General features: G+C 73.1%; 49 protein-coding genes and 2 tRNA genes (1 of these 51 running past the window's edge). 37 read left to right on the top strand and 14 right to left on the bottom strand.

The annotated features are described in order from the left end of the window. On the bottom strand, nt 1-206 hold the 5' portion of the coding sequence (locus J4557_RS42450) for a MarR family winged helix-turn-helix transcriptional regulator (RefSeq protein ID WP_208272495.1). 274 nt of this gene lie to the left of the window's left edge; the window shows 206 of its 480 coding nt (coding positions 1-206); it begins with the start codon at nt 204-206; its stop codon lies beyond the left edge, outside the window. A 22-nt stretch (nt 207-228) separates the two neighbouring features. Here J4557_RS42450 and J4557_RS42445 point away from each other — a divergent pair, with 22 nt between their 5' ends. After that, nucleotides 229-684 carry a cupin domain-containing protein gene (locus tag J4557_RS42445; RefSeq protein ID WP_243777238.1) on the top strand — a complete coding sequence of 152 codons (456 nt, stop codon included), beginning with the start codon at nt 229-231 and terminating at the stop codon, nt 682-684. Between the two features lie 67 nt (nt 685-751). On the opposite strand, the gene J4557_RS42440 is transcribed toward J4557_RS42445, so the two are convergent. Then, on the bottom strand, nt 752-1,396 hold the full coding sequence (locus tag J4557_RS42440; protein WP_151546181.1) for a LuxR C-terminal-related transcriptional regulator: 645 nt from the start codon (nt 1,394-1,396) through the stop codon (nt 752-754). After that, entirely contained in the window at nt 1,360-2,685 is a 1,326-nt protein-coding gene (locus J4557_RS42435; RefSeq protein WP_307800516.1) for a sensor histidine kinase, read from the bottom strand. Before J4557_RS42435 ends, J4557_RS42440 begins: the two co-directional genes overlap by 37 nt. 256 nt (nt 2,686-2,941) lie before the next feature. Here J4557_RS42435 and J4557_RS42430 point away from each other — a divergent pair, with 256 nt between their 5' ends. Further along, nucleotides 2,942-5,473 (top strand): Tex family protein, encoded by a 2,532-nt coding sequence (locus J4557_RS42430; protein WP_208272517.1) that lies wholly within the window; start codon nt 2,942-2,944, stop codon nt 5,471-5,473. Between the two features lie 126 nt (nt 5,474-5,599). On the opposite strand, the gene J4557_RS42425 is transcribed toward J4557_RS42430, so the two are convergent. After that, entirely contained in the window at nt 5,600-6,781 is a 1,182-nt protein-coding gene (locus J4557_RS42425) for a hypothetical protein (protein ID WP_208272493.1), read from the bottom strand. A 305-nt stretch (nt 6,782-7,086) separates the two neighbouring features. Between J4557_RS42425 and tig the strand changes: the two genes are divergently transcribed. From tig to clpX, 4 genes are all read left to right on the top strand, one after another. After that, the gene (tig, locus tag J4557_RS42420) at nt 7,087-8,559 is read left to right on the top strand and encodes a trigger factor (RefSeq protein ID WP_208272492.1); all 1,473 of its coding nucleotides are present in this window, start codon (nt 7,087-7,089) and stop codon (nt 8,557-8,559) included. A gap of 219 nt (nt 8,560-8,778) precedes the next feature. Then, the gene (locus J4557_RS42415; RefSeq protein ID WP_243777248.1) at nt 8,779-9,411 is read left to right on the top strand and encodes an ATP-dependent Clp protease proteolytic subunit; all 633 of its coding nucleotides are present in this window, start codon (nt 8,779-8,781) and stop codon (nt 9,409-9,411) included. A 98-nt stretch (nt 9,412-9,509) separates the two neighbouring features. Next, nucleotides 9,510-10,136 carry an ATP-dependent Clp protease proteolytic subunit gene (locus J4557_RS42410; RefSeq protein ID WP_208272515.1) on the top strand — a complete coding sequence of 209 codons (627 nt, stop codon included), beginning with the start codon at nt 9,510-9,512 and terminating at the stop codon, nt 10,134-10,136. 169 nt (nt 10,137-10,305) lie between these two features. Beyond that, nucleotides 10,306-11,580, top strand: a complete 1,275-nt coding sequence (gene clpX / locus J4557_RS42405) for an ATP-dependent Clp protease ATP-binding subunit ClpX (protein WP_151545781.1) — start codon at nt 10,306-10,308, stop codon at nt 11,578-11,580. A 262-nt stretch (nt 11,581-11,842) separates the two neighbouring features. On the opposite strand, the gene J4557_RS42400 is transcribed toward clpX, so the two are convergent. Together J4557_RS42400 and J4557_RS42395 are read right to left on the bottom strand one after the other, a co-directional pair. Beyond that, nucleotides 11,843-12,514, bottom strand: coding sequence for a response regulator (locus J4557_RS42400; protein WP_208272491.1), 672 nt, complete (start codon nt 12,512-12,514; stop codon nt 11,843-11,845). Between the two features lie 21 nt (nt 12,515-12,535). Next, nucleotides 12,536-13,336 (bottom strand): sensor histidine kinase, encoded by an 801-nt coding sequence (locus J4557_RS42395; RefSeq protein WP_208272490.1) that lies wholly within the window; start codon nt 13,334-13,336, stop codon nt 12,536-12,538. A gap of 244 nt (nt 13,337-13,580) precedes the next feature. Here J4557_RS42395 and J4557_RS42390 point away from each other — a divergent pair, with 244 nt between their 5' ends. Next, nucleotides 13,581-16,202 (top strand): valine--tRNA ligase, encoded by a 2,622-nt coding sequence (locus J4557_RS42390; protein ID WP_208272489.1) that lies wholly within the window; start codon nt 13,581-13,583, stop codon nt 16,200-16,202. A 146-nt stretch (nt 16,203-16,348) separates the two neighbouring features. Further along, nucleotides 16,349-17,356: a hypothetical protein gene (locus tag J4557_RS42385; RefSeq protein WP_208272488.1), complete on the top strand. Its 1,008-nt coding sequence runs from the start codon at nt 16,349-16,351 to the stop codon at nt 17,354-17,356. Here J4557_RS42385 and J4557_RS42380 read toward each other — a convergent pair. After that, the gene (locus tag J4557_RS42380; protein WP_208272487.1) at nt 17,313-18,539 is read right to left on the bottom strand and encodes a folylpolyglutamate synthase/dihydrofolate synthase family protein; all 1,227 of its coding nucleotides are present in this window, start codon (nt 18,537-18,539) and stop codon (nt 17,313-17,315) included. The genes J4557_RS42385 and J4557_RS42380 overlap by 44 nt on opposite strands. A 133-nt stretch (nt 18,540-18,672) precedes the next feature. Here J4557_RS42380 and J4557_RS42375 point away from each other — a divergent pair, with 133 nt between their 5' ends. From J4557_RS42375 to J4557_RS42290, 18 genes are all read left to right on the top strand, one after another. Then, nucleotides 18,673-20,043, top strand: a complete 1,371-nt coding sequence (locus J4557_RS42375; protein ID WP_208272514.1) for a bifunctional folylpolyglutamate synthase/dihydrofolate synthase — start codon at nt 18,673-18,675, stop codon at nt 20,041-20,043. A 5-nt stretch (nt 20,044-20,048) separates the two neighbouring features. After that, nucleotides 20,049-20,426 (top strand): DUF4233 domain-containing protein, encoded by a 378-nt coding sequence (locus J4557_RS42370; RefSeq protein WP_208272513.1) that lies wholly within the window; start codon nt 20,049-20,051, stop codon nt 20,424-20,426. Between the two features lie 122 nt (nt 20,427-20,548). After that, complete coding sequence (locus J4557_RS42365; RefSeq protein WP_208272486.1) at nt 20,549-22,072, top strand: hypothetical protein; 1,524 nt, start codon at nt 20,549-20,551, stop codon at nt 22,070-22,072. 45 nt (nt 22,073-22,117) lie between these two features. Further along, nucleotides 22,118-22,528 (top strand): nucleoside-diphosphate kinase, encoded by a 411-nt coding sequence (ndk, locus tag J4557_RS42360; RefSeq protein WP_151546475.1) that lies wholly within the window; start codon nt 22,118-22,120, stop codon nt 22,526-22,528. 300 nt (nt 22,529-22,828) lie between these two features. After that, nucleotides 22,829-23,863 (top strand): rod shape-determining protein, encoded by a 1,035-nt coding sequence (locus J4557_RS42355; RefSeq protein ID WP_208246169.1) that lies wholly within the window; start codon nt 22,829-22,831, stop codon nt 23,861-23,863. Between the two features lie 37 nt (nt 23,864-23,900). Beyond that, complete coding sequence (gene mreC / locus J4557_RS42350; RefSeq protein WP_208272485.1) at nt 23,901-24,917, top strand: rod shape-determining protein MreC; 1,017 nt, start codon at nt 23,901-23,903, stop codon at nt 24,915-24,917. Between the two features lies 1 nt (nt 24,918). Beyond that, nucleotides 24,919-25,515, top strand: coding sequence for a rod shape-determining protein MreD (gene mreD / locus J4557_RS42345; RefSeq protein ID WP_208272484.1), 597 nt, complete (start codon nt 24,919-24,921; stop codon nt 25,513-25,515). Next, on the top strand, nt 25,512-27,584 hold the full coding sequence (gene mrdA, locus J4557_RS42340; RefSeq protein ID WP_208272483.1) for a penicillin-binding protein 2: 2,073 nt from the start codon (nt 25,512-25,514) through the stop codon (nt 27,582-27,584). Before mreD ends, mrdA begins: the two co-directional genes overlap by 4 nt. Nucleotides 27,585-27,657: 73 nt before the next feature. Further along, nucleotides 27,658-28,842 carry a rod shape-determining protein RodA gene (rodA, locus tag J4557_RS42335; RefSeq protein ID WP_208272482.1) on the top strand — a complete coding sequence of 395 codons (1,185 nt, stop codon included), beginning with the start codon at nt 27,658-27,660 and terminating at the stop codon, nt 28,840-28,842. 99 nt (nt 28,843-28,941) lie between these two features. Next, entirely contained in the window at nt 28,942-30,864 is a 1,923-nt protein-coding gene (locus tag J4557_RS42330) for a TIGR03960 family B12-binding radical SAM protein (RefSeq protein WP_208272481.1), read from the top strand. Nucleotides 30,865-31,041: 177 nt separating this feature from the next. Next, nucleotides 31,042-31,899: a TIGR03936 family radical SAM-associated protein gene (locus tag J4557_RS42325; RefSeq protein ID WP_208272480.1), complete on the top strand. Its 858-nt coding sequence runs from the start codon at nt 31,042-31,044 to the stop codon at nt 31,897-31,899. Nucleotides 31,900-32,105: 206 nt separating this feature from the next. Continuing rightward, the gene (locus J4557_RS42320; RefSeq protein WP_208272479.1) at nt 32,106-35,213 is read left to right on the top strand and encodes an Rne/Rng family ribonuclease; all 3,108 of its coding nucleotides are present in this window, start codon (nt 32,106-32,108) and stop codon (nt 35,211-35,213) included. 305 nt (nt 35,214-35,518) lie between these two features. Further along, nucleotides 35,519-35,833, top strand: a complete 315-nt coding sequence (gene rplU / locus J4557_RS42315) for a 50S ribosomal protein L21 (RefSeq protein WP_208272478.1) — start codon at nt 35,519-35,521, stop codon at nt 35,831-35,833. A gap of 14 nt (nt 35,834-35,847) precedes the next feature. Further along, complete coding sequence (gene rpmA, locus J4557_RS42310) at nt 35,848-36,105, top strand: 50S ribosomal protein L27 (protein WP_151544591.1); 258 nt, start codon at nt 35,848-35,850, stop codon at nt 36,103-36,105. Between the two features lie 125 nt (nt 36,106-36,230). Next, nucleotides 36,231-37,628 carry a GTPase ObgE gene (obgE, locus tag J4557_RS42305; RefSeq protein ID WP_208272477.1) on the top strand — a complete coding sequence of 466 codons (1,398 nt, stop codon included), beginning with the start codon at nt 36,231-36,233 and terminating at the stop codon, nt 37,626-37,628. Nucleotides 37,629-37,656: 28 nt separating this feature from the next. Next, nucleotides 37,657-38,769: a glutamate 5-kinase gene (proB, locus tag J4557_RS42300; RefSeq protein WP_208272476.1), complete on the top strand. Its 1,113-nt coding sequence runs from the start codon at nt 37,657-37,659 to the stop codon at nt 38,767-38,769. Nucleotides 38,770-38,779: 10 nt separating this feature from the next. Beyond that, complete coding sequence (locus tag J4557_RS42295; protein WP_208272475.1) at nt 38,780-40,036, top strand: glutamate-5-semialdehyde dehydrogenase; 1,257 nt, start codon at nt 38,780-38,782, stop codon at nt 40,034-40,036. A 133-nt stretch (nt 40,037-40,169) separates the two neighbouring features. Beyond that, nucleotides 40,170-41,927 (top strand): TIGR03767 family metallophosphoesterase, encoded by a 1,758-nt coding sequence (locus J4557_RS42290; RefSeq protein WP_208272474.1) that lies wholly within the window; start codon nt 40,170-40,172, stop codon nt 41,925-41,927. A 108-nt stretch (nt 41,928-42,035) separates the two neighbouring features. On the opposite strand, the gene J4557_RS42285 is transcribed toward J4557_RS42290, so the two are convergent. Further along, nucleotides 42,036-43,055: a M48 family metallopeptidase gene (locus J4557_RS42285; RefSeq protein ID WP_208272473.1), complete on the bottom strand. Its 1,020-nt coding sequence runs from the start codon at nt 43,053-43,055 to the stop codon at nt 42,036-42,038. A gap of 89 nt (nt 43,056-43,144) precedes the next feature. On the opposite strand from J4557_RS42285, the gene J4557_RS42280 reads away from it, so the two are divergent. The 8 genes from J4557_RS42280 to J4557_RS42245 all read left to right on the top strand — a co-directional run bounded on the left by J4557_RS42280 (nt 43,145) and on the right by J4557_RS42245 (nt 47,817). After that, nucleotides 43,145-44,431: a phenylacetate--CoA ligase family protein gene (locus J4557_RS42280; protein ID WP_208272472.1), complete on the top strand. Its 1,287-nt coding sequence runs from the start codon at nt 43,145-43,147 to the stop codon at nt 44,429-44,431. Nucleotides 44,432-44,486: 55 nt separating this feature from the next. Beyond that, entirely contained in the window at nt 44,487-45,089 is a 603-nt protein-coding gene (gene nadD, locus J4557_RS42275; protein WP_208272471.1) for a nicotinate-nucleotide adenylyltransferase, read from the top strand. A 182-nt stretch (nt 45,090-45,271) separates the two neighbouring features. Continuing rightward, the gene (gene rsfS, locus J4557_RS42270) at nt 45,272-45,685 is read left to right on the top strand and encodes a ribosome silencing factor (protein ID WP_208272470.1); all 414 of its coding nucleotides are present in this window, start codon (nt 45,272-45,274) and stop codon (nt 45,683-45,685) included. After that, nucleotides 45,678-46,340 carry a histidine phosphatase family protein gene (locus J4557_RS42265; RefSeq protein ID WP_208272469.1) on the top strand — a complete coding sequence of 221 codons (663 nt, stop codon included), beginning with the start codon at nt 45,678-45,680 and terminating at the stop codon, nt 46,338-46,340. The genes rsfS and J4557_RS42265 overlap by 8 nt, the downstream gene beginning before the upstream one ends. An 80-nt stretch (nt 46,341-46,420) precedes the next feature. Next, a tRNA-Ala gene (locus J4557_RS42260) sits at nt 46,421-46,493 on the top strand. 215 nt (nt 46,494-46,708) lie between these two features. Then, a complete protein-coding gene (locus J4557_RS42255) occupies nt 46,709-46,939 on the top strand; it encodes a hypothetical protein (protein ID WP_208272468.1) in 231 nt (76 codons plus the stop codon). Nucleotides 46,940-47,177: 238 nt separating this feature from the next. Beyond that, nucleotides 47,178-47,657, top strand: coding sequence for a hypothetical protein (locus tag J4557_RS42250; protein WP_208272467.1), 480 nt, complete (start codon nt 47,178-47,180; stop codon nt 47,655-47,657). Nucleotides 47,658-47,744: 87 nt separating this feature from the next. Then, nucleotides 47,745-47,817 (top strand) — tRNA-Ala (locus tag J4557_RS42245). A 41-nt stretch (nt 47,818-47,858) separates the two neighbouring features. Here the strand turns inward: J4557_RS42245 and J4557_RS42240 are convergent. Genes J4557_RS42240 through J4557_RS42225 form a run of 4 tightly spaced genes read right to left on the bottom strand, consistent with a single transcriptional unit; the run spans nt 47,859 to nt 50,139 of the window. Continuing rightward, a complete protein-coding gene (locus tag J4557_RS42240; RefSeq protein WP_208272466.1) occupies nt 47,859-48,959 on the bottom strand; it encodes a baeRF2 domain-containing protein in 1,101 nt (366 codons plus the stop codon). 57 nt (nt 48,960-49,016) lie between these two features. Then, nucleotides 49,017-49,526 carry a DUF1360 domain-containing protein gene (locus J4557_RS42235; RefSeq protein ID WP_208272465.1) on the bottom strand — a complete coding sequence of 170 codons (510 nt, stop codon included), beginning with the start codon at nt 49,524-49,526 and terminating at the stop codon, nt 49,017-49,019. Continuing rightward, entirely contained in the window at nt 49,523-49,882 is a 360-nt protein-coding gene (locus J4557_RS42230; RefSeq protein WP_208272464.1) for a VOC family protein, read from the bottom strand. Before J4557_RS42230 ends, J4557_RS42235 begins: the two co-directional genes overlap by 4 nt. Continuing rightward, nucleotides 49,882-50,139, bottom strand: coding sequence for a DUF7218 family protein (locus tag J4557_RS42225; RefSeq protein WP_208272463.1), 258 nt, complete (start codon nt 50,137-50,139; stop codon nt 49,882-49,884). The genes J4557_RS42230 and J4557_RS42225 overlap by 1 nt, the downstream gene beginning before the upstream one ends. A 93-nt stretch (nt 50,140-50,232) precedes the next feature. On the opposite strand from J4557_RS42225, the gene J4557_RS42220 reads away from it, so the two are divergent. The 3 genes from J4557_RS42220 to J4557_RS42210 all read left to right on the top strand — a co-directional run bounded on the left by J4557_RS42220 (nt 50,233) and on the right by J4557_RS42210 (nt 55,232). Continuing rightward, on the top strand, nt 50,233-53,493 hold the full coding sequence (locus J4557_RS42220) for an AfsR/SARP family transcriptional regulator (protein WP_208272462.1): 3,261 nt from the start codon (nt 50,233-50,235) through the stop codon (nt 53,491-53,493). Between the two features lie 96 nt (nt 53,494-53,589). Then, nucleotides 53,590-55,011 carry an amidase gene (locus J4557_RS42215; protein WP_307800515.1) on the top strand — a complete coding sequence of 474 codons (1,422 nt, stop codon included), beginning with the start codon at nt 53,590-53,592 and terminating at the stop codon, nt 55,009-55,011. After that, nucleotides 55,008-55,232: a hypothetical protein gene (locus tag J4557_RS42210; protein WP_208272461.1), complete on the top strand. Its 225-nt coding sequence runs from the start codon at nt 55,008-55,010 to the stop codon at nt 55,230-55,232. Before J4557_RS42215 ends, J4557_RS42210 begins: the two co-directional genes overlap by 4 nt. 14 nt (nt 55,233-55,246) lie before the next feature. On the opposite strand, the gene J4557_RS42205 is transcribed toward J4557_RS42210, so the two are convergent. After that, entirely contained in the window at nt 55,247-56,065 is an 819-nt protein-coding gene (locus J4557_RS42205; protein WP_208272460.1) for an ABC transporter permease, read from the bottom strand. Beyond that, entirely contained in the window at nt 56,062-57,039 is a 978-nt protein-coding gene (locus J4557_RS42200) for an ATP-binding cassette domain-containing protein (protein WP_208272459.1), read from the bottom strand. Before J4557_RS42200 ends, J4557_RS42205 begins: the two co-directional genes overlap by 4 nt. Nucleotides 57,040-57,671 lie beyond the last annotated feature (632 nt).

Below are 57,671 nucleotides of genomic sequence, written 5' to 3'. Positions count from 1 at the left end.
TTGGACACGCCGAGCCGGCGGCCGAGCTCGACGGCGGTGGTGCCGTCCGGGCCGATCGCCTGGAACACGAAGCCGTGCATCGGCCGCATGTGGGGATGGCCGTCGCGGGCCAGCTCGGCGTGCAGCTCATCGATGATCACCTGGAACGCCAGGAGCAGTCTGAGCGGCAGCTCGAAGCCCGGCGGATCCGGGGGGGCACTTGACATGAAAGACAACCTCGTTGACTATATGGACAACCGCATTGACCAATTTACCGGATGGGGAGCCATGACCCTGCTGCGCAACGCCGACAACCGCCGCACCGAGACGCCGAACGGCGTGATGACCACCTTCGCGACCCCCGCCCAGGGCGGCACCGAGGGCATCGCCGTCTGGCGCGTCGACGCCACGCCCGGCCGGACCGGCCCGCTGCACGCCTTCGACACCGAGCAGGTGTGGACGTTCCTGGAGGGCGCCGCCACCGTCGACCTCGACGGCCGCAAGCTGGAAGTCGGACCCGGCGACACCGTCGTCCTGCCCGCCGACCTGCCCCGCCAGGTGACCGCCTCCGCCGGCGGCTTCACCGCCGTGGTCGCCGCCCACGCCGGCTGCCTGGTCTACGACCCGGACGCGGTCGTCGACCCGGGCAAGTGCGAGCTGGCGCCGCAGGGCGACGAGCGGATCGTCCCGCCGTGGGCCCGGTGACGCCGCGCCGGGTGGCGCCCGGCCGGGTGACGCCGCGCCGGGTGGCGCCGCTCCCGCGGGCGGCGGCTCAGCCGCCGAGATAGGCCAGGACTGCGAGCACGCGGCGGTTGTCGTCCTCCGACGGCGGCAGCCCGAGCTTGCCGAAGATGTTGTTCGTGTGCTTGCTGATCGCCTTCTCGGTCACGAACAGCTTCGCGGCGATCGCCGCGTTCGAGCGGCCCTCGGCCATCAGCCCGAGCACCTCGCGCTCGCGGGGGGTCAGCTGCTGCAGCGGCTCCTCGCGGGCGTGCCGGGTCAGCAGCTGCGCCACCACGTCCGGATCCAGCGCGGTGCCGCCGTCGGCGACCCGCCGCACCGCCTCCACGAACTGCTTGACGTCCGACACCCGGTCCTTCAGCAGGTACCCGATGCCGCCCGAGCTGTCCGACAGCAGCTCCCGCGCGTACAGCTGCTCCACGTGCTGCGACAGCACCAGCACCGGCAGCCCCGGCACCTGCTTGCGCGCCTCCAGCGCCGCCCGCAGCCCCTCGTCGGTGAACGTCGGAGGCAGCCGCACGTCCACCACCGCGACGTCCGGGCGGTGCGCGGTCAGCGCCCGCAGCAGCGACGGCCCGTTGTCCACCGCCTCCACGACCTCGAAGCCGAATGCCCCGAGCAGCCTGATCAGGCCGTCCCTCAGGAGGGCGAGGTCCTCGGCGATGACAACGCGCACGGCAGCTCCAGGGTCACGACGGTCGGCCCGCCGGGCGGGCTCGTCACGGCCATCGTCCCATCGAAGGTCGCGAGCCTGCGCTCGATCCCGCGCATGCCGCTCCCCGCCGCGGGGTCAGCGCCGCCCGTCCCGTCGTCCCCGATGATCATAATCAGCCGGTCGCCGGAGTGCTCGATCTGGAGCCACGCCCGCCGCGCCCCGGAGTGCTTGACCACGTTCGCCAGCATCTCCGCCACCGCGAAGTACGCCGCCGACTCCACCGGCGCCTCGAGCCTTCCCTGACCAACCGACCCCGACCTGCCTCCCGGGCGGCCGGACAGGTCGACGTGCACGTCCACGGGCAGCGGCAGGGTCAGGGCGAGCGCGCGCACCGCGCCGTCGAGCCCGCGTTCGGCCAGCACGGGCGGGTGGATGCCGCGGACCAGGTCGCGCAGCTCGGTCAGCGCCGTCCCGCTGGACTCGCGGGCCTCGGCGAGCAGCTTCTGCGCCATCTCCGGATCGTGCTTCAGCATCTCCTCGGCCAGCCCGATGTTCATGCTCAGCGCCACCAGCCGGGCCTGCGCGCCGTCGTGCAGGTCGCGCTCGATGCGGCGCAGCTCCGCCGCGGAGGCGTCCACCGCCTCCGTCCGCGTCTCGGCGAGCCGCTCGACCCGGGCCGCCAGCGCGGCGCGCGTCGGCGCCAGCAGCGACTGCCCGAACAGCGCGTGCGCCTTCAGGAAGAACGGCCCCACCGGCCAGGACACCACGAACAGCACCGCGCCCAGCACGACCGACCCGGCGATCCCGGCCGCGCCCCAGTCCTCCAGCGGCCAGAACGGCCCCCATCCGTAGCCGCTGACCATCGACAGCCACGGCGCCAGGAACACGCCCTCCAGCCCGTACACCGCCAGCCCGCCCGCGAGCACCCCGAGCACGAGCGCCACCGGCACGTTCAGGATCGTCCACAGCAGGTCGCGCCAGGACGCGGGGTCGCCCAGCAGCCATGCCAGCCGCCGCCACGGCCCGGCCGGGCCCGCCGGCTCCGGCCGGTACGGGACGGGGATCCGCACCCCGGACCACTCGGCCGCCCACGCCCGCTGCCGGTCGGCGACCGACCGGATCGCCTGGAACACCGCCGGCACCAGGACGACGCCGACGCCCAGCGGGATGAACGCGATCGACAGCACCGCCAGGATGAACAGCGGCAGGTTCACCGCGAACGCCATCACGATCTGGAGGACCGCCCGGTACAGGCCGGGGAGCAGGCGGGTCCGGGCGCGGCGTCCGTACTCGCGCAGAAGCTCGCTCACCTGGTCCTCCAAGGAATCGCCATAGCGGTGGATCTCCACCATTGTGGTCGAGCGCGGTCCGGGGCTCGGTGGTGCTAGACCCACTCTTCCCGGGCGGCCCGGTGGTGCTGGGCCTACCGTCATACGAGCGGTGACAAGACAAGCGGCCCCGATCCCTGGACAATGCACAGGCGACACCCAGGGGAGAAAGCGAATCCAAGCTGTGACAGCGACCATCAGCCAGACGTCCGCCGGCCACGAGGGCGCCGAGCCCTCGATCCGGCCCATCACCGAGCGCATCGCCGAGGAGATCGGCGTCCGCGAGGGCCAGGTGCGGGTCGCGGTGGACCTGCTCGACGGCGGGGCGACCGTCCCGTTCATCGCCCGCTACCGCAAGGAGGCGACCGGCGCGCTCGACGACGCGCAGCTGCGCGCGCTGGAGGAGCGGCTGCGCTACCTGCGCGAACTGGACGAGCGCCGCGCCGCGATCCTGGAGTCGATCGAGTCGCAGGGCAAGCTCACCGGCGAGCTGCGCGCGCAGATCATGGCGGCCGACTCCAAGGCCCGCCTGGAGGACATCTACCTCCCGTACAAGCCGAAGCGGCGCACCAAGGCGCAGATCGCCCGCGAGGCCGGCCTCGAACCGCTCGCCGAGCTGCTGCTGGACGACCCGTCCCGCGACCCGCAGGCCGAGGCCGCCGCCTACGTGGACGGCGAGAAGGGCGTCGCCGACACCGCCGCCGCGCTGGAGGGCGCGCGCGCCATCCTCGTCGAGCGCTTCGCCGAGGACGCCGACCTCATCGGCGCCCTGCGCGAGCGCATGTGGAGCCGGGGCCGGATGATCTCCCGGGTCCGCGACGGCAAGCAGGAGGCCGGCGCGAAGTTCGCCGACTACTTCGAGTTCGCCGAGCCCTTCGCCAAGCTGCCCTCCCACCGGGTCCTCGCGCTGTTCCGCGGCGAGAAGGAAGAGGTCCTCGACCTCGACCTGGAGCCGGAGGAGGAACCCGAGGACCCGTCCGCCCGCAGCTCCTACGAGGCGGAGATCGCGCGCCGCTTCGGGATCGCCGACCAGGGCCGCCCGGCCGACCGGTGGCTGGCCGACGCCGTCCGCTGGGCGTGGCGCACCCGCATCCTCGTGCACCTCGGCATCGACCTGCGCACCCGGCTGCGGCAGGAGGCGGAGGACGAGGCCGTCCGGGTGTTCGCCGCGAACCTGCGCGACCTGCTGCTCGCCGCGCCCGCCGGGACCCGCGCCACCATGGGCCTGGACCCGGGCCTGCGCACCGGCGTGAAGGTCGCCGTCGTCGACGCCACCGGCAAGGTCGTCGCGACCGACACGATCTACCCGCACGAGCCGCGGCGGAAGTGGGACGAGTCGATCGAGACCCTGGCGAAGCTGGCGCGCGAGCACCGGGTGGACCTCGTCTCCATCGGCAACGGCACCGCGTCCCGCGAGACCGACAAGCTCGCGGCCGACCTGATCGCCCGGTACCCCGACCTCAAGCTCACCAAGATCATGGTGTCGGAGGCGGGCGCGTCGGTGTACTCGGCGTCGGAGTACGCGGGCCGCGAGCTGCCCGGCATGGACGTCTCGCTGCGCGGCGCCGTCTCCATCGCCCGCCGCCTGCAGGACCCGCTCGCCGAACTCGTGAAGATCGACCCGAAGTCGATCGGTGTCGGCCAGTACCAGCACGACGTGTCCGAGGTGAAGCTGTCCCGCTCCCTCGACGCCGTCGTCGAGGACTGCGTGAACGCGGTCGGCGTGGACGTCAACACCGCGTCCGCGCCGCTGCTCACCCGCGTGTCCGGCATCGGCGAGGGCCTCGCGGACAACATCGTCGCGCACCGCGACGCCAACGGCCCGTTCCGCAGCCGCTCCGGGCTCAAGGACGTCCCGCGGCTCGGCCCGAAGGCGTTCGAGCAGTGCGCGGGCTTCCTGCGCATCCCCGGCGGCGACGACCCGCTCGACGCGTCCAGCGTGCACCCCGAGTCGTACCCGGTCGTCCGCCGCATCCTGGAGACCGCCGGCAGCGACATCAAGGGCCTCATCGGCAACACCGCGGTGCTGCGCTCGCTGAAGCCCGCCGAGTTCGTCGACGACACCTTCGGGCTGCCGACCGTCACCGACATCCTCGCCGAGCTGGAGAAGCCCGGCCGCGACCCGCGCCCGGCGTTCAAGACGGCGACGTTCAAGGAGGGCGTCGACAAGATCTCCGACCTCGAACCCGGGATGCTGCTGGAGGGCGTCGTCACCAACGTCGCCGCGTTCGGCGCGTTCGTGGACGTCGGCGTCCACCAGGACGGGCTCGTCCACATCTCCGCGATGTCGGACAAGTACGTCGAGGACCCGCGCGAGGTCGTCAAGCCCGGCGACATCGTCCGGGTGAAGGTGCTGGACGTCGACCTGCAGCGCAAGCGGATCTCGCTGACCCTGCGGCTGGACGACGAGCCGGGCCGCGACCAGCGGGGCGGCCGCGGCGGCGAGTCCCGCGACCGCGACCAGCGCCGGCCCGGACGCGGCGGCGGCCAGGGCGGCCAGGCGGGTCAGGGCGGCCAGGCAGGCCAGGGCGGAGGCCGCGGCGGTCAGGGCGGCGGACGCAACCAGGGCGGGCGCGGCCAGGGCGGCCGCAACCAGGGCCAGCGCCAAGGCCAGGGCCAGCGGCAGGGGCAGGGACAAGGCCAGGGCCAGGGGGGCGGGCGCGGCCGGTCCGGGCAGGGCGGCTTCTCCGGCGGCGGCGCCATGGCCGACGCGCTGCGCCGCGCCGGCCTCGACAAGGGCCTGCCCGGCGGCGACCGCAAGTCCCGCTGAGCCGGCCCGCTACGACAGGCACTCACGCGCAACGGCCGCCGTCACCGGACTTCCGGTGGCGGCGGCCGTTCGCGGTTCAGAAGCGTCCCGGCCCGGCCCGCTCGGCGGTGATGTGGCCCGTTCCGGTCAGCGGCCGGTCCCGCGCCAGCGTCCGTCCGAGCCCGTCTCGGTGTGGTGCTCCGGCGAGGAGGAACGGCGCGGGTCCTGCGCGGGCCTGCGCGGCGACCCGCCTCGCGGCGGCGTGTTGGGCAGGTTGTACGGGCCCGTGCCCAGCGGATCCTGCGCGTAGGGGCTGCGCTGCGGCGGCACCGAATACCGCCCCGGGCCCGCTTCGGGGGACGGCGGCTGCTGCCCCAGGTGCGGCCCGCCCAGCACGGGACCGCCCACCGCGGGACCGCCGAACGGGTCCTGCGCGGCGGAGAGGTCCTCGCGCGGGCGCTCGTCCTCCTCGACCGGCCGGTGCCGGGGGAACTGCAGGACGGCGACCGCGCCGAGCAGCAGCGCGCCGAACCGCATCGCCGAGTGCCCCATGTCCTTCGGCCACGCCTCCGCGTACATGAAGGTGCCCATGGTCAGCAGGTACGACTTGGCGCTCACCGTCATCACGGTCGACACGATCGACACCCGGCAGCGCTGGAACGCCATCACCATGATCCCGAAGCCGACCGCCGCCGCGAACACCGTCAGGTACGGCCAGGGCGTCGTCGCTATCCGCAGGCTGGTGGCGTGCCCGTCGTCGCTCCAGCCCTTGATCGCCAGCTCGGCGGTGCCGACCGGGAACCCGGAGCTCAGCCCGTAGGCGATGCCGGTGACGGGGCGGGCGTGCCGGCCGTCCGGCCGGTGGTCGCCCAGCACGAGGATCAGCACCGGCACCACCACCGCCGGCGCCACCACCACCGCGATCTTCCACAGCGGCACTGCGGCCGACCCGATCGGCTCGTGGCCGCTGATCGACGCGGTGAGCAGCAGGATCGCGGCGGCGATCAGCAGCAGGCTGAGCCACTCGCGGGCGGTGAGCCGCTCGCCGAAGAACACCATCGCGATCAGCAGCAGCGGGACGACCCCGGACATGAAGATCGGCACCGCGGTGGACAGCGGCAGCATCCCGAGCGCGACGATCTGCAGGCCGAGGCCGCCGAGCACGATCGCGAGGGCGATGAGGAAGATCCAGTTGCTCACGATCGTCCAGATCATGTGCAGGATGCGGTTGCCCCGCACAGGGGCCATCCGGTCCGCCGCCAGTTTGAAGACGGCGAACCCCAGGTAGTACAGACCGGTCGCGCTGAAGGCCGCGGCTATCCCGTTCATCCCGGACGAGTATGGGGGTACGGGGTGCCAAATGTCACTGCCTGTACGGGATTGTTGACAGCGATTCGCCGGTCCACCGCCCCCGCGATGTCCGCAGACGCCGCCGCTACCCCATAGACTTGGCGCGCGAGGGCGCGGAGCCGCATCTCGGCATGCCCGCGCCCGCGAAGACCGACCGGCTGAGAAGACGCAGACGGGCAGCGGCATTGCGGCCGTGTGCGTCGAGGCCGGGCGCTCGCAGGCAGGAAAGAGCACGCGTCGAACGCCGCGGCCGAGACAGCGCCCGATCAAGGAGACCTACCCCAGTGAAGACCGATGTCGAGGAGCTGACCCCCACCCGGGTCAAGCTCACCGTCGAGGTTCCGTTCGACGAGCTCAAGCCGAACCTCGACAAGGCGTACAAGGAGATCTCGCAGCAGGTGCGGATCAAGGGCTTCCGGCCCGGCAAGGTCCCCGCCCCGCTGATCGACAAGTACGTCGGGCGGGGTGCGGTCCTGCAGGAGGCGGTCAACGACGCGCTTCCCGAGCTGTACGGCCGCGCCGTCGAGGAGACCGAGCTCTTCGTTCTCGGCCAGCCGGAGGTCGAGGTGACGGAGCTGGACGACGGCTCCCAGTTCGCCTTCACCGCCGAGGTCGACATCCGGCCGAAGTTCGAGGTGCCGGACTACGACGGCATCGAGGTCGTCGTCGACGACGCCGAGGTGACCGACGAGCAGGTCGACGAGACCGTCGGCAACCTGCGCGAGCGGTTCGCGTCGCTGACCACCGCCGAGCGCGCCGTCGAGGAGGGCGACTTCGCCACCGTCGACCTGGTCGCCAAGATCGACGGTGAGGAGGTGGAGGACGCCTCCACCACCGGCTACTCCTACGAGGTCGGCAGCAAGTCGGCCATCGAGGGCCTCGACGAGGCCCTCGTCGGCCTGTCCGCCGGCGAGGACAAGACCTTCACCGGCACCCTGGTCGGCGGCGAGCACGCCGGCGAGGAGGCCGAGATCACCGTCACGGTGCAGAGCGTCAAGGTGAAGAACCTGCCCGACCTGGACGACGAGTTCGCCCAGCTCGCCAGCGAGTTCGACACCATCGACGAGCTGCGCGAGGACGTCCGGACCCGGCTGGGCCGGCAGGTCAAGCTGCAGCAGCTGTCCGAGGCGCGCGACAAGGCCCTCGAGGCGCTGCTGGAGAAGATCGACATCCCGCTGCCCGAGAAGGTGGTGGAGGAGGAGATCGGCCGCCGCAACCAGCAGCTGGAGCAGCAGCTCCAGATGGCGGGGATGTCCAAGGAGGACTACCTCAAGGACGAGGAGAAGTCCGAGGAGGAGTTCGACACCGAGGTCGCCGACGCGGCCCGGCTCGCCGTCAAGGGCGGCTTCGTCCTCGACCAGCTCGCCGTCCAGGAGGAGCTCGGCGTCGAGAACGAGGAGCTCAGCGAGTACGTCGTCACGCAGGCCATGCAGATGGGCGTGGCGCCGCAGCAGCTCGCCGAGTACCTCACCCAGAACAACCAGCTCCCGGCGATCGTGTCGGAGGTGCTGCGCAGCAAGGCGCTGAACCTCGTGGTCGAGCACGTCACGATCAAGGACGAGTCCGGCAACGTGATCGACGTGGAGGCCGTCCAGCGCGAGCTGAACGGCGAGACCGCCGAGACCGCCGAGACCGCCGAGGCCGAGGGCGCCGAGGAGCCGGCCGCCGAGGCCGCCGAGGAGACCCCCGCGGAGACGGCTGAGGCCGCCGCTGAGGAGGCCCCCGCCGCCGAGGCCGAGGACGGCGACGCGAAGTAGGTCCGACGCGTCCAGGACGTCCTGAGCGTTCCCGACACGCCCCGCCCCCGCTGCTCCGGGTGCGGGGCGTGTCGCGTTCGCGGAGATCGTCCATACCTCGCGGAGGCGTGGGTACGCCCCTGGCGAAAAGGCGGCCCCCCGGGCGTAAACGGGGTCGTGAGCGCGTTACTGTCCAATCATCCGAACCGATTAAAAGGACCGGAGGAACACCCGGTGAGCATGCCTCCGACTTTCGACGAGTCGTCGCGGATCCAGGCGCGGGTGGCCGAGGCGCCCCTGCTGCCCCTGGGCGACCAGCTGTTCCAGCGGCTGCTGCGCGAGCGCATCGTCTTCCTCGGCCAGCAGGTCGACGACGACATCGCCAACCGCATCTGCGCCGAGCTCCTGCTGCTGTCGGCCGAGGACGGCCGCCGCGACATCACGCTCTACATCAACTCGCCAGGTGGCTCCGTCACCGCCGGCATGGCGATCTACGACATCATGCAGTACGTCCCGAACGACATCGTGACGGTCGGGATGGGCCTGGCCGCCTCGATGGGCCAGTTCCTGCTGTGCGCGGGCACCACGGGCAAGCGCTACGCCCTGCCGCACGCCCGGATCATGATGCACCAGCCGTCCGGCGGCATCGGCGGCACCGCCTCCGACATCAAGATCCAGGCCGAGCAGATGCTGTACGTCAAGAAGACGCTCGCCGAGAAGATCGCCGAACACACCGGCCAGCCGCTCGACCAGATCGAGCGCGACTCGGACCGCGACCGCTGGTTCACCGCCGACGAGGCCAAGGACTACGGGTTCGTGGACCACGTGGTGCTCAGTGCCACCCAGGTGCCCTCCGAGGGCACCGTCTCCTGACGACCCGAATCACTTATCGGAGGCACACAGTGAGCGACCTCATCCGACCCGGATTCAGCGATCTGACCCGTCCCGGCGTCCAGGCGGGCGGGTCCCCGATGCCGGTCGACAACCGGTACATCATCCCCTCCTTCGTCGAGCGCACCACGTACGGGGTCAAGGAGATGAACCCGTACAACAAGCTCTTCGAGGAGCGGATCATCTTCCTCGGCGTGCAGATCGACGACGCGTCCGCCAACGACGTGATGGCCCAGCTGATCACGCTGGAGTCGATCGACCCCGACCGCGACATCAGCATCTACATCAACTCGCCCGGCGGCTCGTTCACCGCCATGACGGCGATCTACGACACGATGCAGTTCGTCAAGCCGGACATCCAGACGGTCTGCATCGGCCAGGCCGCCTCGGCCGCCGCCGTGCTGCTCGGGGCCGGCACGCCCGGCAAGCGGGCGGCGCTGCCCAACTCGCGGATCCTGATCCACCAGCCCGCGACCGAGGGCACCTACGGCCAGTCCAGCGACATCGAGATCCAGGCCCGCGAGATCATGCGGATCCGCGAGCTGCTGGAAACGATCCTGGCCGAGCACAGCGGCAGGCCGATCGAGCAGGTCCGCCGCGACATCGAGCGCGACAAGATCCTCACCGCCGACGAGGCCAAGGAGTACGGTCTCATCGACGATGTCTTCGCCAGCAGGAAGCGCAAGGCGGAGGTAGTGTCGTCCTGAGGACCTAGGACGCGGGAGTCCCGAGCCCGGTGGTCATACTTCCGGGCGAGGGGCTTACCAAGTCCGTTGGAGGCGGTAACGTCGAGTCCAACGTCGAGAGCCCTCGGGACGCCAGCCGGCCGCGCCGCACCCTCTCAGACGGGCGGCCCCACGAAAAGGAGACAGTTGGGTGGCACGCATCGGCGACGGTGGTGATCTGCTCAAGTGCTCGTTCTGCGGGAAGAGCCAGAAGCAGGTCAAAAAGCTCATCGCGGGTCCGGGCGTGTACATCTGCGACGAGTGCATCGATCTCTGCAACGAGATCATCGAGGAGGAGCTCTCCGAGACCTCCGACCTGAAGTGGGACAACCTGCCCAAGCCGCGGGAGATCTACGAGTTCCTGGACTCCTACGTCATCGGGCAGGAGACGGCGAAGAAGGCACTGTCCGTCGCCGTCTACAACCACTACAAGCGGATCCAGTCGGGTGACGTGGGCCGGGACGACCAGGTGGAACTGGGCAAGTCCAACATCCTGCTGCTCGGCCCGACCGGATCCGGCAAGACGCTGCTCGCGCAGACGCTCGCCAAACTCCTCAACGTCCCGTTCGCCATCGCGGACGCCACGGCGCTGACGGAGGCCGGATATGTCGGCGAGGATGTCGAGAACATCCTCCTGAAACTGATCCAGGCGGCCGACTACGACGTCAAGAAGGCCGAGACCGGGATCATCTACATCGACGAGGTCGACAAGATCGCCCGCAAGAGCGAGAACCCGTCGATCACCAGGGACGTCTCGGGCGAGGGCGTCCAGCAGGCGCTGCTGAAGATCCTGGAGGGCACGACCGCGAGCGTCCCGCCGCAGGGCGGCCGCAAGCATCCGCACCAGGAGTTCATCCAGATCGACACCACGAACGTGCTGTTCATCTGCGGCGGCGCGTTCGCCGGCCTGGAGAAGATCGTCGAGTCCCGGGTGGGCAAGCAGGGGATGGGCTTCGGCGCCCAGATCCGCTCCAAGTCCGACTTCGAGGAGTCCTCGGCGGTGCTCGGCGACGTCATGCCGGAGGACCTGCTGAAGTTCGGCATGATCCCGGAGTTCGTCGGCCGCCTCCCGGTGATCACCTCGGTGCACAACCTGGACCGGGAAGCGCTGATCAACATCCTGACCGAGCCGAAGAACGCGCTGGTCCGCCAGTACCACCGCCTCTTCGAGCTGGACGGGGTCGACCTGGAGTTCACCGACGACGCCCTCGAGGCGATCGCCGACCAGGCCATCCTGCGCGGCACCGGTGCCCGCGGCCTCCGCGCGATCATGGAGGAGGTCCTGCTGTCGGTGATGTACGAGGTGCCGAGCCGGCAGGACGTCGCGCGCGTGGTGATCACCCGCGAGGCCGTCCTGGAGCACGTCAACCCGACCCTCGTCCCGCGCGACCGCCCGAAGCGCGAGCCGAGGGAGAAGAGCGCCTGAGCGCAGCCCGCACGCGAACGCCCCTGGCCGTCATGGCCAGGGGCGTTCGCGCGTTCCACGAGTGTCTGTTCGCGACCGCCCGCAACAGCCGCATCTCAGCGACCTGAGCCGTCGCGCGAGCGCGCTGTCTGACCGGTGGGGGCGATGCCGGAGGCGAGCCCCCACCGGGAGGCTCGCGAAGCGAGTTCGCGCTCGCCCAAGACCGGTCAGCGGGCGAGCCGCCAGGCGAGCCTGCTGGGCCGGGGTTGTGGAAACACAGCCGCTAGGCGAGGTCCTTGGGCCGGGATCGCGGGTTGGCAAAGCCGGCCTCGCGGGCGAGGACGATGGCCTGGGCGCGGTCGGCGACGTGCAGCTTCATGAAGATGTTCGACACGTGGTTGCGGACGGTCTTCTGGCTGAGGAACAGGGTGGCGGCGATCTCGGCGTTGCTGCGGCCCTGCGCGATCAGTTCGAGGACCTCCCGTTCCCGCTCGGTGAGCTGCGGGAACGCGGCCTGCCGGGGGTCGGGCATGTCGGTGAAGTAGGTGAGGACGCGGCGGGCGATCTCGGGCCCGTAGATGGCCTCGCCGGCCGCGACCGCCCGCACGGCGCGGGCGATCTCCTCGGCGCCGGACTCCTTGAGCAGGTAGCCGCGGGCGCCTGCGCGCATCGCGTTGAACACGGAGTCGTCGTCGCGGAACATCGTCAGCACGAGCACGCCGATGCGGGGGCTGGTGCGGGTGATGGTCCGGGTGGCCTCGATGCCGTTGCCGCCGGGCATGTGCAGGTCCATCACGACGACGTCGGGCTGCAGTTCGGCGGCCATCCGCACCGCGTCCGGGCCGCATTCGGCCTCGCCGACGACCTCGACGCCCAGCGCCTGCAGCAGCCCCTTCAGGCCCTGCCGGAACACCGGGTGGTCGTCGGTGATGAGGACCCTGATCGCGTCCGTCATCGGCGGCCTCCGCTCACCTGCTCAGGGGCGCCCGTTCCGGCGTCCGGGCGGAGCATGATGGTACCCGGCGGCGCCCGGCGCGGGCAGGGGCAGCCGCGCCGACACCACGGTCCCGCCGCCGGGGCGGGACGTGACGGTGCAGCCGCCGCCGACCTCCGCCGCCCATTCCTTCATCGCGGCCATGCCGCGGCGGGGCCTCGGGCGGTCGCCGTTGCGGCCGGTGTCCGGCAGGCCGGGGCCGGTGTCGGCGACCATGAGGTGGAGGTCGGCGTCGCGGCGGAGCAGCACCATCGCGGTGCTGTCGGGCGCGTGCAGCCGGACGTTCGTGAGCGCCTCCTGGACGATCCGGTACGCGGCGACCTCGACGGCGGCGGGCAGTTCGGCGGGCCCGCCGTCGAACCGGACGTCGACGCGTTCGGCGCAGCCCTCGGCGAAAGACTCGATGGCGGCGACGAGGCCGAGGTCGTCCAGCGCGGGCGGGCGCAGGCCGTGCGCGAGGTCGCGGATCTCGCCGACGGCGTTCGCGAGCCGGTCGCGGACGTCGGCGAGCAGCGGGTCCATCCGCTCGGGCTCGCCGGCGAGGGTGATGCGCGCGGCGTCCAGGGACATGGCGAGGCTGGCGAGGGTGGGGCCGAGTTCGTCGTGCAGGTCGTGGCGGAGCCGGCGGCGCTCCTCCTCCCGGCTGGCGAGGATCCGCTCGCGGGAGCGCTGCAGGTCGTGGGTGAGGCGCAGCAGGTGGGGGATCGCCGCGGCGTGCGCCGCGACGGCTCCCGCGGCGAACGCGCCGGCCAGCACGGCGGTGCGCGCCAGTACCGCTCGCATCCCGTCCCACTCCCTTCGCCTCCGGTTTCGCGGGCGTGTCGGCATCACCCTTTCCGTGGAGGCGACCCGGTGTCAGGTGACCTGTGTCCCGTCCGCGGCGGGAAAACGCTCTCTGCGCCGCTGCGCTGCGGTGCAGGGCGGTGCCGGGCGGTGCCGGGCGGGCGCCGCGGCGGCTGCGGGGCGGCTGCGGGGCGGTACGGGGGCGGGCCGTGGTACCGCCGCGGTCCCCGTAGAATCGTTGGCCGTGACACAGCCCAGCAGTGAGCGCGGCCAAGGGGCCGCCGCGGACGTCGACCTGCCCACCCAGTACCGACCGGCCGATGTCGAGGGCCGGCTCTACGAGCGGTGGGTATCGGCGGGGCTGTTCACCGCCGACCCGGCCCGCGACCCGTCCAGGCCCGCGTTCTCGATCGTGATCCCGCCGCCGAACGTGACCGGTTCGCTGCACATGGGGCACGCCCTCGACCACTCGATCCAGGACACCCTGGTCCGGCGGCGCCGGATGCAGGGCTACGAGACGGCGTGGATCCCCGGCATGGACCACGCGGGCATCGCGACGCAGAACGTCGTGGAGCGGGAGCTGGCCAAGGAGGGCCTGTCCCGGCACGACCTCGGCCGCGAGGCGTTCGTCGACCGGGTGTGGAAGTGGAAGGCCGAGTCCGGCGGCCGGATCCTCGGCCAGATGCGCCGCCTCGGCGACTCCGTCGACTGGACGCGCGAGGCGTTCACGATGGACGACCGGCGCGCCCGCGCGGTCCGCACGATCTTCAAGCGGCTGTTCGACGACGGCCTGATCTACCGGGCCGAGCGCATCATCAACTGGTGCCCGCGCTGCCTGACGGCGCTGTCGGACATCGAGGTCGAGCACGAGGACGTCGACGGCGAGCTGGTCTCGATCCGGTACGGGTCGGGCGACGACGAGATCGTCGTCGCGACGACGCGGGCGGAGACGATGCTCGGCGACACCGCCGTGGCCGTCCACCCCGACGACGAGCGGTACGCGCACATGGTCGGCCGGGAGATCGAGCTGCCGCTGACGGGCCGCCGCATCCCGGTCGTGGCGGACGAGCACGTCGACCCCGCGTTCGGCACCGGCGCCGTCAAGGTGACCCCCGCGCACGACCCGAACGACTTCGAGATCGGCCGCCGGCACTCGCTGCCGTCGATGTCGGTGATGGACGAGCGGGGCGTGGTGACCGCGTCCGGCCCGTTCGAGGGCCTGGACCGGTTCGAGGCGCGCCCGGCGGTCGTCGCGGCGCTGCGCGAGCAGGGCCGGATCGTCAAGGAGGTCCGCCCGTACGAGCACTCGGTCGGGCACTGCCAGCGCTGCTCCACGGTGGTGGAGCCGCGGGTGTCGCTGCAGTGGTTCGTGAAGGTGGAGCCGCTGGCGAAGGCCGCGGGCGACGCGGTCCGCGACGGCCGCGTGGCGATCCACCCGCCGGAGATGGCGTCCCGCTACTTCGAGTGGGTCGACAACATGCACGACTGGTGCATCAGCCGGCAGCTGTGGTGGGGGCACCGCATCCCGGTCTGGTACGGCCCGGACGGCGAGACCGCCTGCCCCGGCCCGGACGAGGAGCCGCCCGCCGGCTGGACGCAGGACGGCGACGTCCTCGACACCTGGTTCTCCTCGGCGCTGTGGCCGTTCTCGACGCTCGGCTGGCCGGACAAGACTCCCGAGCTGGAGCGCTTCTACCCGACGTCGGTGCTGGTCACCGGGTACGACATCCTGTTCTTCTGGGTCGCCCGGATGATGATGTTCGGGCTGTACGCGATGGACGGCGCCGAGCCGTTCGAGACCATCACGCTGCACGGGATGGTCCGCGACCAGCACGGCAAGAAGATGTCGAAGTCGTTCGGCAACGTCGTCGACCCGCTCGACTGGATCGACCGGTACGGCGCGGACGCGACGCGGTTCACGCTGCTGCGCGGCGCGAACCCGGGCGGCGACGTCCCGGTGGCGGAGGAGTGGGCGCAGGGCTCGCGCAACTTCTGCAACAAGCTGTGGAACGCGACGCGGTTCGCGCTGATCAACGGCGCGCACGTGCGCGGCGACGTCCCGGCGGAGCTGTCCACGGTGGACGCGTGGATCCTGTCGCGGCTGCACGCGGTCATCGCCGAGGTGGACGCGCAGCTGGAGTCCTACGACTTCGCCAAGGCGTGCGAGACGCTGTACCACTTCGCGTGGGACGAGGTCTGCGACTGGTACGTGGAGCTGGCGAAGGTCCAGCTCGCCGACGAGCGGGCCGAGGCGACGCGGCGCGTCCTCGGCGAGGTGCTCGACAGCCTGCTGCGGCTGCTGCACCCGGTGGTCCCGTTCGTCACCGAGGAGCTGTGGACGTCCCTGACCGGCGCCGGGACGATCGTGACCGCGCCGTGGCCGGCCGCCGACGCCGGCCGCGCCGACCGGGACGCCGAGGCCGTGGTGGAGTCGCTGCAGCGGCTCGTCACCGAGGTCCGCCGGTTCCGCGCCGACCAGGGGCTCAAGCCGGGCCAGAAGGTCGCCGCCGCGCTGGAGTGGGGCGGGTCGCCGCTCGCAGCGCACGAGGAGGGCGTCCGCGCCCTGCTGCGGCTGACCGCGCCCGGCGACGGCTTCGCGGCCACCGCATCGCTGCCGGTCGAGGGCGTCACGGTCCGGCTGGACACCGCCGGGGTCATCGACGTCGCGGCCGAGCGCAAGCGGCTCGACAAGGACCTCGCGGCGGCGCGCAAGGAGGCCGGCCAGGCGCGAGGCAAGCTCGGCAACGAGGCGTTCATGGCGAAGGCGCCCGAGGCCGTGGTCGCCAAGAACCGCGAGCGGCTGGCGCAGGCGGAGGCGGCCATCGCGCGGCTGGAGGCGCAGCTCGGCGCGCTGCCGCCGGCCTGAACGCGGCGCGTTCGACGGCGGCGGCGCGGCGCCCGCCGGAGCCGGGGCGCCCCGCCTGCGGCGAACGGTCCGCACCGGCCCGGCCGCCCGGTTACGATCCGGGTGATCCGCGGGCTTTCAGGCGGCACGGAATCCTCGGGAGAGCAATGGCCGAATCACCTCCTCGCCCCGGCGCGCCGGGCGCGGTGCCGGGCGACGAGCCGGGCCGCCAGCAGGTCGTCGAGGACGGCGGCCCGCCCGGGGGGTTCACCGCCGCCCCGGCGCCCTGGGGCACCTCGCCGCCGTGGTGGTCGGCGGACGCCGCCGAAGGGACCGGACCGCAGATGATCGCGAACGGCACCGGGCCGCAGCCGCTTCCGGGCGGGACGGGCGGGCACCGCCTCCCCGTCGCGCCGAACGGCACCGGCGGGCACCCGCTGCCCGGCGGCACGGGCGGGCATGCGCTGCCGAACGGGACGGGCCCGATCGTCCTCCCGGGCGGGACCGGGCCGCACGCGATCTCGGCGCCGCTCGGCGCGGCGCCGCCCGGCGGGGCCGCGCCGGAGCGGGAGCGCAGGCAGGTCTCCGGGCTGCTGCTCGGCGCCGCGGTCGGCGTGGCGCTGGTCGCGGTGCTGATGGTCGGCGTCCTGGCGTTCAAGCCGGACGAGCCCGCCGCCGGGAAGGGCGGGAAGGCCGGGGCCGTGTCCACCGCGTCCACCCGGAGGATCAACGCCCTGCCGCGCGCCGGCGGGATGGCCAAGGACGCCACCGAACCGGCCGCCAGCGCGGCGTACCCGTTCGTCATGGCGGCCGTGCAGGCCGGCGGGGTCCCCGTGGCCGGGAACGGGGCGGCGGTCTACACCGACCCGCTGGGGCGCACGAACGTGCTGTTCGTGGGCGGCACGGGCGCGGTCGGCGAACCGGCCGCGTTCCTGCGCAGGCTGCGGCCCAGCACGTTCATCTCCGGCGAGCAGGGCAATCCCGGGCAGAACGGCGGCAGGGCGGAGTGCGGGACGTTCGCGGTGCTCGCCGAGACGCACACGTACTGCGCGTGGGCGACCCGCGACTCCTACGGGATCGTCGCGTCCGACGTCCCGACCGCGAACCCGGACTTCTCGCTGATGGACGACGTCATGCGCCGGATCCGGAAGGACGTCGAGAAGCCGGCACGGTAGCCGGCGGGACGAACAGCCGCTCGGTGCCGGCGCCGATCCGGTCGAGGACCAGGCCGGTGAAGTAGACGGTGCCGAGCACGGCCACGCGGTACCCGAGGGTCGCCAGCGCCTCCGGCGTGACGGCGTCCGCTTCGACAACGTCCCAGGACGGCGGCAGGGGCCGGGTGAAGCGCAGGTGCGGCTGCGGGAGCCGGACGTAGGTGACGGGCAGGTCCCCGAGCGCGCGGACGGCCCCGTCGAGGTCCTTGTGGTCGGGCAGGCAGACGACGGCGTGGTCGACCTCGCCCCAGCGGTCCCGGGCGGCGGCGAGCGCGGCGGCGACGCCCGTCCCGTCGATGGCGGAGTCGATCAGCAGCGTCGTGGCCGTCCCGGGCACGGTGTGCCAGGACATCCGGCCGGGCAGCACGATGGTGGACAGCACCCGCCGCAGCGTCTCCGCGGGCGGGTCGCCTCCCGCGAGCCTGCGTCCCGCGGCGACGCCGACCGCGGCGGCCGCGCGGCCGAGCCCGGCGGGCAGCAGCCCGGCGGGGACGCCGCCGTCGCCCGCGTCCTCCACCGGGCCGAGCACCTCCGCCACGTCCGGGGACTGGGGCGCCGACACGATCCGCGTGCCCGGCCCCGCCACGGCCCGCTTCTCCTCGGCGATCTCCGCGGGCGTGTCGCCGAGCACCCCGGCGTGCTCCAGGAAGACCGGCGTGATCGCGGCCACGTCCGGCGGGAACAGCGACACCTCGTCGGACCGTCCGCCCATCCCGGCCTCCAGGACGAGCGCGTCCGCGCCCGCCCGGCGTGCGTGCAGCACGCCGGCCAGCGTGAACAGCCCCGAGGGGGACAGGTAGCCGTCCGCCGGCGGGCCCAGCTCCGCCATGGCGGCGCCGAGCAGGCCGCCGAGGCGGGCGAGCTCGGTCTCGGTGACCGCGCGGCCGTCGATCCTGATCCGGTCCCGGTTGGTGCGCAGGCCGGGGCTGGTGACGGTGCACACCCGCAGGCCCGAGGCGGAGAGGAACGCGGAGGCGTAGATCGCCGCCGTCCCCTTCCCCTTGGACCCGACGACGGTCAGCACGGGCATGCCGGGGGGCAGCACGTCCAGCGCCTCCGCCAGCTCGCGCGCGCGGGCCAGGCTGCGCGTCTCGCCCGGACGGCGCCGCTCCCATTCCCGGAAGAACACCTCGTCGGCCCGCATGCCATCCATGGTTCCACTCCGCGCGCCCCCGGCCGCCACGGGTGCGGACAGGGCGCCCGGCGGCGGCGGATAGGCTCTCATCGTGAGCCAGGCAACCGAGCCGCTCGACTACCGCGGCGCCGTGAACGCGATCATGAGCCGGGGCGTCGAGTGGGAGATCGACCCGACCCTCGACCGGATCCGAGACCTCGTGGACGTCCTGGGCGAGCCGCACCGCGCGTATCCGGTGATCCACGTCGCGGGCACGAACGGCAAGTCCAGCACCGCGCGGCTGATCGAGTCGCTGCTGCGCGAGCGCGGGCTGCGCACCGGGCTGTACACCAGCCCCGAGATGACCACGCTGCGCGAGCGGATCGCGATCGACGGTGAGCCGATCAGCGAGGAGCGGTTCGCCGAGGCGTTCCAGGACGTGCTGCCCTACGTGCAGCTGATCGACGGCAAGCACGAGGTGCGGCTGTCGTTCTTCGAGGTGCTCACGGCGATGGCGTTCGCCGCGTTCGCCGACGCCCCCGTCGACGTGGCGGTGGTCGAGGTCGGCATGGGCGGCACCTGGGACGCCACGAACGTCGCCGACGGCACGGTCGCCGTCGTCACCCCGATCGGCCTGGACCACACGCGCTACCTGGGCGACACCCTCGAGGAGATCGCCGGGGAGAAGGCGGGGATCATCAAGCCGGGCTGCGTCGCGGTGCTGTCCCAGCAGCCCGTGGAGGCGGCCGAGGTGCTGCTGCGGCGGGTCGTGGAGACCGGCGCCGCCGTGGTGCGCGAGGGCATCGAGTACGGGGTGCTGAGCCGGGACGTCGCGGTCGGCGGCCAGATGATCGGCCTGCGCGGGCTGTACGGCGGCTACGAGGAGATCTTCCTGCCGCTGTTCGGCGAGCACCAGGCGAGCAACGCCGCGACCGCGCTGGCGGCCGTCGAGGCGTTCGCCAGCGGTGCGCCGACCAGGGGAGAGGTCGCCCTGGAGGCCGCCACCCGGGTCGCGCCCGGGGAGGCGTTCCTGGGCGGCGAGGAGGGGCAGCTCGACCCGGCGCTGGTGCGCAGCGGGTTCGCCAAGTCGGCGTCGCCGGGCCGGCTGGAGGTCGCCCGGACGGGTCCGACCGTGCTGCTGGACGCGGCGCACAACCCGGCCGGGATGGCGGCGACCGTCGCCACGGTCACCGAGTCGTTCGGCTTCACCCGGCTGGTCGGCGTGCTCGCCGTCGCCGCGGACAAGGACGTCGCCGGGGTCCTCGACCAGCTCGAACCGGTCGTGGCCGAGCTGGTGGTGACCCGCAACTCCTCGCCGCGGTCGATGCCGCCCGAGGAGCTGGCCGAGATCGCCGAGGGGATCCTGGGGCCGGAGCGGGTGCACGTCGCGGAGCGGCTGGACGACGCGATCGACCGGGCGATCGGGCTGGCCGAGGAGACCGGCGAGTACCGGGGCGCCGGCGTCCTGATCACCGGTTCGGTGGTCACCGCCGGCGACGCCAGGACACTGCTGCGCGTAGAGGAGGGCCGGTGACCGCCATGACCGAGGGCACCACGGAGGGCACCCCGGAGCCGGCCGGGCGGAAGGGCGGCAGCCCGGTGCGGCGGCTGTACGCCACGGTGCTGGCCTGCGAGGCGATCGTGATCGCGCTGGCGATCCCGGTGGCGATCTCGGTGCTGGACGTGTCCGGGACGACGGCCGGGGCGGTCTGCGGCGGCCTCGCGGTGCTGTGCCTGCTGATGGCCGGGCTGCTGCGGTTCCCGTGGTCGTTCGCGGCGGGCTCGGCGCTGCAGGTGGCGATCATCGCGACCGGGTTCATGGTGCCGGCCATGTTCTTCCTCGGCGCACTGTTCGGGGCGCTCTGGCTGACGGCCTTTTGGATGGGACGCAAGGTGGAGCGGCTCCCGGCGCGCTAAATTCACGGGGACGGCATCACCTCCTCCGCCGAATCCCCGCGCGTTCTACGCGAACAATTCCGACATTCTTCTTTTCTGGGAAATAGTGCGTTCGGTGGGGGCGACCTCCGAAGGAGCACGCCGTGTCCTCCCACGCGCACGACCGGCCGGGCGTCCCGCTCCCGGCACCGGACCCCCCGGCCGCCGCCGCGGCGGCACGGCGCCGGGGCGCGGCGCTCGGCGTGCTGCTGACCGCCGTCACCGTGCTCCCCGCCGCGGTGCTGGTCGTGCCCGACGCCACCGCCGGCGCCGTCCCCGCGGCCGCGCGTGCGCTCGGCCTCGGCGACGGCCGCGTCCCCGCCCTGCTGCGCGCCACCGGCCTGTCGCTGCCCGCGCTCGCGCTCACCCTCCCGCTCGCCGCCGTCGCCGCCCGCCGCCTGCCCGCGTGGGCGGTCCTCGCGACCGGCCTCACCGTCCTGCTCGGCGGGCTCGGCGCCGTCCGGTTCGCGGGCTCGGTGCCGGCGGTCGGCGCGGTCCGCGCCGCGCAGGGCGCGGGCGCCGGGATCGCGCTGCCCGCCTCCCTCGTCCTCGTGTGGGAGCGGCGGAACGCGGCACTGTCCGCCCTCTGGGCGGGCGCGCTCGCCGCGTCGCTCCTGACCGCGATGCCCGTGGCGCTGCGCGCCGTCCCGCCGCCGCGCACCGGGACGGCACCGGCCGGCTGGCAGGGGACCGGCTGGCACGCGGCGCTCGCCCCCTTCCCGTGGCTCGCCGGCGCGGCCGCGGCCGCCGCCGTCCTCGGCGTGCTGCTGCGCGGGCGCGCCCCCTGGACGCTGCCGCCGCCGCGCCTCGCCGAACGCGGACGGCTCGCCCTGCCGTTCGTCCCCGTCGCGGGCTTCGCGTTCCTCGCCGTCGTCGCCGCGCACGGATGGTCGCCGGGCGCCCGCCTGGTCGTGGCCGGTTTCGCGCTCGCCGCGCTCGCCGGGCTCGCGCTCGCGGGCGGCGCCGAGGGCGGCCCCTTCGGCTGCGCGGCCGTCATGGTCGCCACCGGGCTGCTCGCCTACCCGCTCGCGGCGCCGCTGTCCGGCCTCGCCGCCGCGGGCGCCCCCGCGTCCCGCCTCCTGCCGGCCGCCGCCGCTGCGGCGGCGACGGTGACCGGCGCGCTCGCGGCGTCCCGCGCGCGCCCCCGCGCCGCCGTCATGGCCGGGTACGCCCTCATGGTCGCCGGCATCGGCCTGGCGCTCGCCGCCGGCCCCACCGGGCGCTGGACCCCGGTCGTCCTGCTCGTCCCGCTCGGCACCGGCGCCGGACTGGCGCTCGCCGCCTCCCTGCGCCACGCGCACGTCGGAGCCGCGCTGTTCGGCCTCTCCCTGTGCTTCCCCGCCGTCCTCGCCGGGCAGCTCTGCGTCCTCTCGCTGCAGGCGGACCGGCTGCGGCGCACCCGCGCGCTGACCGGTGCGGGGCATCTCGACGCGCTCGCCGACGGCTACCGCGCCTGGCTCCTCATCGCCGGCGCCGCGGCCGTCCTGCTCGCCGCGCTCACGCTGCGCCTCATCACCGGCCACGACCGCGCCGCCGAACGGCACGCCCGCGCCTTCGAACGGGGCGGCCGCACCGCCCTCCGGCACGCCCGCGCCACCGAATCCGCTCCGGCCCCCGAAGCCGGGTAGGATTCGCGCGCTCACCCAATCTGAATTCCTCAAGGAGAAACACACGTGTCCGAGCGCACTCTCGTCCTGGTCAAGCCCGACGGTGTCCGGCGCGGCGTCGTCGGCGAGGTCGTCTCCCGGATCGAGCGCAAGGGCCTGACGCTCGTCGCGCTCGAACTGCGCACCCTCGCCCGCGAGACCGCCGAGACCCACTACGAGGAGCACGCCGACAAGCCGTTCTTCGGCGAGCTGGTCGAGTTCATCACCGGCGGCCCGCTCGTCGCCATGGTCGTCGAGGGCCCCCGCGCCATCGAGGCGTTCCGCGCCCTGGCCGGCGCCACCGACCCGGTCAGCGCCACGCCCGGCACCATCCGCGGCGACTTCGCCCTGGAGATCGGTGAGAACATCGTCCACGGCTCCGACTCCACCTACTCCGCCGAGCGCGAGATCAAGCTCTTCTTCCCCGAGCTCGGCTGACCTTCCCCAGGAGGGCGACCTCCTGGAAGCCCCGTCACGGCCGGCGAGCCGTCTGCCCGCTCCGCCGGCGCTCCGCGGCGCGACGGCCCGCCGACCACCGGGCGTCCCCGCGGGACGGGTGCGCGCACGACACGCGGGCCGGACTTCTCCGGCCCGCGTGTTTTAGCTAAAAGCGGGCTGGTCAGGACCCGTTTTTTGGGCGACGCGCGGAGTGGGGGCAACTGCCTGCGAGCGCGCCCGCACGTTACGATGGACGCGCCGCTATACACGCCCGACAATCATGAAGGGCTCCCTTTCTTCATGGGTAACAAGCTGTCGTTTCTCGGCCGTGACATGGCGGTCGACCTTGGCACCGCCAACACGCTCGTGTACGTGCGGGGGCGCGGCATCGTCCTCAACGAGCCGTCCGTGGTCGCGATCAACACCAACACCGGCAAGATCGTCGCGGTGGGCATCGAGGCCAAGCGGATGATCGGCCGCACGCCCGGCAACATCGTGGCGGTCCGCCCGCTCAAGGACGGTGTCATCGCCGACTTCGACGTCACCGAGCGGATGCTCCGGTACTTCATCCAGAAGGTCCACAAACGCCGGCACTTCGCCAAGCCGCGGATCGTGGTGGCCGTGCCGAGCGGGATCACCGGGGTGGAGCAGCGCGCCGTCAAGGACGCCGGCTACCAGGCCGGGGCCCGGCGCGTGTACATCATCGAGGAGCCCATGGCCGCCGCGATCGGCGCCGGGCTGCCCGTCTACGAGCCGACCGGGAACATGGTGGTCGACATCGGCGGCGGCACCACCGAGGTCGCGATCATCTCGCTCGGCGGCATCGTGACGAGCCAGTCCGTGCGGGTCGGCGGCGACGAGCTGGACCAGGCGGTCATCTCCTTCTCCAAGAAGGAGTACTCGCTGATGCTCGGGGAAAGGACCGCCGAGGAGATCAAGATGGCGATCGGGTCGGCCTATCCCGGCGGCGAGGAGGAGCCGCACGCCGAGATCCGCGGCCGCGACCTCGTCAGCGGGCTGCCCAAGACCGTCGTGATCTCCGCCGAGGAGGTCAGGCGGGCGATCGAGGAACCGGTCAACGCCGTCGTGGACGCGGTGAAGACCACGCTCGACAAGTGCCCGCCGGAGCTCTCCGGCGACATCATGGACCGCGGGATCGCCCTGACGGGCGGCGGCGCGCTGCTGAAGAACCTGGACGAGCGGCTCCGCGAGGAGACCGGCATGCCGATCCACCTGGTGGACAACCCGCTCGACTCGGTGGTCCTCGGCACCGGCAAGTGCGTCGAGGACTTCGAGTCGCTCCGGCAGGTCCTCGTGCCGGAGTCGCGGCACTGAACTCCCGGCGGCGACCAGAGAATCCGGAGGTCGGTGGGTGAAGGACACCCGGCGCACCCGAGCGGTCCTCGGCGTGCTGCTCGTCGCGGCCCTCGCGATGATCACCATGGACTACCGCGGCGGGGACCACTCGCCGCTGAGCGGCCTGAGGAGCCTCGGCGCGACCGTGTTCGGGCCGGTGGAGCGGGCGTCGGCGTCGGTGGTGCGGCCCGTCGGCAACACCTTCGGCGCGATCACCGACGCGCCCGGCGAGAAGCGCCGCGCCGACCGGCTCGCCCGCGACAACCAGCGGCTGCGCGAGCAGCTGCGCTCCACCCGGCTGGACCAGGGCCGCTCCGCGCAGCTGCAGCGGCTGCTCGGCACCGCCGGGATGGGCGGCTACAAGATCCTCGCCGCGCAGGTGATCTCCGCCGGCCAGGGCTTCGAGGACACCGTCACCATCGACGCCGGCAGCAGCAGCGGCGTCCGCCCCGACATGACCGTGATGAGCGCGGACGGGCTGGTCGGCCGGGTCACCCGGGTCGGCCCCGCCACCGCGACCGTGCTGCTCGCCACCGACCAGACCTCCTCCGTCGGGTCCCGCCTGGAGGACTCCAAGGAGATCGGCATCGTGCAGGGCAGCGGGCGGCGCGGCCTCGGCGGCGGCGCCACCCCGCTGCGCTTCCAGCTGCTGGACGCCAGCGCCCCGATGCGGGTCGGGCAGCGGCTCGTCACGCTCGGCTCGCAGGGCGAGCGCCCGTACGTGCCGGGCGTCCCGATCGGCACCGTCGAGCGCATCGACGCCGCGTCCGGCGGGCTGACCCGCACCGCCTACGTGAAGCCGTTCGTTCACTTCACCAGCCTCGACGTGGTCGCCGTCGTGGTGGCCCCGCCGAAGACCGACCCGCGCGACGCGGTGCTGCCCCCGAAACCCAGCCCCCCGCCCTCGCCGAGCCCAAGCGCGACGCCGTCCCCCAGCGGTTCGCCCGGCAAGAAGAAGAAGGGCAAGAAGGGACCCAAGACCGAAGCGGACGGCACCGCCACCCCGTCCGTGCACCCGAGCTCGGGGGGATGACGTGCTGAACCCACCGGAGACGTCGCAGACGGGCCGCGCCCTCACCACCGTTCTGGTGATCGTGGCCGTGCTGATCCTGCAGGTGTCGGTGGCCAACCGGCTGCCGCTGCCCGGCGGGGTGCAGCCCGACCTGGTGCTGCTGGCGGTGGTGGCGCTGGCGCTCGTCTTCGGCTCGATGACCGGGATGGTCACCGGGTTCCTCGCGGGCCTCGCCGCCGACATCATCCCGCCCGCCGACCACACCATCGGCCGGTACGCGCTCGTCTACTGCCTCATCGGCTACCTGTGCGGCATCGCGTCCGCCGAGATGGACCGGCAGACCGTCGTGCCGTTCTTCGCGGTCGCCGCCGGGGCCCTCGCGGGCACCGTCCTGTACGCGGTGACCGGCATGATCCTCGGCGATCCGCGCGCCCAGTGGGACACCGTGTCGAGCATGGTGCCGCTGCAGGTCGGCTACGACGTGGTCGCCAGCCCGTTCGTCGTCTGGGCGGTGCTGCGCGTCACCCGGAGGTACGAGCGCGGCGAACGCTCCCGCGGGGACCTGTCGGTGCCCGCCGCCCGCTACCGCGCGATGTCGGGGCGGGGCGGCGGCCTGTGAACCCCAGAACGCACTTCCGCCTCGTCGTCCTGTACGTGCTCGTCGGGCTGCTGCTGCTCATCCTGATGGGCCGGCTCTGGTCCATGCAGATCCTCGACGGCTCGCACTACCAGCAGCTCGCCGACCAGAACCGCACCCGCGACATCGTCGTCCCGGCCGTCCGCGGCATGATCCTGGACGACCGCGGGATCCCGCTCGTCCGCAACCGCAGCGCGCTCGTGGTGTCGGTGGACCGGACGACCCTGTCGCGGCAGAAGGACGGCGGCAGGACCGTGATGGACCGGCTCGCCGGCGTCCTCGGCACCACCTACCAGGACGTCGCCAACCGCATCCGGCTGTGCGGCCCCGGCATCAAGCGGCCCTGCTGGCCCGGCTCGCCGTACCAGCCGATCCCCGTCGAGGACCACGTCGACCCCAAGCGCGCCCTCCAGATCATGGAGCGGCAGGAGGACTTCCCCGGCGTGACCGCGCAGGTCCAGGCCGTCCGCGACTACCCGCGACCCGAGGGCGCGACCGCCGCGCAGGTGCTCGGCTACCTGCAGCCGATCACACAGGAGGAACTCGACAAGCGCAAGGGGCTGAAGGTCACCGGCTACAGCGGCGTCGACCTGATCGGCCGTGCCGGGCTGGAGGCGGAGTACGACGCGGCGCTGCGCGGGGAGCCCGGGTTCCGCCGCGTGCTGGTCGACAGCCAGGGCCGCGTCACCGGCACCGCCGAGGAGAAGTCGGCCGTGCCGGGCGGCAATATCGTCACCAGCATCGACGCGGGCGTGCAGGGCGCCGCGGAGAAGGCCCTGAAGCACGCGATCGAGAACGGCCGCAAGGGCGGCCACCCGTCCGACGCGGGCGCCGCCGTGGTGATGGACGTCCAGACCGGCCGGATGGTCGCGATGGCCAGCTACCCCACCTACGACCCCAGCATCTGGACCGGCGGCATCTCCCAGGACGAGTACGACGCGCTGCTCGGCAAGAAGAAGGGCGAGCCGCTGATCTCGCGGGTCACCCAGGGCCAGTTCGCGCCGGGCTCCACCTTCAAGGTCTCGTCGGTGGCGGCGGCGGTGAGCGACGGCTACCCGCTGAACGGCACCTACCAGTGCCCGGGGTCGTTCGACGTCGGCAGCCGCGCGTTCCACAACTTCGAGGGCGAGGCGCTCGGCTCGATGAGCCTGCACACCGCGCTGGTGAAGTCGTGCGACACCGTGTTCTACAAGTTCGCGTACGAGGAGTGGCTGCGCGACGGCGGCATGCACCCGAAGAAGAACCCCTCGGACCCGATGGTGAAGATGGCCCGCAACTACGGGTTCGGCAAGCCCACCGGGATCGACCTGCCGAGCGAGTCCAGCGGCCGCATCCCCGACCGCGGGTGGAAGAAGGACTACTGGGACGCCACCAAGAAGGGCGACTGCAAGGCGGCCAAGACGGGCTTCCCCGACGTGCAGAAGACCGACCCGGCGCGCGCCGCGTACCTGAAGGCGGTCGCGGCGGAGAACTGCGTCGACGGCTACGTGTGGCGCGCCGGTGACGCGGCGAACTTCTCGGTCGGGCAGGGCGACGTGCTGGTCACGCCGCTGCAGCTCGTCCGCGCGTACGCGGCGGTCGCCAACGGCGGCAAGCTGTTCACGCCGCGCCTCGGCCTCGCGGTGATGCGCGCGGACGGCAGCATCGAGCGCCGGATCCCCGCGCCGCCGCCGACGAAGCTGCCCGTCGACCCGAAGGTGCTGGCCTACATCCGGGGCGGCCTCGCGGGCGTCACCAAGAGCGGCACCGCCGCCGGGGCGTTCAACGGCTTCGACTTCAAGACGGTCGACGTGGCCGGCAAGACCGGTACCGCGGAGGTCTACGGCAAGGACGACAACTCGTGGTTCGCCTCGTTCGGCCCGGTGAAGCACCCGCGCTACGCGGTGATCGTCATGGTCGCCCAGGGCGGGCAGGGCGCCGTGACGGCGGCCCCGGCGGTCCGGGAGATCTGGGAGGCCATGTACGGGACGAAGAAGCAGAAGCCGCTGCTGACGGACGGGAAGCTGCCGTCCGACCTGCCGAAGGCGCCCGTCCAGGGGACCGCGCCGTGACCCCCGTGACCGCCGTGACCGCCGCGGGTGCCGCGGGTGCGCGGCGATGCGCGCCGCCGATCGGAGGCGGACGATGCTGAACAGCACGGGAGCCGGGTCGGTCGGCGGGTACGGCGACCGGAGCCTGTGGCAGGGGCGCCTCGCCGGGCTGCGGAAGCTGGACTGGCCGCTGACCGTCACGGTGCTGGTCCTGTCGGTGGTCGGGGCGCTGCTGGTGCGGTCCGCGACGTTCCAGCTGGCGGCGGAGCACGGCGACGACCCCGAGGGGTTCCTGAAGCGGCACATCCTGAACCTGGTCATCGGGTTCGTGCTGGGCGGCGTCGTCACCGTCCTGGACTACCGGCTGCTGCGCGCCTACGTCCCGATCCTGTACGCGCTGGCGTGCGTCGGCCTGCTCGCGGTGCTGACCCCGCTCGGCTCCACGATCAACGGGTCGCACTCGTGGATCGTCATCGGCGGCGGGTTCCAGATCCAGCCGTCGGAGTTCGCGAAGGTCGGCCTGGTGGTGCTGCTGGCGATGATCCTGGGCGAGCCCCGGGACGGGGAGATCGGCCCGGGCCGCCGGGACGTGCTGCTCGCGCTGGCGCTCGCCGGGGTGCCCGGCCTCCTGATCATGCTGCAGCCCGACCTCGGCACCACGCTGGTGTTCATCGCGGTCGTGCTCGGGATGCTCGCGGTGTCCGGGGCGCAGAAGCGCTGGCTGGCGGGGCTCGTCGCCGGCGGGGCGGCGGCCGGGGCCGCGGTGTTCTTCTTCGGGTTGCTGAAGAAGTACCAGATCGACCGGTTCACCGCGTTCCTGGACCCGTCCGCGGACCCGCGCGGCGTCGGCTACAACGCCCAGCAGGCGCGGATCGCGATCGGCTCGGGCGGGCCGTTCGGCAAGGGCCTGTTCAACGGCCAGCAGACCGGCGGGCACTTCGTGCCGGAGCAGCAGACCGACTTCATCTTCACCGTCGCGGGGGAGGAGCTCGGCTTCGTCGGCGCCGCCGTGATCGTCCTGCTGCTCGGCGTCGTGCTGTGGCGCGGGCTCCGGATCGCGTCCCAGGCCGCCGACCTGTTCGGCACGCTGGTGGCGACCGGGGTGGTGTGCTGGCTGGCGTTCCAGACGTTCGAGAACGTCGGCATGACCCTCGGCATCATGCCGATCACCGGCCTGCCGCTGCCGTTCGTGTCCTACGGCGGTTCCGCGACGTTCGCCAACATGATCGCCTTCGGCCTGCTGCAGGCGGTGCACATCCGCCGCCGGCCGTTCGACTGAGGCCGTTCGGCCGAGCCCGTTCGAGTGAAGGCCCTTCGACCGGCCGCGCGACGGTAGGCTGGCCGTTCATCCCTTGTACGCAGCACGGAGGACATCGCCATGCCTGTCGAGTCGCTCTTCCCGCGCCTGGAGCCGCTGCTCCCGAGCGTGCAGAAGCCGATTCAGTACGTCGGCGGTGAGCTGAACTCGCAGATCAAGGACTGGGACGGCACCGACGTCCGGTGGGCGCTGATGTACCCGGACGCCTACGAGGTCGGCCTGCCGAACCAGGGCGTCCAGATCCTCTACGAGATCCTCAACGAGCGCGAGGGCGTGCTGGCGGAGCGGACCTACTCGGTCTGGCCCGACATGGAGGCCGTCATGCGCGAGCATGGCATCCCGCAGTTCACCGTGGACGCGCACCGGCCGGTCGCCGCGTTCGACGTGTTCGGGGTGTCGTTCTCCACCGAACTGGGCTACACCAACCTGCTGACGGCGCTGGACCTCGCGGGCATCCCGCTGGACGCGGCGGACCGCACCGACGAGCACCCCATCGTGGTCGCGGGCGGGCACGCGGCGTTCAACCCCGAGCCGATCGCCGACTTCGTCGACGCCGCGGTGCTCGGCGACGGCGAGGAGATCGCGCTGGCGATCACCGAGGTCGTCCGGGAGTGGAAGGGCGAGGGGTCGCCCGGCGGCCGCGACGAGCTGCTGATGCGGCTCGCGGCGTCCGGCGGGGTGTACGTGCCGCGCTTCTACGACGTGACGTACCTGCCCGACGGGCGGATCCAGCGGGTCGCGCCGAACCGTCCGGGCGTGCCGTGGCGGATCGAGAAGCACACCGTCATGGACCTCGACCAGTGGCCGTACCCGAAGAAGCCGCTGGTGCCGCTGGCCGAGACGGTGCACGAGCGGTTCAGCGTGGAGATCTTCCGGGGCTGCACCCGGGGCTGCCGGTTCTGCCAGGCCGGGATGATCACCCGTCCGGTGCGGGAGCGGTCGATCACCACGATCGGCGACATGGTCGACCAGGGGCTGAAGGAGTCGGGCTTCCAGGAGGTCGGGCTGCTCAGCCTGTCCAGCGCCGACCACAGCGAGATCGGCGACGTCGCCAAGGGCCTCGCCGACCGCTACGAGGGCACCAACACCTCCCTGTCGCTGCCGTCCACCCGCGTGGACGCCTTCAACATCACGCTCGCCAACGAGTTCTCCCGCGGCGGCCGCCGCTCCGGCCTGACGTTCGCCCCGGAGGGCGGCTCCGAGCGGATGCGCAAGGTGATCAACAAGATGGTCACCGAGGACGACCTGATCCGCACCGTCACCACCGCGTACGAGAACGGCTGGCGGCAGGTCAAGCTGTACTTCATGTGCGGCCTGCCCACCGAGGAGGACGAGGACGTCCTGGCGATCGCGGGCATGGCCAAGCGGGTCATCCAGGCGGGTCGCGAGGCGACCGGCCGCAAGGACATCCGCTGCACGGTGTCGATCGGCGGGTTCGTGCCGAAGCCGCACACCCCGTTCCAGTGGGCGGCGCAGTGCGACCACGAGACCGTCGACCGCCGCCTCAAGGCCCTCAAGGACGAGCTGCGCGGCGACAAGGAGTACGGCCGCGCGATCGGCCTGCGCTACCACGACGGCCAGCCGTCCATCGTCGAGGGCCTGCTGTCGCGCGGCGACCGCCGCGTCGGCAAGGTCATCCGCGCGGTGTGGGAGGACGGCGGCCGCTTCGACGGGTGGAGCGAGCACTTCTCCTACGAGCGCTGGACGGCCTGCGCGGAGAAGGCCTTCGCGGGCGGGCCCGTGGACCTCGACTGGTACACCGTCCGCGAGCGCGACGAGGTCGAGGTGCTGCCCTGGGACCACCTCGACGCGGGTCTGGACCGCGAGTGGCTCTGGCAGGACTGGCAGGACGCCGTCGACGAGACCGAGGTCGAGGACTGCCGCTGGACGCCGTGCTACGACTGCGGCGTGTGCCCGACCATGGGCACGGAGATCCAGATCGGCCCGACGGGCCGGAAGCTGCTTCCGCTTTCGGTGGTCTGAGACGCGCGCCGCGGCCGCGAATCGCCCGTGGAATCGGGCTTTTCGGGTCCGCGGCCCGCGCGGGTGCGCCCGTCCGGGGGACGGGCCCGGCACAACGATGCCCGCCGCCCCGTACTCTATAGAGAGACCTTGTTTTTCGACTCGGCACGAGTAGGAAGGACCAGAACCCTGGCACCCATGCCGGAGGGACCGGCGCCGGCCCCTGTGATCCAGCGTCTGCGCGTGCGCTATGCGAAGCGCGGCAGGCTGCGGTTCACGAGCCACCGCGACATTTCCCGGGCCGTGGAACGCGCCGTGCGGCGCGCCGGGATCCCTGTCGCGTTCAGCGCCGGATTCACCCCCCACCCGAAGATCTCGTACGCGGGTGCGGCGGCGACTGGGGTTGCCAGTGAGGCGGAGTACCTCGAGATCGGGCTGACCGAGACCCGCGACCCTGCGCGGGTGCAGGCCGATCTCGACGCGGCCCTGCCCCCCGGGCTCGACATCGTGGATGTCGTGCCGGCCGGGCCGGGACGCGCCGGCGACGCGCAGGCCAAGCCGGCCGCGTTCGCCGATCGGCTCGAGGCGTCCGAATGGCGGATCCGGCTGGACGGGGTGGCGCAGGACGCCGCCGCCGCTGCCGTGGCCGCCTTCATGGCCGCCGGGAGCATCGAGGTGGAGCGCCTCACCAAGAAGGGGCGGCGCCGGTTCGACGTGCGCGCCGCCGTGTCCGTCTGTGAGCTGGACCGGCGCGCCGCGGAGGCGGCGGATGCCCCTTGTGCGATACTTCGAATGGTTGTTCGGCATTCCACACCTGCCGTACGACCCGACGACATCCTCACCGGACTGCGCCAGGTCGCCGACCTCGCGCCGCCGTCACCGCCACTGGTGACCAGGCTGGCGCAGGGGCCCCTGAACGCGGCCACCGGTGGCCTCGCGGATCCTCTGGATCCGGACCGGGAGACCGGCCTGCCGTCCGGCGACGAAGCCGGGACGGCCGGCGGCGCGCGGCCGCGCCCCGGGGACCCCGCGAGCGCGGATGCCGTCAGCGCCTGATCGTGAGACCGAAGCCGTGGCGACACGGAACCGGTCCCGCAGGGGACGGCGGGCGCACCCCCGACGACTTCGTCGTCACGACCGGACCACCGTCCGGCGGTGACGACGCCGATGACTGACGGAGCGCTCCTGCGCGGCGCACCGCACGGACCGCCCCCTGGCGGAACGAGCGGTCGCGCCCGGGAGCCTGACGGGAGATTGCCCGGATGCTTGATAACGAAGCCGATGCGGCCAACGCCGAAGGCACTGAAGAAGAGACCACCGGAAACGCGACCGGGAACGGCGGCGGGAACGGCGCCGCCTCGGGCGTGACGTCGCGCCCGCGCCGCCGGGCCAGCCGCCCGGCCGGCCCGCCGCCGGACGTGGAGGACGCGCCCGCGGCCGAGCCCCCCGCCGCCGCGGCGCCCGAACCGGAGCCCGCCGGACCCGGCGCCGCCGCCTCGGAGCCCGAGGCCGCCGCCGAGGCCGCCGAGCCGCCCGCGAAGAAGACGACCCGGTCCCGCACCCGCACCCGCGCCGCGAAGGCCGCCGAGACCGCCGAGGCGGTGCCGCCGACGGGCGCCGAGACCTCCCCGGAGATCACCGAGGAGCCCGCTCCGGCCGCCGCCGAGGCCGCCGAGCCGGCCGGGAAGCCCGCCGAGGCGGAGAAGCCCGCGGAGGAGGAGAAGCCCGCGGAGCCCGCACGCCGCACCCGCACCCGCCGCCGCACCGCGGCCGCGCAGGACGAGGCCGCCGCGGCGCCGGCGGTGCCCCCGGTGCCGTCCGTGCCGGAGGTGCCCGCCGTTCCCGTCGCCGGCGCCGAGCCGGAGGCCGGCCAGGTGTCGGAGACGGAGCCCGCGAGCGGCGTCGGCATCCCCGGCGTGACGTTCCAGCCGCCCATGGTCGTCTTCCAGCCGCCGCAGCCGACGGCCGAGCCGCCCGCGCGCCAGAAGGAAGAGCCGAAGCCCGAACCGTCCGACCGCGACCGCGACCGCGATCGTGACCGCGACCATGAGGCCGCCGAGGACGAGGGCGAGGGCGAGCACGGCCCCTCCGACGAGGACGAGTCCGAGGACCGGCCGTCGCGCCGCCGCCGTCGCCGTGGCGGCCGCGGCCGTGGCCGCAGCGGCAAGGAGGGCGGCGAGGACGAGGCCGAGGAGGCCGAGGAGCACGAGGCCGCCGAGGCCAAGGAAGAGGAGCCCGCCAAGCCCGCGAAGGCGAAGTCCAAGTCCAGGTCCGCCAAGGGCAAGGACAAGGAGAAGGAGAAGGAAGAGCCGGAGGCCGAGGCGGAGCACGAGGCCGAGGGCGAGGAGGAGGGCGAGGGCGGCCAGGCCGGCAGCCGCCGGCGCCGCCGCCGCCGTCGCCGCTCGGGCGTGGACGGCGAGTCCGGCGGCACCGACGACCCGCCGAACACCGTCGTGCACGTGCGCAGCGCCCGCGAGGAGCGCGCCGCCGCGGAGGACGAGGTCCAGTCCGTGCGCGGCTCGACCCGGCTGGAGGCGAAGAAGCAGCGCCGCCGCGAGGGCCGCGAGCAGGGCCGCCGCCGCCCGCCGGTGATCACCGAGGCGGAGTTCCTGGCGCGCCGCGAGTCCGTCGAGCGGGTCATGGTGGTCCGGCAGGCGGGCGAGCGCACGCAGATCGCCGTCCTGGAGGACGACGTCCTCGTCGAGCACTACGTCAACCGCGCGACGCACCAGTCGTACGTCGGCAACGTCTACCTCGGCAAGGTGCAGAACGTGCTGCCGTCGATGGAGGCGGCGTTCGTCGACATCGGCAAGGGCCGCAACGCCGTGCTGTACGCGGGCGAGGTCAACTGGGACGTCGCGGGCCTGGTGGGCCAGCCGCGCCGGATCGAGTCGGCGCTGAAGTCCGGCCAGTCCGTGCTCGTGCAGGTCACCAAGGACCCGCTCGGCCACAAGGGCGCCCGGCTGACCAGCCAGGTCTCGCTGCCCGGCCGCTACCTGGTGTACGTGCCGGACGGCTCGATGACCGGCATCAGCCGCAAGCTGCCCGACAAGGAGCGCAGCCGGCTGAAGTCGATCCTGAAGAAGGTCATGCCGGAGAACGCGGGCGTGATCGTCCGCACCGCCGCCGAGGGCGCCACCGAGGAGGAGCTGGGCCGCGACGTGTCGCGCCTGGCCGCCCAGTGGGAGAGCATCCAGAAGAAGGTCAAGACCGCCTCGGCGCCGTCGCTGCTGTACGGCGAGCCCGACCTGACGATCCGGGTCGTCCGCGACATCTTCAACGAGGACTTCACGAAGCTCGTCGTCGCCGGTGACGGCGCCTGGGACACCGTCTCGGAGTACGTCGAGTACGTCGCGCCGCACCTCGCCGACCGCGTCGAGCGCTGGACGGGCGACCAGGACGTGCTGGGCGCGTTCCGGATCGACGAGCAGATCGCCAAGGCCCTCGACCGCAAGGTGTGGCTGCCGTCCGGCGGCTCGCTGGTGATCGACAAGACCGAGGCGATGACGGTCATCGACGTCAACACCGGCAAGTTCACCGGGCAGGGCGGCAACCTCGAGGAGACCGTCACCCGCAACAACCTGGAGGCGGCCGAGGAGATCGTCCGCCAGCTCCGGCTGCGCGACATCGGCGGCATCATCGTGATCGACTTCATCGACATGGTGCTGGAGAGCAACCGCGATCTGGTGCTCCGCCGCCTCGTCGAGTGCCTGTCGCGGGACCGCACCAAGCACCAGGTCGCCGAGGTGACCTCGCTCGGGCTGGTCCAGATGACGCGCAAGCGCGTCGGCCAGGGCCTGGTCGAGGCGTTCTCGGAGACCTGCGAGTCCTGCAACGGCCGCGGCATCCACGTCCACCTCACCCCGGTCGAGCCGAAGCCGGACAAGGCCGCCGGCAAGGAGGCGGGCCGCCGCCGCAAGCGCAAGGGCGAGGTCGAGAAGGCCGTCGAGGAGAAGCTGGCGCAGCACGAGGCGAAGAAGGAGCCGGCGGAGCCGGCCCCGGCCGAGGAGCCGGAGGCCGCGCGGCCGGAGCCGGTCCGGTCGCGGCCGAAGAAGTCCGGTCCGGCGAAGCGCCCCGCGGGCCCGCCGCCCGAGGTCGACGGCGAGGAGGCGCCGGCGCAGGCCGCGGTCGAGGCCGCGGACGCCGCGGAGGAGGTCGAGGGCACCTCGCCCGGCATCCTCGACGACGAGCCGGTCGCGGTCTCGCCGAACGGCACCGCCCCCGCCGAGGCCGACCGCACCGCCCCCGCCGAGGCCAACGGCGCCGCCCCGGCCGCGGAGCCGGCGGAGGGCGAGCAGCCCGTGGAGGAGGCCCCGCGCCGCCGCCGCGCCCGGCGCCCGCGCGCGACGGCCCAGGCCGAGAGCGAGTAGTCCCGCACGCCGTGCCGGCCCGGCGGTCCGCCGGGCCGGCACGACACGGCGGACACAAGGGATGCAGTACACTTGTGGTTCGGCGCGCGTTGTGGCGCGTCCGGACCGGCACCGCGAGACCCGTCCGGGGCTCGTCTGGTGCGCCCCCCGCCGATCCGGCGGGGAACAGCAGAGAGCGCCGGGGTTCCGCCCTGGCGTGCCGCCTTCGGCCCGGTGCCGGGGGTAGGCCCTCATCCGGGGGCTGGTGTAAGCCACGCGTGGGACCGGTTCAGTCCGGAAGCGCGCGCAGACGAGAGGTTTCCGCGGTGTACGCGATTGTCCGCGCAGGCGGCAGGCAGGAAAAGGTCGCCGTCGACGACGTGCTGACCGTCGACAAGCTGGCCGGCGAGGTGGGCTCGACCGTCACGTTCCCGGCGCTGCTGGTCGTGGACGGCGACGACGTCGTCAGCGGCTCGGCCGACCTGGCCCGCTACGAGGTGACCGCCGAGATCCTCGGCGCGGTCAAGGGCCCGAAGATCAACATCATGCACTACCGGAACAAGACCGGTTACAAGCGGCGGATGGGTCACCGTCAGCCGTACACCGAGGTCAAGATCACCGGTATCAACTCCGGGAAGTAAGGGAGAGCGGTCACATGGCACACAAGAAGGGCGCATCGTCCAGCCGTAACGGTCGCGACTCCAACGCCCAGCGCCTCGGCGTGAAGCGGTTCGGCGGCCAGGTCGTCAACGCGGGCGAGATCATCGTTCGGCAGCGCGGCACCCACTTCCACCCCGGCCCCGGCGTCGGGCGCGGCGGCGACGACACGCTGTTCGCGCTGGTCGCGGGCGCGGTGCAGTTCGGCCGGTACCGCGGCCGCAACGCCGTGAGCATCGTCCCGCCGGCGGAGTAGTCCGCCTGCACCAGACGTTTTCCAAGGGGCGGACCGCTGAAGGTCCGCCCCTTTGCCCTGTTCATGGGCGCCCCGTTCATGGGGCGGGAGCCCTGTACGAGGGCCGACACCGAGGAGGATCCACCGTGGCCGCTGGAGCGGGTTCGGGCGCGCAGTTCGTCGACCGGGTGGTGCTGCACGTCGCCGCCGGCAACGGCGGCAACGGCTGCGCGTCGATCCACCGGGAGAAGTTCAAGCCGCTGGGCGGCCCGGACGGGGCGAACGGCGGGCGCGGCGGCAGCGTCGTCCTCGTCGTGGACTCCAACGCGGCGAGCCTGCTGGAGTACCACCGGCGGCCGCACCGCAAGGCGGCGAACGGGCGTCCCGGGCAGGGCGGGCACCGGACGGGCGCCGACGGCGCGGACGTCGTGCTGCCCGTCCCGGACGGCACCGTGGTCAAGGAGGGCGACACGATCCTCGCGGACCTGGTCGGCGAGGGCACCCGGTTCGTCATCGCGCGCGGCGGCCAGGGCGGGCTGGGCAACGCGGCGCTGGCGACCGCCAAGCGCAAGGCGCCCGGGTTCGCGCTGCTCGGCGAGCCGGGCGAGGAGCGCGACGTGGTGCTGGAGCTGAAGAGCGTCGCGGACGTGGCGCTCGTCGGTTTCCCGAGCGCCGGGAAGTCGTCGCTGATCGCGGCGCTGTCGGCGGCCAAGCCGAAGATCGCCGACTACCCGTTCACCACGCTGATCCCGAACCTCGGGGTGGTGAGCGCGGGGGACACCGCGTTCACCGTCGCGGACGTGCCGGGCCTGATCGAGGGCGCCAGCGAGGGCCGCGGCCTCGGCCTGGAGTTCCTCCGCCATATCGAGCGGTCCTCGACGCTCGCGCACGTTCTGGACTGCGCGACGCCGGAGCCGGGCCGCGACCCGGTCAGCGACTTCGAGGTCATCGAGCGCGAGCTGCAGGCGTACGACCGCGTCCTCGGCGACCGGCCGCTGTCGGACCACCCCCGCATCGTCGTGCTGAACAAGGTGGACGTGCCGGACGCCCGCGACCTCGCCGAGCTGGTGCGGCCCGAGTTCGAGGCGCGCGGGCTGAAGGTGTTCGAGGTGTCCGCGGCGTCCCACGAGGGGCTGCGGGAGCTGTCGTTCGCGATGGCGGCGATGGTCGAGGAGCACCGGGCGTCGCTGCCGCCGGCGGAGCCGACCCGGATCGTGATCCGGCCGGAGCCGGTCGGCGGGGACGTCGACTTCGAGGTGAAGGACCTCGGCGACAACACCTACCTGATCACCGGGGCGAAGCCGGTGCGGTGGCTGCGGCAGACCGACTTCGCCAACGAGGAGGCCGTCGGCTACCTCGCGGACCGGCTGGCGCGGCTCGGCGTGGAGCAGGCGCTGGCCGACGCGGGCGCGAGCGCCGGCGCGACCGTGCTGATCGGCACCCCGGACGACTCGATCGTGTTCGACTGGGAGCCGGAGATCGTCGCGGGCGAGGTCGCGGCGGGCCCGCGCGGCACCGACCGCCGCCTGGACGGCTACCGCTAGGTTCCCACCCCCGGAGGAGAGAGGCCCGATGAGCGAGCGCGAGGCGATCGCGAAGGCGCGCCGGATCGTGGTGAAGGCGGGTTCGTCGTCGCTCACCACCCCGCAGGGCACGATCGACGCGAACCGCATCGACGCGCTGGTGGACGTGCTCGCCGCGCGCCGCGCCGGCGGCGCCGAGATCGTGTTCGTGTCGTCCGGCGCGATCGCGGCGGGCCTCGGCCCGCTCGGGCTGACCCGGCGGCCGCGCGACCTCGCGACGCAGCAGGCGGCGGCGAGCGTCGGGCAGGGCCTGCTGTTCGCCCGCTACACCTCCTCGTTCGCCCGGTACGGGGTGACGGTCGGGCAGGTGCTGCTGACCGCGGACGACATGATCCGCCGGTCGCACCACCGCAACGCGCAGCGCACCCTGGAGCAGCTGATCACGCTCGGGATCCTGCCGATCGTGAACGAGAACGACACCGTCGCGACCGACGAGATCCGGTTCGGCGACAACGACCGGCTCGCCGCGCTGGTCGCGCACCTGACCCGCGCGGACGCGGTCGTCCTGCTGTCGGACGTCGACGCGCTCTACACCGGCGATCCGCGGCGTCCCGGCGTCCGCCGCATCGCCGACGTGCGCGGCCCGGCCGACCTCGCGGAGGTGGAGCTCGGCGGGTCCGGTCGGGTCGGCACCGGCGGGATGGTCACCAAGGTCGAGGCGGCGCGGATCGCGGGCGTCCCGGTCGTGCTGACGAACGCGGCGTCCGCCGCGCACGCGCTGGCCGGAGACGAGGTCGGCACGCTGTTCCACCCGGCGGACGGCCGCCGCATGTCCACGCGCGACCTGTGGCTCGCGCACGCGACCACCGGCCAGGGCCGCGTCACGCTGGACGCGGGCGCCGTCGACGCGGTGGTGCGGCGCCGCAAGTCGCTGCTGCCCGCCGGGGTGACGGGCGTCGAGGGCGACTTCGCGGCGGGCGACCCCGTCGACCTGTGCGACCCGGAGGGGCGGGTCGTGGCGCGCGGGCTGGTGCACTACGACGCGTCCGAGATCCCCGAGCTGATGGGGCGCTCGACCCGCTGGCTGGCGCGCGAGCTGGGCGCCGAGTACGAGCGCGAGATCATCCACCGCGACCACCTGGTGGTCCTGACACGGCAGTGAGGAGTTCGCGATGAGCGAGCGCGAGCAGTTCCTGATGGTGGCGCGGCGCGCCCGGGAGGCGGCGTCCGGGCTGGCGCCGCTGCCGCGGGCGGCGAAGGACGCGGCGCTGCACGCGATCGCGGACGCGCTGGTCGCGGCGGCCCCCGAGATCGTCAAGGCGAACGCGTCGGACGTCGCGCGGGCCCGCGAGAACGGCACGTCCGAGTACATGATCGACCGGCTGAGCCTGGACGAGGGCCGCATCGCCGGGATCGCCGACGCGGTGCGCAAGGTCGCGGCGCTGCCCGACCCGGTGGGGGAGTCGGTGCGCGGGAACGTGCTGCCGAACGGGCTGGAGCTGCGGCAGATCCGGGTGCCGCTCGGCGTGGTCGGGATCATCTACGAGGGCCGCCCGAACGTCACGGTGGACGCCGCCGCGCTCTGCCTGAAGAGCGGGAACGTCGCGATGCTGCGCGGCTCGTCGTCGGCGCACGGCTCCAACACCGTGCTGGTCCAGGTGATGCAGGCGGCGCTGGCGGGGACGGAGGTGCCGGGGGACGCGGTGCAGCTCGTCCCGGGCACGTCCCGCGAGTCGGTGAAGCACCTGATGCGGGCGCGCGGGCTGGTGGACGTGCTCATCCCGCGCGGCGGCGCCTCGCTGATCAACTCGGTGGTGGAGGAGTCGACCGTCCCGGTCATCGAGACGGGCGTCGGGAACTGCGCGGTGTACGTGGACGCGGCCGCCGACGTGGACATGGCGGTCGACATCCTGCTGAACGCCAAGACGCAGCGCCCGTCGGTGTGCAACGCCGCGGAGACGTTCCTGGTGCACGCCGACATCGCCGACGCGTTCGTCCCGCGCGCGCTCGAAGCGCTGAAGCAGGCCGGGGTCACCGTCCACGGCGACGAGCGGATCCGCTCGTACGGCGACGGCGTGGTGGAGGCGACGGAGGACGACTGGTTCGCCGAATACCTGTCGCTGGACATCGCGGGCCGCGTCGTCGACTCCCTCGAGGACGCCGTCGCGCACATCCGCACGTACGGGTCGGGGCACACCGAGGCGATCGTGACGACGTCGCAGCCGGCCGCGAAGCGGTTCGTCGCGCTGGTCGACTCGGCCGCGGTGATGGTGAACGCCTCGACGCGGTTCACCGACGGCGAGGAGTTCGGGTTCGGCGCGGAGATCGGCATCTCCACGCAGAAGCTGCACGCGCGCGGGCCGATGGGGCTGCCGGAGCTGACGTCCACCAAGTACGTCGTCACGGGCGAGGGGCACCTGCGCGGCTGAGCCGCGGGTCCGCCGCGGACCTGGCGGTGCCGCCGGGGCCTCCGGGCCGCCGGGAGCGCGAACCGGCGGCTCCGGTGGAATTGTGACACTGTGACCCTTGATGTCACGTTGCTCGGCATGGTCTGATGCGGCTGTGAATCCTGAGATCAGCCGCCGCCGCGTCCTGAAGGGCGCCGCGCTCGGCGCGGGGATCGCCACCACCGGACTCGCCGCGTTCCCCGCCCGCCCCGCCGCCGCGGCGGCGGCCCCGCTGCGCGGCCCCGCCGTCGGCACCACCCTCGACCGGACGTACGTGCTCGGGAAGGCGGGCGCCGGCGGCTACCGGCCCGTCACCGCCGGGCCGGGCGAACCGCACCTGCTCCGCCGCGACCTCGGCGGCACCGCCTCCCCGAAACGGGCCGCGACCCGGCGCGGCGTCCTCGCGTTCGGGCAGCTCACCGACGTGCACATCATCGACGCGCAGTCCCCGGCGCGCGTCGAGTTCGCCGACCGGCTCAAGGACGCCGTCGGCATGCTGCCCGTCGAGGGCGCCTACCGGCCGCAGGAGATCCTCACCACCCAGGTCGCCGAGGCGATGGTCCGGGCGGTCAACGAGGTCGGGCGCGGGCCCGCCACCGGCCTCGGCCTGTCGTTCACCATCAACACCGGCGACGCCGCCGACAACGTCCAGTACAACGAGCTGCGCTGGGTCATCGACCTGCTCGACGGCGGCCGCGTCCGCCCCGACTCCGGCGACCCGAACCGCTACGAGGGCGTCATGGACCTCGCGTCCTACGACCGCGCCTTCTGGCACCCCGACGGCCCGCCGCCCGGCGCGCAGCCCGACATCCCCATGGCGAAGTACGGGTTCCCGCGCGTCAAGGGCCTGATCGACGCCGCGCGCCGCCCGTTCCAGGCGACCGGCCTGACCATGCCGTGGCTCGCCGCGTTCGGCAACCACGACGGCCTCGTCCAGGGCAACCTGCCCGTCAACCCGCTCGTCTCCGGGCTCGCCACCGGCGGCATCAAGATCGGCGCCCCGGCGGACGACGCGCAGGCGCAGCGCCTCGCCCGCATGATGGAGAGGGCCGACGCCGCCGAACTCGTCCGGCTCAGCCGCGAGCGCGGCGGCGCCGGCGGCCTGTTCCGCCAGGTGACCCCCGACCCGAACCGGCGGATGCTGTCGCGCGCCGAGGTCGTCGCCGAGCACTTCCGGACGACGGCGTCGCTGCGCGGCCACGGCTTCACCCAGGCCAACCTCCGCGACGGCACCGCCTACTACGCCTTCGACCGCGGCGTCGTCCGCGGGCTCGTCCTCGACACCGTCAACCCGAACGGCTACTCCGAGGGCTCGCTCGACAAGGCCCAGGTCGCGTGGCTCGAAGCGCAGCTGAAGGCGGGCAGCAGCCGTTACCTCGCCGCGGACGGATCGGCCGTGCACCACACCGTGAAGAACCGGCTGTTCGTCCTGTTTAGCCACCACCCCATCGCCTCGCTGACGAACCCGCTCGGCGGCGGGCGCGTCCTCGGCGACGACGTGGAGGCGCTGCTGCTCCGCTACCCCAACGTCGTGCTGTGGGTGAACGGGCACACGCACCGCAACCAGGTCATCCCGCACGCCCGCCCGTCCGGCGGCGGGTTCTGGGAGGTCAACACCGCCGCGCACATCGACTTCCCGCAGCAGAGCCGCATCGTCGAGATCGCCGACAACCGCGACGGCACCCTGTCGGTCTTCGCGACGATCCTCGACTCCGCCGGCCCCGCCTCCTACGGCGGTCGGCTCGCCGACCCCGTCCACCTGGCGTCGCTGTCGCGCGAGCTGGCGGGCAACGACTGGCAGGAGCGCGCCGAGCACCGCCGCGGCGAGGCCGCCGACCGCAACGTCGAACTCCTCGTCCCCGCACCGTTCTGACGCACGGAAAAGGGCCGCCGTGTCCGTGTCACGGCGGCCCTGGCCCGACTTCGTCAGGATCCGTGCCCCTCGAGGGGCCGACCCCCCCACGCCCCCCGCCTGACTTCGTCAGGATCCGTTGCGCCGGTTGATCCGGTCGAACAGTCCGCCCGCCGCGCTCGCCGCGGCGTCCGCCACGTCGCGGACCTTGCCGACGAACGGGTCCGCGGTCCGCTCCCACGAGTCCCGGTAGGACTTCGCCGCGTTCTTGATCTCGTCGCTGACCGAGGCGGCGGCGTCGTCGTCGCGGCGCGGGTAGTCGCCCGCCAGGATCCGCTCGTACTCGCCGCTGCGCGCCCACCGGTCGATCTCCGCGAACCGGATGACGGCGAACGGGTGCGACTGCCCGAGCAGGTTCAGGAACTTCAGCAGCCCGTCCCGCACGTCGCCGGCCGCGTCGTACTCGCGGGCCTGCTGCAGGAACGCCTCGCTGCTCATCTCGTGCAGCCGCGTCCCGCCCGCCAGCTTCATGTTGACCCGCTTCGCCGCGTCCAGGTCCTGGCCGGCCAGCAGCCCGGCCCGGTCCGACGACAGCTCCGCCTTCCGGAACCACTCGCGCAGCCCGATGATGATCGCCGCGATGCCGATGTTGCCGAGCGGCAGCCACGCCAGCCGCGACCCGAGCTGCAGCAGGATCTGCATCATCGTCTGGTACACCGCGTGCCCGGACAGGATGTGCCCGACCTCGTGCCCGATGACGAACCGCAGCTCCTCGTCGTCGAGCAGGTCGAGCAGCCCGGTGTTCACCACGATGAACGGGTGGTCGGACCCCAGCGCCATCGCGTTCGGCGTCGGGTCCTGCCGGACGAAGACCTCCGGAACCTCCGGCATGTCCAGGATGTAGCAGGCGTCGCGCACCATGTCGTTCAGGTGGTGGAACTGGTCGTCCCCGACGCGGACCGTCCCGCCGAGGAACATCAGCCGCAGCGACCGCTCGTTGACCAGCCCCGACAGCTTGCGCAGGACGACGTCGAACCCGGACAGCGAGCGCAGCGCGACGAGCGCCGAACGGTCCGCCGGGTGTTCGTAGGCCCGGGAACTGATCCCGGGAAAGCGCGTTCGTGCCCGATCCGGTGTGTTCTCCGTCATGTCTGGCATGGTAGTTCCGACGAACCACTTCGGCGGAGGGTTCCCCGGCGCGGAGCCCGCGTCCGGCTGTGGCCTGCCCGGGAGGCGCGATGTTCGATCCCAGAGCCGAGGCGATGTCGGTTGACGAGCGGTCCGCGCTGCAGCGGCACCGGCTGTGGGGGCTGGTCGACCGGCTCGTCGCGGCCGGCGGCGTGCAGGGGGGCCGGCTGAAGGAGGCCGGCGTCGCGGGCGGCGCCGACGTGACGCTCGCCGACCTGAGCCGCCTCCCGTTCACCACCAAGCAGGACCTCTGGGACGGCTACCCGTTCGGGATGCTCAGCGTGCCGCGCGACCAGGTCGCCGCCGTGCACGGCTCCAGCGGGACGCGCGGGCGGCCGACGCTCGTCGCCTACACCAAGGCCGACCTCGACCTCTGGGCGGCGATGTGCGCGCGGTCGCTGGCGTGCGCCGGCGCCGAGCCGGGCAGCATCGTGCACAACGCCTACGGGTACGGCCTGTTCACCGGCGGCATCGGCATCCACCAGGGCGCCGTCGCGCTCGGCGCGACCGTCGTGCCGATGTCGGGCGGCATGACCGACCGGCAGGTCCGCATGCTCGCCGACCTTCGCCCCGACATCCTGACCTGCACCCCCGCGTACGCGCTGCGGCTCGGTGAGGCCGTCGCCGACGCCGGCGTCGAACTCCCGGCGCTGAAGGCCGGCCTGTTCGGCGCCGAACCGTGGTCGGCGGAACTGCGCGCCGCGATCGAGGCCGTCCTGCCGATCAAGGCGATGGACGTCTACGGGCTCTCCGAGGTCATCGGGCCCGGTGTCGCCACCGAGTGCCTCCAGCAGGACGGCCTGCACGTCAACGAGGACCACTTCATCGTCGAGGCCGTCGACCCGGCCACCGGCGAACCCGTCGAGGACGGCGCGCCCGGCGAGCTCGTCTTCACCACGCCGACCAAGCAGGCGCTGCCGCTGCTGCGCTACCGCACCGGCGACATCGCCTCCCTCACCCGCGGGGAGTGTCCCTGCGGCCGGACCCTCGTCCGGATGAGCAAGGTCATCGGGCGCTCCGACGACATGATCGTCGTCCGCGGGGTCAACGTGTACCCGAGCGAGGTCGAGCGGGTGCTGCTCGGCTCCGGGCTCGTCAGCCCCCACTACCAGATCGTCGTGGACCGGCGCAGCCCCGCCGTCCGGCTCCTCGTCGCATGCGAGGCGGTCTCCGGCGACCCCCGCGCACGCCTCGTCCACGCGCTGCACGAGGCGCTCGGTCTGACCGCCGAGGTGGTCACCCTTCCCGGCGGGACCGTCCCGCGGGTGGAGGTCGGCAAGGCCGTCCGCGTGGTGTCCTGGGACGACGGCCGGCCGCCCCTGCCCGGCCTGAGCTGAGCTTCGGCCGGGGCGGACGTTCCGGGCCCCGCCCCGGCTGGCTATTCTCGTCGCCATGACGCAAAAGCGGCGGCTGGGGATCATGGGCGGCACGTTCGACCCGATCCACCACGGCCACCTGGTGGCCGCCAGCGAGGTCGCCCACTTCTACTCCCTCGACGAGGTCGTGTTCGTCCCGACCGGCCTGTCCGCCCACAAGGAGGGCCGGGCGGTCACCGCCGCCGAGGACCGCTACCTCATGGCCGTGATCGCCACCGCGTCGAACCCGCGGTTCTCCGTCAGCCGCGTCGACATCGACCGGCCCGGCGCCACCTACACCGTCGATACCCTGCGCGACATGCGGGAGATCCACGGCCCCGACGCCGAGCTGTTCTTCATCACCGGCGCCGACGCCCTGGAGAAGATGCTCACCTGGCACGACACCGGCGAGCTGTTCGAACTCGCGCACTTCGTCGGCGTCACCCGCCCGGGGCACCGCCTCGCCGACCCGGGGCTGCCCGACGGCAGGGTCTCGCTCATGGAGGTTCCGGCCCTGTCGATCTCCTCCACCGAGTGCCGCGAGCGCGTCCGCTCCGGAGAGCCGATCTGGTACCTCGTGCCGGACGGCATCGTCCAGTACATCAACAAGCGCGACCTCTACCGCGCCGACGCCACGTAGATCGTCCCGCCGGGGCCCTGACCTGGATCTTCGCCCGGACGATCAACGTGCCGCGCCGCATACCCTGGAACGGGGACTGGACGCCCGTACCAGCCCGAACACCGACGAAGAGGGACGCCGGCCGCCACCCATGAGAAGGTGTTAGCCGAGACGACCCCTACAGGGAGGATCGCGAGCGCATCGTGACCGCATCCGACAGGGCGGCACAGCTGGTCCGGATCGCCGCGGAGGCGGCGGGCGACAAGCTGGCCGACGACATTCTTGCCTACGACGTGAGCGAGCAGCTCGTCATCACCGACGCCTTCGTGCTCTGCTCGGCGCCCAACGACCGCCAGGTCCGCGCCATCGTCGACGAGGTCGAAAAGCGCCTCCGCGAGGAGGCCGACGCCAAGCCCGTCCGGCGCGAGGGCGAGCGCGAGGGCCGCTGGGTCCTCCTCGACTACGCCGACGTCATCGTGCACATCCAGCACGAGGAGGACCGGCTCTTCTACGCCCTCGAACGGCTCTGGAAGGACTGCCCCCTCATCGCGCTGCCCGACGGCGTCAACGCCCACATGGAGCAGCGTGCCCGCGCCGTCGGGAGCGCGAGTGAGTGACGCGCGTCCCGCCCGCGAGCCCGGCAGGCGCACCCTCCTGCTGTGGCGGCACGGGCAGACCGCCTGGAACGTCGAACGGCGCTTCCAGGGCAAGACCGACATCCCCCTGGACGACACCGGCGTGGCCCAGGCGCTCCGCGCCGCCCGGCTCCTCGCCGGGCTCCGCCCGACCGCCCTGCTCGCCTCACCGCTGCGCAGAGCCGCCGACACGGCCCAGGCCCTCGCCGACATCACCGGTCTCCCCGTCCAGTACGACAGGGACCTGATCGAGCGCGACGGCGGCGCCTGGGAGGGCCTCACCGCCCGCGAGATCCGCGAACGCTACCCCGAGGAGCACGCCGCCTGGCAGCCGCCCGGCGGCGAGACCAGCGCGCAGGTCGCCAAGCGGGTCGGCGCCGCCCTCGAACGCGCCCTGGACGAGCTGCAGCCCACCGGCAGGCTCGTCGTCGCGTCCCACGGCGCCGCCCTGCGCCTCGGCATGTCCCACCTCCTCGGCCTCCCCGAGGAGACCTGGGAGCGCCTCGGGGGCCTGTCCAACTGCTGCTGGTCCGTCATCACCGAGATGCGCGACGGAGGGTGGCGCCTCGCCGAGCACAACGCGGGCACCCTCCCCGAACCCGTCCTCGGCGACGACCGGACCGACAACGGAGCCTGAGACACAAACGATTCGAGACCCACCCCCGGTGTCCTATACACTGGCGGAGCGCTGCGGGATGAACGTCCACGCAGTCGCGCGGGGCTATGGCGCAGTTGGTAGCGCGCCTCCATGGCATGGAGGAGGTCTGGGGTTCGAATCCCCATAGCTCCACAGATCGGGCCACCGTGTTCGGCGCCCTTCGGGCCGCCTTCCCGGTGGCCCGCTGTGTTTTGCGGGGGAGCGACCCCCGCGCCCCCCGATGTGGGGGCTTCGCTCCCACGCCCCCACACCCAGGCCCTCCCGGCCCCGGCGGCTCGGTAAAGATCAATCGGACATAGTGGGACGAATATCCTGGGCGGTCCGGTCGGGATGGTTTCATTCGAGGTATGGGCAGACACCGCAGGGGAGCGAAGCACGAGGTCACCGTGGCCGACCTCATCAACGAGCTGCGCCGGTTCGATCCGCGGCTGGAGGTCCGGCTGGCGATCGAACCGCGGATGCCGCAGGAGCACGCCGTCGGCACCGTGACGGAGGCCGACGGGATGGTGTGGATCGGCGAGGGCGGCCGGCGCGGATACGCCCCCGACGAGGTCGGCGACCGGCTCGGATGGACCTGACATGCCGGAGTGCGGACCCTTCGCGGTGATCTACCCACGTTGGGCGCGATGCGGGCGCCGTGGGGGCTTCCCTTGGAATTGAGGTGCTGCGCCGGTACCCCGGCGATGCCCGCGGCCCCCTGAGCGCAAAGCCTTGGCCATGGCGGCGGCTGCCTTTCGCCGGGCCGCGCTTCGCCGCATCGATCACGCGGGAACACGCCAACGTAGTGGCGATGTGATCGAGATGAGGGTTGTACCTATGCGAAGCCGGATCTCCGGAAGAGGGCTGCTGCCCGCCGCGCTGGCGGCGGCCTCGGTCGTGGCCGTCGCGGCCCCCGCGTCGGCACAGAAGGCGCCGCCGCCCGGCCCTGCGACCAGCACGACGACCACCTCGACGCCCGCCGACGACGGCGACTGCGCCCGCGGCGTCCGCATCCTGTCGGAACTGAAGCTGCTCCCGAACACCCCGGACCTGGGCAGGATCCTCTGCTCGGCGAACACCGCCGGCAAGGCCAAGGCGCCCGCGACCGGCACGGCCCAGGCGCCCGCGACCGGCAACGCGCAGCGGCCGGCCGCCGAGACCGCCGACCGGCCCGCCGCCGAGACCGCCACCGAGTCCCCGCAGAACACCCAGGAGTACAACCTCCTCGGCCTGCCCCTCGAGTGGCCGAAAAGCCTCACCGTCCACGTCCCGACGCTCAACGACCACTGGTACGTGTACAAGTCGAACAAGCAGTGACGCCCACCGCGGGCCACGGAGGACGTCCTCCGTGGCCCGCGGCGTCCGAAGTGCTCCCAACGTGCACTAAGCTTTTCTCCGAAGCACGGGGCTATGGCGCAGTTGGTAGCGCGCCTCCATGGCATGGAGGAGGTCTGGGGTTCGAATCCCCATAGCTCCACGCGAAGCAAGGAGCGGGCCCGCCCGCTCCTTTTTTCTTGCCTACGCCGTGTAGCGGAGGACGGCGCCGACGTGCAGGTTCGTGCTGGGGCCGTCGGCCGGGAGGACGACCAGGTCGCCGTCGGTGGCGGCGAGCGCCCGGATGAGCGCGGCGTCGGCGCGCTCCGGGGTGGGGTCGTCGACGCCGAACTCGCTGCGGAGCTCGTCGGGGTCGGCGGCCACCTGCACCGGGTCCGGGCCGATCCACAGGCGTGCCGGGGACTCGGGGTCGTCGTCCAGGATGAGCGTCTCCACCTGGCCCTGCCGGACGGCCTGGACGGTCGCCGGGAGCCCCGCGACGGCGCGCTGCCCGTTGGCGAGCTCGCGGTCGAAGCGCTCCGCGACGGCCATGACGCGCTCGGTCGTCTTCAGCTTCAGGATGCGGTCCAGCTCGGCCCGGAGCTCGGGATCCCTGGCCCCGGTGTTCTTGTCGACCTCGACGGTGCGCTCCAGGACGGGCTCGGAGATCTCGTCCAGGACGGCGGTGCGGGCGCGGGTGTCGCCGGCGATGAGCACGGCCTCGGCGGCGCAGCGCTCCGCGACCCGGTCGATCTTGTTGGCGACCTTCTTGGCGTTGGCCTTCCAGACGTTCTCCGAGGAGCGCTGGAAGCGCGACTGGTTCCAGTCCCCTGCCTTGGTCTTGCGGATCGGGTACTCCTCGTCGCCCTGGACCTCGATGTGCTCGCGGCGGCCGTCGGCGTGGACGCAGTCGATGGTGCCGCCGCGGCGGTCCACGATGGCGGTCAGGTGCGGGAACTGGTCACCGCGGTCGGCGAGGTAGGGCACGACGTGGGGAAGCGGGGCGACGCACGCGTGCGCTGACCGCGGCGGGTCGGGGAGCCGGTCGGTGTGCAGCACCTCGCCGTCGGCGGCGAAGACCACCAGGCCCTCGGAACGGCGCTCCGCCATCTCCTCGCCGATGGTCCGCTCGACGGCGCGGAGCGTGTCCTTGGGGGCGTGCTGGGCCTCCAGTTCCGCGCGCAGCGCCCGCCACCGCAGCTCGGCGGCCTTGGACGCGTCCTCGGTCGTCCGGGTGAGGTCGGCGTACACCGACACGTAGGGTCCCGGGTGCTGGTACAGCGTCTTGAGGAATGACAGCTCCATAGGGTCGCCGTACCCGATTCCAGTGGGGCAAACGTCAAGAATGTGGCGATTGTGGAGTCAGTTCTCGGTGGACTGCTGGAGCCGCGCGTAGGCCAGCTGGAGCCAGTCGGAGCCCGCCACGGCGGTCATCGTGGCGCCGGCGAGCCGGGTGGCGTCCGGGGCGAAGATCATCCCGGCCGCGTAGGCCGTCGCGACCCACTGCCCGGTGCAGAACGGGCAGGTGATCAGCTCTCCGACGGCGTGCCGGACGCCGTGGCCCCGGGCCTCCTCGGCGAGCTCGGCGGGACCGGACGTCCCGGAGTAGCGGGTGAACGGCGCGCGCAGCGGGCTCGTCACCGGGTCCTTGGCGATCAGTCGGGACAGCTTGTGCGTGGTGATCGTCATCAGCGCGAGGTCGCCGAGGCCGATGCCGGGGCTCCTGCCGCGCCGCCTCCACGCCAGCAGCGCCATCGCGGCGGTGGTCGCGCCGTAGACGGCGAGCGTGCCGAGGTAGGAGCCGAGCGGCCGGTCGGCGTCCCCGGCGTACTGGTCCTTCTGCTTGCGCGCCGTGTCGACGACGGTGCTCATGCCTGTTCCTTTCCGGGCGGGACGATCACGCAGAACTCGTTGCCCTCGGGGTCGGCGCAGACCGTGGTCGGCCACCCGTCGTCGACGAACGGCCCGCGCACGACGGTCGCGCCGAGCGCCGTCACGCGGGCGACCTCAGCGTCCATGTCGGCGACCCGCAGATCCGGATGCATGCGGTTCTTGGCGACCTTCGGCTCGGGCACGCGCTGCAGCAGCAGCCGGGGGTTCTCGCCGCGGGGGTCGGTGAGGGTGACGTACGGGGGGTCGTAGCCGCCGCGCTCGTAGCCGAGCGCGGCGGCCCAGAAGCCCGCGAGCGCGTCGGGGTCCGCGCAGTCCAGCACGAAGACCAGTTCCATCAGTGGTCGCGCAGCGCCTTCACGAGTTGGGACTTGTTCATCGACGAGCGGCCCTCGATGCCGATCTCGCGGGCGCGCTTCATGAGGTCGTCCTTCGTCCAGTCGTCGTACGAGGGGTTCTTGCCGCCCTTGCGGCCGACCTTCCTGCCGCCCTGGCCCGCGGACGCGTTGGCGATCCGGGCCGCCTTCTCCTTGCTCTCGCCCTTGTCACGGAGTTTCTGGTACTTCTTCTCGTCCTTGATCTGTGCTCTGGGCATACAAGGTGACTACCCGGTGCACGCCGTCCACACATGGACGTCGGGTGGGACGGGTCTCCTCATCGGGGACAATGGCAGCCGGAAAGGGGACATGTGCGCATCGGCATCCTGGGCCCGCTGTCCGTGCGGGACGAGGCCGCGCGACCCGTCGAGGTCAGCGGGCCGCGGCTGCGCGCGCTGCTGATCCGGCTGGCGGCCGAGGCGGGACGTCCCGTGTCCGCCGACCGGCTGCTGGACGACCTGTGGGACGGCGCGCCGCCCGCCGGCGGCGGCAACGCGCTGCAGGCGCTGGTGTCGCGGCTGCGGGGCGTCGCGGGCCGCGACCTGGTCGAGCACGGCCCCGGCGGCTACCGGCTCGGGATCGACCCCGGGGAGGTCGACGCGGTCGCGTTCGAGCGCGCCGTCGCCGCCGCGCGGAAGGAGGACGACCCGGACCGCCGCGCGGACGCCCTGCGCCGCGCCCTGGACCTGTGGCGCGGTCCCGCGCTGGCGGACGTCGCCGACGCCGGCCACGCCCATCCGGCCGTCGGCCGGCTGGAGGAGCTGCGCCTCGCCGCCGTCGAGGACTGGGTGGACGCGGAGGTCGCCGCGGGACGGCCCGTCCCGCCCGTCGCGGAGCTGGAACCGCTGGCCGCCGCGCACCCGCTCCGCGAGCGGCTGCGCGGCCGGCTCATGCAGGCGCTGTACGCGGCGGGACGGCAGGCCGACGCCTTGGAGGTCTTCGAGGAGACGCGGCGCGCGCTCGCGGACCGGCTCGGCGTCGACCCGTCCCCGGAGCTCGCCGCCGTCCACCTGTCGATCCTGCGCCGCGAACCGGCCCTACCCGCGTCACCGCCCCCACCTCCGACGCCTCCGCCTTCGACACCCTCACCGCCGCCGGGACCCGCGCGGACGAACCTCCCGGCGCAGCTCACCAGCTTCGTCGGGCGCGAGGAGGAGTCGCGGCGGCTCGGCAAGCTGCTGCGCGAGACCCGGCTCGTCACCCTGACCGGGCCGGGCGGCGCGGGCAAGACGCGGCTGGCGGGGGAGACCGCCGCCGCCTTCCTGGACGACATGCCGGACGGCGTGTGGTTCGTCGCGCTCGCCCCGGTCAGCGACCCCGGCGACCTCCTGCAGACCGTGCTCGTCGCGCTCGGCGTGCCCGAGACCGTCCGCAAGGGCGAGACGCGGACCGTCCCGCGCCCCCTCGAACGGCTCACCGACTTCCTCACCGGCAAGCGGATGCTCGTCGTCCTCGACAACTGCGAGCACCTCGTCGACGCGGTCGCGGAGCTCACCGGCCACATGCTCGCCCACGCCCCCGCCGTCCGGATCCTCGCGACGAGCCGCGAGCCGCTCGGCATCACCGGCGAGTCGCTGTGCCCCGTCCCGTCGCTGCCGCTGCCGCCCGAGGAGGCCGACCCCGACCCGGCGGAGGCGCTCGGCTACGGCGCGATCCGGCTGTTCGCCGACCGGGCCGCGGCGGTGCGGCCCGGCTTCGCGGTCGACGCCGAGACCGTCGGCGACATCGTGGAGATCTGCCGCGCGCTCGACGGCATCCCGCTCGCCATCGAACTGGCCGCCGCCCGGCTCCGCGCGCTCACCGCCCGGCAGGTCGCCGACCGGCTCGGCGACCGCTTCCGGCTCCTGACCGCGGGCAGCCGCACCGCCCTGCCCCGGCACCGGACGCTGCGCGCCGTCGTCGACTGGAGCTGGGACCTGCTGGACGACGTGGAGCGCACCGCGCTGCGCCGGCTGTCGGTGTTCGCGGGCGGCGCGACACCCGAGAGCGCGGTGCGGGTGTGCGGCCTGGACGCGCCCGGCGCCCCCCACCCCGACGACGTCATCGACGTGATCGCCGCGCTGATCGACAAGTCGCTGGTGATGGCGGACGGCGACGCCGACGTCCGCTACCGGCTGCTGGAGACCGTCCGGGTGTACGCGGCGGAGAAGCTGGACGAGGTGGGCGAGACCGGCCGCGTCCGCTCCGAGCACGCCGCCTACTGCGTCGACCTCGCCGAGCGCGCCGAGCCCGAACTGCGCCGCGCGAACCAGCTCTACTGGACCGCGCGGCTGGCCGCCGAACGCGACAACTGCAGCGCGGCGTTCCGGCATCTGACCGCCGTCCGCGACGTGCCGATGGCGCTGCGGCTCCTGGCGTCGCTGGTGTGGTTCTGGATGATGCGCGACATGGAGCTGGAGGCGGGGGGCTGGGCCCGGTCCGTCCGCGAGATCGCGGGCGACGCCCCTCCGCCGGGGATGGAGGAGCAGTTCGCGCTCTGCGTCATCTCCAGCGACCTGATCAGCGTGATGGCCTCGACCGACGGGCCGACGAAGGAGTCGCTGCACGCGGCGCTGGACCGGGTGATGCGGTTCGTGCCGGACGCGCCGCGCCATCCCGCACTCGCCCTGGCCCGGCCGGCGGGCAGCATCTTCACCGGCGACATGGAGGACACCCGGCGGCGGCTGCGGGCCGTCGAGGGCCACCCCGACCCGTGGGTCCACGCCATGGTGAAGGTGATCCTCGGATACATCTCGCTGAACGCCGGCGAGATCGACCGCGCCGCCGGCGAGACGGCCGAGTCCTGCGCCGCGTTCCGCGGGCTCGGCGACCGGTGGGGGCTGATCATGGCGCTCGGCGCCATGATGCAGGTCGCCGTCGGCCGTGGGGAGCTCGCCGAGGCGATCCGGTACGGCGAGGAGGCGCTCGGCTACGCCCGCGAGGGCCTCAGCCCGGAGGCGAGCGCCGGGATGCTCACCGGCCTCGCCCGCGTGCGCGCGACGCTGGGCGACATGGAGCAGGCGTGCCGCGACCTGGAGACCGCGGCGGCCGTGACGGAACGGGTCGGCGAGTTCGCGGACGCCGCTTCCGCGCTGCTCCTGCAGTGCGAGCTGGCGCTGTGGGAGGGCGACACGGAGACCGCCCGCGCCTACGCCGACCGCGCCTACACGTGGGTCGAGCCGCGCCGGCACCGCCCCGACTTCGCCCGGGAGGTGCGGCTCACCTACTGCCGCCTCGGCTGCCTCGCCGAAGAGGAGGGCGACCTCGACGAGGCCGCCGCATGGCACACCCGCGCCTGGGACGACCTCGGCGACGACTGGATCAACGGGAATCCGCTGCTGGCGTGGCTGCTGGAGGGCGTCGCGGCGCTCGCGGCGGCGCGCGGCCACCACGTCCGGGCCGCGGAGCTGCTCGGCACCGCGCACGGCCTGCTCGGCTTCCGCCACGAGGGCTCGCACGAGGTCCGCCGCGTCGAGCCCGCGGTGAAGCGCGAGATCGGCGCCGCCGCCTTCGAGGAGGCGTACGAGCGCGGCCGCGGCGTCACCCGCGACGCCCTCTTCGCGCAGGCCGCCGAGCTCGTCGCGTCGGCCTGACCCGCGGCCGGGACGCGTCCGCCGGCCGGCCCCGCCCCTTCCGCTGACCGGGACCGGAGCGGCGCGGTGTGACCCGCGCCGCATAGCGTCCCGCCCGTGCCGACACCGCTGACCCTGACCGAGGCCGCCGAGGCGCTGCGCGCCGGTACGGTGACGAGCGTCCGCCTCACCGAGGACGCCCTCGCCGCCGCCGACCGGCTCGACGGCGCCCTCGGCACCTACCTCGCCCGCTTCGACGAGTACGCGCTGGCACGCGCCGAGCAGGCGGACCGGGAGCTCGCCGCCGGCACCGACCGCGGGCCGCTGCACGGCATCCCGTTCGGCGTCAAGGACGTCATCGCGACGGCCGAGGGCCCCACCACCGCGCAGAGCACCGTCCTCGACCCGCGGTGGGGCGCCGGACGCGACGCGCCCGTCGTCGCCCGGCTCAAGGCCGCCGGAGCGGTGATCACCGGGAAGCTCAGCACCATGGAGTTCGCGTGCGGGATGCCCGACCCGTCCGGGCCGTTCCCGGTCCCGCGCAACCCGTGGGACACCGCCGCCTGGCCCGGCGGCTCCAGTTCCGGCACCGCCAACGGCGTCGCCGCCGGCCTGTGCCTCGCCGGACTCGGCACCGACACCGCCGGAAGCATCCGCATCCCCGCCGGATTCTGCGGCGTCACCGGGCTGATGCCCACGTTCGGCCGCGTCCCGAAGTCCGGCGTCGTCCCCCTCGGCTACACCCTCGACCACGTCGGGCCGCTCGCCCGCAGCGCCCGCGACTGCGCCGCCGTCCTCGCCGCCATCGCCGGGCCCGACCCCACCGACCCCGACTCGGCCGACGTCCCGTACACCGCTCCGGAGTTCGGCGGCACCCTCGACGGCGTTCGCGTCGGTGTCGTCCGCGAGAACCACTTCCCCGACGACGCCGACCCCGCCCTGGCGCCCGCGTTCGACGAGGCCCTCCGCGTCCTCGCCGGGCTCGGCGCGACGCTCGTCGAGGCGTCCCTGCCGTACTGGGCCGAGACGATCACCGCGAACTACGTCACGATGAGCGCCGAGGCCCTCGCCTACCACCGCGCCGACCTCGCCGCCCGCTGGGACGACTACGTCCCGTCCACCCGCCTCGCGCTCGCCCGCGGCGCGCTCGCCACCGGCGCCGACTACGTCCAGGCGCAGCGCGTCCGCCGCGTCGCCCAGCAGGCCCTCGCCCGCCTCTTCGACACCGTCGACCTCATCGCCGCGCCGACGCTCGGCATCGGCGCCCCGCGCTACGACGACATCACCGACGCCGCCGGCACCATCAACGTGGACGCCACGTCTCGGTTCTTCTTCACCCCGTACTGGGACTGCGTCGGCAACCCCGTCCTCGCCGCGCCCATGGGCGCGACCGCCGCCGGGATGCCGCTCTCGCTCCAGCTCGCCGGGCCCGCGTTCGGCGAGGCCGGCGTCCTGCGCGCCGCCGACGCCTACCAGGGCGTCACCGGCTGGCACCTCCGCGTCCCCGCCCTCGCCGCCGCCCGAGGAGACGACCGATGACCGAGACCGCCCCCACCGGACCCGGCGCCGCCGGCGCGACTGCCGAGGTGGCCGCCATGCTGGCGCGCTGCGGCCTGCCCGCCGGACCGTACGAGCTGGCCTACCTCGCCCCCGAGTACCCCTACCTCAAGGCCGGCATCGACATGCTCTACGCGGTGGACGCGGCGAAGGACGCCGACCCGGCCCTCCGCTTCCGGGCCGGCGTCCCCGGCACGCGCTGACCCCGCCGCTGCGCTCAGGTGCGGCGCGAGTACATCCGCATGGCCAGCGGGAACGTGACGACCACGATCCCCGCCGCCCACGCCAGCGTGTACCAGACGTGGTCGCCGACCGGCCCGCCCACGGTCAGCGCGCGCACCGAGTCCGCCAGATGCGTGACCGGGTTCACCTTCGTCCACGCCTCCAGCCAGCCCGGCATCGTCGACGTGTTCGGCACCAGGATGCTGCTGCCGAACGTCAGCGGCATCACCCAGATGAACGCCAGGCCCTGCACCGTCTCCGGGGACGGCGCCACCAGCCCGACCAGCACCGAGATCCAGCACACCGCCAGGTAGAACACGTACGCCAGCGCGAATGCGCCCAGCACCGACAGCGGGTCGGTGTGGAAGCGGAACCCCAGGATCGACCCGAAGCCCACCAGCACCACCATCACGGTCAGGAACCGCACCGTGTCCCCGAGCACCGACCCGATCAGCGGCGCCGACCGTGCGATCGGCAGGCTCCGGAACCGGTCGAACACCCCCTTGTGGATGTCCTCGTTCAGCGCCGTCCCCAGCCCCATCGTGGCGAACATCGCCATCTGCGCCACCAAGCCCGGAAGCAGCTGCTGCAGGTAGGCGTGGGTGTCGCCGGCGAGCGCCCCGCCGAACACGTACAGGAACAGCAGCAGGAACACGATCGGCATCAGCGTCGTGTCCAGCAGCTTCTCGGGCGAATGCTTCAACTGCGAGATGTTGCGCCACGCCAGCGTCAGCCCGTGCCGCAGCGTCCTGCTCGGGCTGATCCGCGCCGGCGGCTCGGACGAGACGGGCGCGTCGACGGTCATCGCGGTCATGCCAGGCTCCCCTCGGAGATCAGGTCGGCCGGCCGCTCCTCGGCGAGGTGCCCGGTGAGTGTGAGGAAGACCTCGTCGAGGCTCGGCAGCCGCAGCGACAGCTCCGCCGCCACGATGGACGCCTCGTCCAGCCGCCGGACCAGCGCCGGCAGCAGCTTCGGGTCCTGCACCGGCGCCGTGACCAGGCCCGTCGCCGGCTGCACCTCGGGCCGCTCGCCGGTCAGCTCCGCCACGATCGCGGTCAGCTGCGCCGTCCGGAACGTCTCGGTCGCCCGGACCGCGAGGGTCTGCCGGCCGATCCGCGACTTCAGGTCGTCCGACGTCCCCTCCGCGATCACCCGGCCGTGCTCGAACACCGCGATCCGGTCGGCGAGCGCGTCGGCCTCGTCCAGTTGCTGCGTCGTCAGCAGCACGGTCGCGCCGTCGGCGACCACCTCGCGGACGGTGTCCCACACCTCGTTGCGGGCCCGCGGGTCCAGGCCCGTCGTCGGCTCGTCCAGGAAGATGACCTCGGGACGGTTGATCAGGCTCGCCGCCAGGTCCAGCCGCCGGCGCATGCCGCCCGAGTAGGTCTTCACCGCCCGCGCCCCCGCGTCGGTGAGCCGGAAACGGGCCAGCAGCTCGCGCGCCCGCGCCTTCGCGTCGGCCCGCCCGAAGTCCAGCAGCCGCGCGATCATCACCAGGTTCTCGGTGCCGGTCAGCTCCTCGTCCACCGACGCGTACTGCCCGGTCAGCCCGATCATCGCGCGCACCCGCACCGCGTCCTTGACCACGTCGTACCCGCACACCGAGGCGTGGCCGGCGTCCGGCCTCAACAGCGTCGCGAGGACACGCACGGCGGTCGTCTTGCCGGCGCCGTTCGGGCCCAGCACCCCGAGCACCGTCCCGCGCTTCGCCGCGACGTCCACCCCGTCCAGGGCGTTGGTCTCCCCGAACCTCTTCCGCAGGCCCTCGGCCTGGATCACATAGTCCATCGGTCGGCCTCTCTCTCAGTCCCTCGTGTTCGACGTCACCGAGCGTCCAGGAGGGCCCTGATACGACGCGCACATCGCGGCTCGGACGCTGACGCCCCGCTGACGCGGCACTGACGCCGACCGCCTCGAATCCCCGTGACCTGGGGGTTTCCGGCGGGCGGCCGGGGAGTGTCCGGACGGTGGCCGCGCCGATTTGACGGGTCGCTCGCGCCTGCCTAATGTTCTTCCTGCCCCAAGGGGATGCGGGACGCCGGCAGGCGGACGGCCCCAGGGGAAGCCACCCGGAAAAAACGGTGCGAAGCTCGCTTCGGATCGAGGTATTCTGGAGTGGACGGCCCGAGAGGGGATGCAGGACGCCGCAAGGTGGCCGGCCCCGGGGACTCTTCCACAAGATCAGAACAGACGATCTTCATCGTCCGTGCTGACGTGCGGGAGGCGGGCCGGGGTTCCTGAAGATCGACTCGGATGAGCCGGTTGACAGGAGCGAAAGTTCCGGTAAGTTAGGAGGGTTGCCCCGGAGCGGGGCTCGCGAGAGCGGGTCGTGCGCGGTGGGTGTCCGTTTCTTGAGAACTCAACAGCGTGTTAAAAGCCAGTGCCTTTATCGACCTGGCCGGTTAGGCCGGGTCGCCCCG

Source organism: Actinomadura nitritigenes (assembly GCF_017573545.1).
Taxonomy (GTDB): domain Bacteria; phylum Actinomycetota; class Actinomycetes; order Streptosporangiales; family Streptosporangiaceae; genus Spirillospora; species Spirillospora nitritigenes.
The sequence above is the reverse complement of the archived record's forward strand: the minus strand, read 5'-3'. Positions and strand labels throughout refer to the sequence as shown.

Bases quoted from the DNA above. Each gene is read 5' to 3' on its own strand.
- J4557_RS42445 (WP_243777238.1), top strand. From the start codon at position 229: ATGGACAACCGCATTGACCAATTTACCGGATGGGGAGCCATGACCCTG.
- J4557_RS42425 (WP_208272493.1), bottom strand. From the start codon at position 6,781: ATGAACGGGATAGCCGCGGCCTTCAGCGCGACCGGTCTGTACTACCTG.
- J4557_RS42415 (WP_243777248.1), top strand. From the start codon at position 8,779: ATGCCTCCGACTTTCGACGAGTCGTCGCGGATCCAGGCGCGGGTGGCC.
- J4557_RS42410 (WP_208272515.1), top strand. From the start codon at position 9,510: ATGCCGGTCGACAACCGGTACATCATCCCCTCCTTCGTCGAGCGCACC.
- J4557_RS42400 (WP_208272491.1), bottom strand. From the start codon at position 12,514: ATGACGGACGCGATCAGGGTCCTCATCACCGACGACCACCCGGTGTTC.
- J4557_RS42395 (WP_208272490.1), bottom strand. From the start codon at position 13,336: ATGCGAGCGGTACTGGCGCGCACCGCCGTGCTGGCCGGCGCGTTCGCC.
- J4557_RS42385 (WP_208272488.1), top strand. From the start codon at position 16,349: ATGGCCGAATCACCTCCTCGCCCCGGCGCGCCGGGCGCGGTGCCGGGC.
- J4557_RS42380 (WP_208272487.1), bottom strand. From the start codon at position 18,539: ATGCGGGCCGACGAGGTGTTCTTCCGGGAATGGGAGCGGCGCCGTCCG.
- J4557_RS42375 (WP_208272514.1), top strand. From the start codon at position 18,673: ATGAGCCGGGGCGTCGAGTGGGAGATCGACCCGACCCTCGACCGGATC.
- J4557_RS42370 (WP_208272513.1), top strand. From the start codon at position 20,049: ATGACCGAGGGCACCACGGAGGGCACCCCGGAGCCGGCCGGGCGGAAG.
- J4557_RS42355 (WP_208246169.1), top strand. From the start codon at position 22,829: ATGGGTAACAAGCTGTCGTTTCTCGGCCGTGACATGGCGGTCGACCTT.
- rodA (WP_208272482.1), top strand. From the start codon at position 27,658: ATGCTGAACAGCACGGGAGCCGGGTCGGTCGGCGGGTACGGCGACCGG.
- J4557_RS42330 (WP_208272481.1), top strand. From the start codon at position 28,942: ATGCCTGTCGAGTCGCTCTTCCCGCGCCTGGAGCCGCTGCTCCCGAGC.
- J4557_RS42325 (WP_208272480.1), top strand. From the start codon at position 31,042: ATGCCGGAGGGACCGGCGCCGGCCCCTGTGATCCAGCGTCTGCGCGTG.
- J4557_RS42320 (WP_208272479.1), top strand. From the start codon at position 32,106: ATGCTTGATAACGAAGCCGATGCGGCCAACGCCGAAGGCACTGAAGAA.
- rpmA (WP_151544591.1), top strand. From the start codon at position 35,848: ATGGCACACAAGAAGGGCGCATCGTCCAGCCGTAACGGTCGCGACTCC.
- proB (WP_208272476.1), top strand. From the start codon at position 37,657: ATGAGCGAGCGCGAGGCGATCGCGAAGGCGCGCCGGATCGTGGTGAAG.
- J4557_RS42295 (WP_208272475.1), top strand. From the start codon at position 38,780: ATGAGCGAGCGCGAGCAGTTCCTGATGGTGGCGCGGCGCGCCCGGGAG.
- J4557_RS42285 (WP_208272473.1), bottom strand. From the start codon at position 43,055: ATGACGGAGAACACACCGGATCGGGCACGAACGCGCTTTCCCGGGATC.
- J4557_RS42280 (WP_208272472.1), top strand. From the start codon at position 43,145: ATGTTCGATCCCAGAGCCGAGGCGATGTCGGTTGACGAGCGGTCCGCG.
- nadD (WP_208272471.1), top strand. From the start codon at position 44,487: ATGACGCAAAAGCGGCGGCTGGGGATCATGGGCGGCACGTTCGACCCG.
- J4557_RS42255 (WP_208272468.1), top strand. From the start codon at position 46,709: ATGGGCAGACACCGCAGGGGAGCGAAGCACGAGGTCACCGTGGCCGAC.
- J4557_RS42250 (WP_208272467.1), top strand. From the start codon at position 47,178: ATGCGAAGCCGGATCTCCGGAAGAGGGCTGCTGCCCGCCGCGCTGGCG.
- J4557_RS42240 (WP_208272466.1), bottom strand. From the start codon at position 48,959: ATGGAGCTGTCATTCCTCAAGACGCTGTACCAGCACCCGGGACCCTAC.
- J4557_RS42235 (WP_208272465.1), bottom strand. From the start codon at position 49,526: ATGAGCACCGTCGTCGACACGGCGCGCAAGCAGAAGGACCAGTACGCC.
- J4557_RS42230 (WP_208272464.1), bottom strand. From the start codon at position 49,882: ATGGAACTGGTCTTCGTGCTGGACTGCGCGGACCCCGACGCGCTCGCG.
- J4557_RS42225 (WP_208272463.1), bottom strand. From the start codon at position 50,139: ATGCCCAGAGCACAGATCAAGGACGAGAAGAAGTACCAGAAACTCCGT.
- J4557_RS42210 (WP_208272461.1), top strand. From the start codon at position 55,008: ATGACCGAGACCGCCCCCACCGGACCCGGCGCCGCCGGCGCGACTGCC.
- J4557_RS42205 (WP_208272460.1), bottom strand. From the start codon at position 56,065: ATGACCGCGATGACCGTCGACGCGCCCGTCTCGTCCGAGCCGCCGGCG.
- J4557_RS42200 (WP_208272459.1), bottom strand. From the start codon at position 57,039: ATGGACTATGTGATCCAGGCCGAGGGCCTGCGGAAGAGGTTCGGGGAG.